This is a genomic window from Mycetohabitans sp. B46, assembly GCF_037389205.1.
Lineage (GTDB): Bacteria > Pseudomonadota > Gammaproteobacteria > Burkholderiales > Burkholderiaceae > Mycetohabitans.
Genome location: NZ_JADBGL010000003.1, coordinates 230,687 through 288,357, shown reverse-complemented (window position 1 = coordinate 288,357; position 57,671 = coordinate 230,687). Strand labels below are relative to the sequence as shown.

General features: G+C 62.6%; 50 protein-coding genes, 1 tRNA gene, 1 pseudogene and 1 other annotated feature (2 of these 53 running past the window's edge). Of the genes and pseudogenes, 22 read left to right on the top strand and 30 right to left on the bottom strand.

Going from position 1 to position 57,671, the window contains the following annotated elements; all coding sequences use genetic code 11:
* Nucleotides 1-317, top strand: the end of a protein-coding gene (locus IHE30_RS05325; protein ID WP_337689371.1) for an SIR2 family protein. 886 nt of this gene lie to the left of the window's left edge; the window shows 317 of its 1,203 coding nt (coding positions 887-1,203); the start codon falls outside the window, past its left edge; its stop codon occupies nt 315-317.
* A gap of 168 nt (nt 318-485) precedes the next feature.
* On the opposite strand, the gene IHE30_RS05320 is transcribed toward IHE30_RS05325, so the two are convergent.
* Nucleotides 486-980, bottom strand: a complete 495-nt coding sequence (locus tag IHE30_RS05320; RefSeq protein WP_337689370.1) for a YciE/YciF ferroxidase family protein — start codon at nt 978-980, stop codon at nt 486-488.
* A gap of 237 nt (nt 981-1,217) precedes the next feature.
* Between IHE30_RS05320 and IHE30_RS05315 the strand changes: the two genes are divergently transcribed.
* From IHE30_RS05315 to IHE30_RS05295, 5 genes and pseudogenes are all read left to right on the top strand, one after another.
* Nucleotides 1,218-1,802, top strand: coding sequence for a hemerythrin domain-containing protein (locus IHE30_RS05315; protein ID WP_337689369.1), 585 nt, complete (start codon nt 1,218-1,220; stop codon nt 1,800-1,802).
* Nucleotides 1,803-1,813: 11 nt separating this feature from the next.
* Nucleotides 1,814-4,138, top strand: a complete 2,325-nt coding sequence (locus IHE30_RS05310) for an FdhF/YdeP family oxidoreductase (protein ID WP_337689368.1) — start codon at nt 1,814-1,816, stop codon at nt 4,136-4,138.
* A 146-nt stretch (nt 4,139-4,284) separates the two neighbouring features.
* Complete coding sequence (locus IHE30_RS05305) at nt 4,285-5,631, top strand: hypothetical protein (RefSeq protein ID WP_337689367.1); 1,347 nt, start codon at nt 4,285-4,287, stop codon at nt 5,629-5,631.
* A complete protein-coding gene (locus IHE30_RS05300; protein ID WP_337689366.1) occupies nt 5,625-6,710 on the top strand; it encodes a DEAD/DEAH box helicase in 1,086 nt (361 codons plus the stop codon). Before IHE30_RS05305 ends, IHE30_RS05300 begins: the two co-directional genes overlap by 7 nt.
* 534 nt (nt 6,711-7,244) lie before the next feature.
* Nucleotides 7,245-7,625: pseudogene (locus IHE30_RS05295) on the top strand (transposase); the annotation flags it as partial.
* 49 nt (nt 7,626-7,674) lie between these two features.
* On the opposite strand, the gene IHE30_RS05290 reads toward IHE30_RS05295, so the two are convergent.
* Entirely contained in the window at nt 7,675-8,154 is a 480-nt protein-coding gene (locus IHE30_RS05290; protein ID WP_337689365.1) for a TAL effector repeat-containing protein, read from the bottom strand.
* Between IHE30_RS05290 and IHE30_RS05285 the strand changes: the two genes are divergently transcribed.
* A protein-coding gene (locus IHE30_RS05285; RefSeq protein WP_337689364.1) for an IS3 family transposase occupies nt 8,153-9,390 on the top strand; the annotation gives its coding sequence in 2 pieces (ribosomal slippage) (nt 8,153-8,444 and nt 8,444-9,390; 1,239 coding nt in all). The genes IHE30_RS05290 and IHE30_RS05285 overlap by 2 nt on opposite strands.
* Nucleotides 8,434-8,550, top strand: a sequence feature (AL1L pseudoknot). It overlaps the preceding gene by 117 nt.
* A 390-nt stretch (nt 9,391-9,780) precedes the next feature.
* On the opposite strand, the gene IHE30_RS05280 is transcribed toward IHE30_RS05285, so the two are convergent.
* The 7 genes from IHE30_RS05280 to cysS form a co-directional block, all read right to left on the bottom strand.
* Nucleotides 9,781-10,464 (bottom strand): hypothetical protein, encoded by a 684-nt coding sequence (locus IHE30_RS05280; RefSeq protein WP_337689363.1) that lies wholly within the window; start codon nt 10,462-10,464, stop codon nt 9,781-9,783.
* A gap of 613 nt (nt 10,465-11,077) precedes the next feature.
* Nucleotides 11,078-11,171 (bottom strand) — tRNA-Ser (locus tag IHE30_RS05275).
* Between the two features lie 122 nt (nt 11,172-11,293).
* Complete coding sequence (locus IHE30_RS05270; RefSeq protein ID WP_337689362.1) at nt 11,294-12,544, bottom strand: aspartate kinase; 1,251 nt, start codon at nt 12,542-12,544, stop codon at nt 11,294-11,296.
* 213 nt (nt 12,545-12,757) lie between these two features.
* Nucleotides 12,758-14,188, bottom strand: a complete 1,431-nt coding sequence (gene tilS / locus IHE30_RS05265) for a tRNA lysidine(34) synthetase TilS (RefSeq protein WP_337689361.1) — start codon at nt 14,186-14,188, stop codon at nt 12,758-12,760.
* Between the two features lie 46 nt (nt 14,189-14,234).
* Entirely contained in the window at nt 14,235-15,206 is a 972-nt protein-coding gene (locus IHE30_RS05260; RefSeq protein WP_337689360.1) for an acetyl-CoA carboxylase carboxyltransferase subunit alpha, read from the bottom strand.
* A gap of 160 nt (nt 15,207-15,366) precedes the next feature.
* Complete coding sequence (locus tag IHE30_RS05255) at nt 15,367-16,356, bottom strand: DNA-3-methyladenine glycosylase family protein (protein ID WP_443193604.1); 990 nt, start codon at nt 16,354-16,356, stop codon at nt 15,367-15,369.
* 41 nt (nt 16,357-16,397) lie between these two features.
* Entirely contained in the window at nt 16,398-17,798 is a 1,401-nt protein-coding gene (gene cysS / locus IHE30_RS05250) for a cysteine--tRNA ligase (RefSeq protein ID WP_337689358.1), read from the bottom strand.
* Nucleotides 17,799-18,040: 242 nt separating this feature from the next.
* Between cysS and IHE30_RS05245 the strand changes: the two genes are divergently transcribed.
* From IHE30_RS05245 to IHE30_RS05230, 4 genes are all read left to right on the top strand, one after another.
* On the top strand, nt 18,041-18,808 hold the full coding sequence (locus IHE30_RS05245; RefSeq protein ID WP_337689357.1) for a tetratricopeptide repeat protein: 768 nt from the start codon (nt 18,041-18,043) through the stop codon (nt 18,806-18,808).
* Between the two features lie 84 nt (nt 18,809-18,892).
* A complete protein-coding gene (locus IHE30_RS05240) occupies nt 18,893-19,489 on the top strand; it encodes a peptidylprolyl isomerase (protein ID WP_337689356.1) in 597 nt (198 codons plus the stop codon).
* 60 nt (nt 19,490-19,549) lie between these two features.
* Entirely contained in the window at nt 19,550-20,041 is a 492-nt protein-coding gene (locus tag IHE30_RS05235) for a peptidylprolyl isomerase (RefSeq protein ID WP_337689355.1), read from the top strand.
* A 16-nt stretch (nt 20,042-20,057) separates the two neighbouring features.
* Nucleotides 20,058-20,846, top strand: coding sequence for a UDP-2,3-diacylglucosamine diphosphatase (locus tag IHE30_RS05230; RefSeq protein ID WP_337689354.1), 789 nt, complete (start codon nt 20,058-20,060; stop codon nt 20,844-20,846).
* On the opposite strand, the gene cysE is transcribed toward IHE30_RS05230, so the two are convergent.
* Nucleotides 20,830-21,627 (bottom strand): serine O-acetyltransferase, encoded by a 798-nt coding sequence (gene cysE, locus IHE30_RS05225; protein ID WP_337689353.1) that lies wholly within the window; start codon nt 21,625-21,627, stop codon nt 20,830-20,832. The two genes, IHE30_RS05230 and cysE, sit on opposite strands and share 17 nt — an antisense overlap.
* Before the next feature lie 76 nt (nt 21,628-21,703).
* Nucleotides 21,704-22,486, bottom strand: a complete 783-nt coding sequence (locus IHE30_RS05220) for an RNA methyltransferase (RefSeq protein WP_337689406.1) — start codon at nt 22,484-22,486, stop codon at nt 21,704-21,706.
* A gap of 342 nt (nt 22,487-22,828) precedes the next feature.
* On the opposite strand from IHE30_RS05220, the gene IHE30_RS05215 reads away from it, so the two are divergent.
* The 5 genes from IHE30_RS05215 (at nt 22,829) to IHE30_RS05195 (ending at nt 32,281) form a co-directional block, all read left to right on the top strand.
* Nucleotides 22,829-23,629: an inositol monophosphatase family protein gene (locus tag IHE30_RS05215; RefSeq protein ID WP_337689352.1), complete on the top strand. Its 801-nt coding sequence runs from the start codon at nt 22,829-22,831 to the stop codon at nt 23,627-23,629.
* 554 nt (nt 23,630-24,183) lie between these two features.
* Entirely contained in the window at nt 24,184-26,685 is a 2,502-nt protein-coding gene (locus IHE30_RS05210) for a hypothetical protein (protein ID WP_337689351.1), read from the top strand.
* 361 nt (nt 26,686-27,046) lie between these two features.
* A complete protein-coding gene (mutS, locus tag IHE30_RS05205) occupies nt 27,047-29,767 on the top strand; it encodes a DNA mismatch repair protein MutS (protein ID WP_337689350.1) in 2,721 nt (906 codons plus the stop codon).
* The gene (locus IHE30_RS05200; RefSeq protein WP_337689349.1) at nt 29,721-31,190 is read left to right on the top strand and encodes a hypothetical protein; all 1,470 of its coding nucleotides are present in this window, start codon (nt 29,721-29,723) and stop codon (nt 31,188-31,190) included. Before mutS ends, IHE30_RS05200 begins: the two co-directional genes overlap by 47 nt.
* A gap of 281 nt (nt 31,191-31,471) precedes the next feature.
* On the top strand, nt 31,472-32,281 hold the full coding sequence (locus IHE30_RS05195) for a Fic family protein (protein ID WP_443193600.1): 810 nt from the start codon (nt 31,472-31,474) through the stop codon (nt 32,279-32,281).
* Nucleotides 32,282-32,630: 349 nt separating this feature from the next.
* On the opposite strand, the gene IHE30_RS05190 is transcribed toward IHE30_RS05195, so the two are convergent.
* Nucleotides 32,631-33,194, bottom strand: coding sequence for an FKBP-type peptidyl-prolyl cis-trans isomerase (locus IHE30_RS05190; RefSeq protein WP_337689348.1), 564 nt, complete (start codon nt 33,192-33,194; stop codon nt 32,631-32,633).
* Between the two features lie 32 nt (nt 33,195-33,226).
* On the opposite strand from IHE30_RS05190, the gene IHE30_RS05185 reads away from it, so the two are divergent.
* Both IHE30_RS05185 and IHE30_RS05180 read left to right on the top strand, forming a co-directional pair.
* Nucleotides 33,227-34,489 (top strand): cupin domain-containing protein, encoded by a 1,263-nt coding sequence (locus IHE30_RS05185; protein WP_337689347.1) that lies wholly within the window; start codon nt 33,227-33,229, stop codon nt 34,487-34,489.
* A 231-nt stretch (nt 34,490-34,720) separates the two neighbouring features.
* A complete protein-coding gene (locus IHE30_RS05180; protein ID WP_337689346.1) occupies nt 34,721-34,981 on the top strand; it encodes a hypothetical protein in 261 nt (86 codons plus the stop codon).
* A gap of 87 nt (nt 34,982-35,068) precedes the next feature.
* Here the strand turns inward: IHE30_RS05180 and IHE30_RS05175 are convergent, their stop codons facing one another.
* The 10 genes from IHE30_RS05175 to IHE30_RS05130 all read right to left on the bottom strand — a co-directional run bounded on the left by IHE30_RS05175 (nt 35,069) and on the right by IHE30_RS05130 (nt 44,291).
* Nucleotides 35,069-35,845, bottom strand: a complete 777-nt coding sequence (locus IHE30_RS05175) for an MBL fold metallo-hydrolase (protein WP_337689345.1) — start codon at nt 35,843-35,845, stop codon at nt 35,069-35,071.
* A 37-nt stretch (nt 35,846-35,882) separates the two neighbouring features.
* The gene (gene bamC / locus IHE30_RS05170; protein ID WP_337689344.1) at nt 35,883-37,025 is read right to left on the bottom strand and encodes an outer membrane protein assembly factor BamC; all 1,143 of its coding nucleotides are present in this window, start codon (nt 37,023-37,025) and stop codon (nt 35,883-35,885) included.
* Nucleotides 37,026-37,090: 65 nt separating this feature from the next.
* On the bottom strand, nt 37,091-37,993 hold the full coding sequence (gene dapA, locus IHE30_RS05165; RefSeq protein ID WP_337689343.1) for a 4-hydroxy-tetrahydrodipicolinate synthase: 903 nt from the start codon (nt 37,991-37,993) through the stop codon (nt 37,091-37,093).
* Between the two features lie 23 nt (nt 37,994-38,016).
* Nucleotides 38,017-38,637: a class I SAM-dependent methyltransferase gene (locus tag IHE30_RS05160; RefSeq protein WP_337689342.1), complete on the bottom strand. Its 621-nt coding sequence runs from the start codon at nt 38,635-38,637 to the stop codon at nt 38,017-38,019.
* Nucleotides 38,637-39,839 (bottom strand): tryptophan--tRNA ligase, encoded by a 1,203-nt coding sequence (locus IHE30_RS05155; RefSeq protein ID WP_337689341.1) that lies wholly within the window; start codon nt 39,837-39,839, stop codon nt 38,637-38,639. Before IHE30_RS05155 ends, IHE30_RS05160 begins: the two co-directional genes overlap by 1 nt.
* 52 nt (nt 39,840-39,891) lie before the next feature.
* The gene (locus tag IHE30_RS05150) at nt 39,892-40,560 is read right to left on the bottom strand and encodes a site-2 protease family protein (RefSeq protein ID WP_337689340.1); all 669 of its coding nucleotides are present in this window, start codon (nt 40,558-40,560) and stop codon (nt 39,892-39,894) included.
* A gap of 71 nt (nt 40,561-40,631) precedes the next feature.
* Nucleotides 40,632-41,261 carry an L-threonylcarbamoyladenylate synthase gene (locus IHE30_RS05145; RefSeq protein ID WP_337689339.1) on the bottom strand — a complete coding sequence of 210 codons (630 nt, stop codon included), beginning with the start codon at nt 41,259-41,261 and terminating at the stop codon, nt 40,632-40,634.
* A 7-nt stretch (nt 41,262-41,268) separates the two neighbouring features.
* Nucleotides 41,269-42,099 carry a 3',5'-nucleoside bisphosphate phosphatase gene (locus tag IHE30_RS05140; RefSeq protein WP_337689338.1) on the bottom strand — a complete coding sequence of 277 codons (831 nt, stop codon included), beginning with the start codon at nt 42,097-42,099 and terminating at the stop codon, nt 41,269-41,271.
* 88 nt (nt 42,100-42,187) lie between these two features.
* Complete coding sequence (locus IHE30_RS05135; protein ID WP_337689337.1) at nt 42,188-43,072, bottom strand: alpha/beta fold hydrolase; 885 nt, start codon at nt 43,070-43,072, stop codon at nt 42,188-42,190.
* 391 nt (nt 43,073-43,463) lie between these two features.
* Nucleotides 43,464-44,291, bottom strand: a complete 828-nt coding sequence (locus IHE30_RS05130) for a ferritin-like domain-containing protein (RefSeq protein WP_337689336.1) — start codon at nt 44,289-44,291, stop codon at nt 43,464-43,466.
* A gap of 221 nt (nt 44,292-44,512) precedes the next feature.
* Here IHE30_RS05130 and IHE30_RS05125 point away from each other — a divergent pair, with 221 nt between their 5' ends.
* The 3 genes from IHE30_RS05125 (at nt 44,513) to IHE30_RS05115 (ending at nt 46,545) form a co-directional block, all read left to right on the top strand.
* Entirely contained in the window at nt 44,513-45,037 is a 525-nt protein-coding gene (locus IHE30_RS05125) for a gamma carbonic anhydrase family protein (RefSeq protein WP_337689335.1), read from the top strand.
* A gap of 71 nt (nt 45,038-45,108) precedes the next feature.
* Complete coding sequence (hslO, locus tag IHE30_RS05120) at nt 45,109-46,062, top strand: Hsp33 family molecular chaperone HslO (RefSeq protein ID WP_337689334.1); 954 nt, start codon at nt 45,109-45,111, stop codon at nt 46,060-46,062.
* A gap of 84 nt (nt 46,063-46,146) precedes the next feature.
* Nucleotides 46,147-46,545, top strand: coding sequence for a hypothetical protein (locus IHE30_RS05115; protein WP_443193603.1), 399 nt, complete (start codon nt 46,147-46,149; stop codon nt 46,543-46,545).
* Between the two features lie 96 nt (nt 46,546-46,641).
* Here IHE30_RS05115 and ftsB read toward each other — a convergent pair whose 3' ends face one another.
* The 4 genes from ftsB to IHE30_RS05095 all read right to left on the bottom strand — a co-directional run bounded on the left by ftsB (nt 46,642) and on the right by IHE30_RS05095 (nt 51,273).
* Nucleotides 46,642-47,100, bottom strand: a complete 459-nt coding sequence (gene ftsB / locus IHE30_RS05110; protein ID WP_337689332.1) for a cell division protein FtsB — start codon at nt 47,098-47,100, stop codon at nt 46,642-46,644.
* Between the two features lie 129 nt (nt 47,101-47,229).
* Nucleotides 47,230-48,513, bottom strand: coding sequence for a phosphopyruvate hydratase (gene eno, locus IHE30_RS05105; RefSeq protein ID WP_337689331.1), 1,284 nt, complete (start codon nt 48,511-48,513; stop codon nt 47,230-47,232).
* A gap of 201 nt (nt 48,514-48,714) precedes the next feature.
* Nucleotides 48,715-49,569 (bottom strand): 3-deoxy-8-phosphooctulonate synthase, encoded by an 855-nt coding sequence (kdsA, locus tag IHE30_RS05100; RefSeq protein WP_337689330.1) that lies wholly within the window; start codon nt 49,567-49,569, stop codon nt 48,715-48,717.
* A gap of 18 nt (nt 49,570-49,587) precedes the next feature.
* Nucleotides 49,588-51,273: a CTP synthase gene (locus tag IHE30_RS05095; RefSeq protein ID WP_337689329.1), complete on the bottom strand. Its 1,686-nt coding sequence runs from the start codon at nt 51,271-51,273 to the stop codon at nt 49,588-49,590.
* Between the two features lie 120 nt (nt 51,274-51,393).
* Here IHE30_RS05095 and IHE30_RS05090 point away from each other — a divergent pair, with 120 nt between their 5' ends.
* Nucleotides 51,394-51,990 (top strand): thiamine phosphate synthase, encoded by a 597-nt coding sequence (locus IHE30_RS05090; protein WP_337689328.1) that lies wholly within the window; start codon nt 51,394-51,396, stop codon nt 51,988-51,990.
* Nucleotides 51,991-52,075: 85 nt separating this feature from the next.
* On the opposite strand, the gene IHE30_RS05085 is transcribed toward IHE30_RS05090, so the two are convergent.
* The 4 genes from IHE30_RS05085 to IHE30_RS05070 all read right to left on the bottom strand — a co-directional run.
* A complete protein-coding gene (locus IHE30_RS05085) occupies nt 52,076-54,790 on the bottom strand; it encodes a DNA internalization-related competence protein ComEC/Rec2 (protein ID WP_337689327.1) in 2,715 nt (904 codons plus the stop codon).
* A gap of 116 nt (nt 54,791-54,906) precedes the next feature.
* Nucleotides 54,907-55,695, bottom strand: a complete 789-nt coding sequence (locus IHE30_RS05080) for a TatD family hydrolase (protein WP_337689326.1) — start codon at nt 55,693-55,695, stop codon at nt 54,907-54,909.
* 76 nt (nt 55,696-55,771) lie between these two features.
* Nucleotides 55,772-56,497, bottom strand: coding sequence for an ABC transporter ATP-binding protein (locus IHE30_RS05075; protein WP_337689325.1), 726 nt, complete (start codon nt 56,495-56,497; stop codon nt 55,772-55,774).
* 4 nt (nt 56,498-56,501) lie between these two features.
* A protein-coding gene (locus IHE30_RS05070) for a lipoprotein-releasing ABC transporter permease subunit (protein WP_337689324.1) crosses the window boundary here: on the bottom strand, nt 56,502-57,671 show its 3' portion. 84 nt of this gene lie beyond the right edge of the window; 1,170 of the gene's 1,254 nt are visible here — the last part of the coding sequence; its start codon lies off the right edge, out of view; the stop codon is at nt 56,502-56,504.

The following is a 57,671-nucleotide window of genomic DNA, read 5'->3' as shown; positions in this document are numbered from 1 at the left end:
ATTATGACCAACCCTATTTTCAGGCGCTGTTCCCAAAGGCCGTACGGCTGCTACGCGAATCCCGGATCGTCGTGCTGGTCGGCTACAGTTTCCCGGACGAGGACGCGCTGGTGCGGCTGCTGCTGCGTCAATTTGCCGAGGCGCCCGCTGACGGACGCCAGCGTGCGCTGTACTACATCGATCTGAATGACGTTCAGACGCAGCTTGCTCATGCAAAAAGCGTCTTTCCCCATGCCAGCGTATCCGGAGGCCTCGCGGTATTGCCGTGGCAAGGTAATTTTAACGAATGGTGCAGTATTGCCGTTCGCTCACTGTGATCGGGCCGAGGCGCGCCCCACCCGACGCGTCAGGCCGGCTGCCGTCCGAGGGAGCCGCACGACCAGCGGGGCAAGTCGTGCCTCCCTAGGCGTGTCTGTCGAGCCGGCACCGTCTGAGCGCTGCCACGCGACGCTGGCCACACGGCACCGGCGCGCGGCACGGTTCCATTAGGCCTGGCTAGCCTGCGGATTGCCAACCTTCTCGGCAAACTGCGTTAGCTTCTGATCGGTTGCCTTCTCCTCGTCGAGCGTCGCCTTGAGCAACGGCACGGCGTCGTCCTGGCCGAGCTGTTTCGCGAACGCGCATAGTGTGCCGTAAGACGCGATCTCATAGTGCTCCACTTTTTGGGCTGCACCGATCAGCCCCGCATCGAGCACAGGTCCCTTCTCGATTTCGTCCAGCAGTTCCGCGGCTTCCTCGACCAGCCCCTCCATTGCTACGCATTTGATCCGTTTTAGCTTGATGCCGCATTTCTCGACCACTTGGTCGATGCGCTCAACCTGCCCATGCGTTTCCTGCAAATGCATTTCGAAGGCCTGTGCGAGTTCAGGATTCGTGCTGGCGCGCGCTAGCTTGCCAAGCGCGCGCGTCAATTGCTTCTCCGCGCTGTAGATGTCAGATAGCGAATGGATAAACAGGTCTTCCAAGGTCTTGCGTGCCATATTGAGCCTCCTTCATCGAACGCTTAAGGAATGCGCCGCACGAGTGTGCTCGCGCCGGCCTCACTTGCCGCGCAACGCTCATGCCCGGGCACCGGCGCAGCTCATCTTCAACCAGGCCGCCGCCACGACGCCAGCGTCCGCTCACCGCGCCAAACTCACGTGCCCGTTCACTGCCAAGCGCGTGCGGCCAGGCACGGCAAATGCGCGATGCATGACGTTTTGTGACCAGGAGGTGTTATGGCTTTATCCTCGCTTGCGGCACTGCCTGTTACCGCTGCGATCCGCGCCGACCACACTCACGTGCTGGCGGCCTTCCACCGCTACCGCCACCACTCACCCTGGTGGCGCAAGCGCGCAATCGTTAGCAGCGCCTGTACTGCGCTGGAGATCCATACACAGCTTGAGGAAGAAATTCTCTACCCGGCACTCGCACGCGTCGATCCGGACGATGACGTGCTGAAAAAAAGTAAGCCCGAGCATGACGCGATACGGCAGACGATTGAACGACTGCGCGGCATGGGGCCAGAGAATGCGGCTTACGACAGTCTTTTCATGCAACTGATGCGCACTGTGATCCATCACGTTGCCGACGAAGAAGCCGTGCTGCTGCCGCGCGTTGAGCGCATGCTCGAAGCCGAGTTGACGAGCCTGGGCGCCGCGATGACGCGCCGACGCATCCAATTACTTGGGGCGCACCAGCCGGCACGCATTGCACTCGATACGCTCGGCACCTTCCCGATCGCCGCGGCGCTGTTCGGCGCGCTGACTGGCATCGCCGTATTGCGCTGCTTTGCAGCGGCCCATCGCCCCTGCGGTGCATAGCGAGGTTGATCATGCCAGACGCACCGGATGCCCCGGAAGCCAAGCGCGCAGCTTACCCCTATGCATCGGGCGGCTGGGGCTCACTGAAGGCGGTCGCCGGAATCCTGACGAAGGAAAAAGTTGCGCTCAAAGATAGCGGCCTGCTGACCCACCAGAACAAACCCGATGGCTACATGTGCGTGGGCTGCGCATGGGCAAAGCCTGCACAGTCGCACCTGGCCGAGTTCTGTGAAAGCGGGGCGAAAGCCACCGCGTGGGATATCACGAAAAAGCGCGTGACGCCGGACTTTTTCGACGTTCATACGATAAGCGAGTTAGCCACCTGGCATGACCACGATTTGGAGGCAGCGGGTCGCCTCACCGCGCCGCTGCGCTACGACCGTGCACAGGACAAGTACGTCGAAGTGAGCTGGCAGCAAGCGTTCGATGAAATCGGCCGCGAATTGCACGCGCTAGATCCCGCGCGGGTGGTGTTCTACACGTCAGGGCGCGCGTCGCTCGAAACAGCGTACATGCTGCAACTGTTCGCGCGTCTTTTCGGCACCAATAATCTACCGGACAGCTCGAACATGTGTCACGAAAGCAGCAGTGTCGGCCTGAAGGAAGCCATCGGCGTGGGAGTCGGCACGATCACGCTCGAGGACTTTGAAAAGACCGATTTGATGTTTTTCTTCGGCCAAAATGTCGGGACTAATAGCCCGCGTATGCTGCATCCGCTGCAACACGCGCGTGAACGCGGCGTGCCGATCATCACGTTCAACCCACTGCGCGAACCGGGACTGATCCGCTTTGCCAATCCGCAGTCGCCCGTGCAGATGCTCACCCCAGCCAGCACGCCAATCAGCACGCAGTACCATCAGGTCAGAAACGGCGGTGACAGTGCCGCGATCGTCGGCATCTGCAAGGCCGTGATCGACGCCGATGACCAGGCGCGGCAAAGCGGCGCACCGCGGACAATCGATGTGGCGTTCATCGAACAGCATACGACCGGCTACGACGCATTCGCCGACTATCTGCGCAACACAGCATGGACCGACATCGAGGCGGCCAGCGGGCTGACGCGTGACGCACTGCAGGCAGCGGCGGCCGAGTACATGAAGGCCAACTCGGTGATCGCACACTATGGAATGGGCCTTACGCAGCATTGGTTGGGAGTGCAAAACGTGCGTCTACTCTGCAATTTGTTGTTCCTACGCGGCAACATCGGCAAACCGGGCGCAGGACCCTCGCCGGTGCGTGGACACTCGAATGTGCAGGGACAACGCACGGTCGGCATCACCGAGAAGCCGGAGCTTGCGCCGCTGGACCAGCTCGCCGAGCAATTCTCGTTTAAGCCACCTCGCGAAAAAGGGCTGAACACCGTCGAGACATTCGAGGCCATGCTCGCCGGCAAGATCGACGCGGTGCTGAACCTCGGCGGCAACCTGGTCCGCTCCGTGCCAGACCGCTCGCGCATCGAGCCAGCCTGGCGCAAGCTGCGGCTCACGGTCAACGTCGCCACCAAATTAAACCGCTCTCACCTGCTGCCGGGCGAAATTTCCTATGTGCTGCCCTGCCTGAGCCGCATTGAAATCGACCGGCAGGCAAGCGGCGAGCAGGCTGTGTCGATCGAGGACAGCACCGCTTGCATTCACGGCTCCCGTGGCTACGCGCAGCCGGCCAGCGACAAGCTGCGCTCGGAGCCTTACATCGTTGCCGGGATAGCGAAAGCCACGCTGGACCCGCGTGTAGGGCCCAACTGGAACGCATGGCGCGACAACTATGCGCTGGTGCGCCGTGAGATCGCCCAAACCTATCCGGACATGTTCGAGGATATCGAGCGGCGCATGTGGCAACCGGGTGGCTTCCCGCGCCCGCTGTCAGCGCGCGAGCGGCGCTTTACCACGGCATCGGGCAAGGCCGAATTCCTCGTGCCCGCGACGCTCGACAAAGACTCGGACATGCCGCAGCGCGAGCCGGATGCGCTGCGGCTCATGACACTGCGCAGCGACAGTCAGTTCAACACGACGATTTACGCACACGATGACCGCTTCCGCGGTATCCAGGACTCGCGAATGGTCGTGCTGATGAACCCGCACGACATCCACCGTCGCGGCCTGCATGAGAACGACAGGATTACGCTGCAGACCATCGCGAACGATGGCATCGAACGGCGCCTGAGTGGTCTGCGCGTGCACGCCTACGATGTGCCACCCGGCTGCATTGCTGGATATTATCCCGAGTGTAATGTGTTGCTGCCGCTGTGGCATCATGCCGAGCAAAGCAAGGTACCGGCCGCCAAGTCAATTCCGGTCAGGATACTGCGCGACGACGCCCCTCCCTGTCCGGATCGCTAGGCGTCACGTTGCCTCGTTCAGTCACGTCCCTCGTTTTGCAACCGATCAATTCGATGTTCTTACGCTCGATCGTGTAGCGCAGCCCGGCCGTGGTTGGTTTCGGACGTGTGGTCGCGCCCGTCGGCGAACTCACCGAACACGTCATTATGACCCAGTTGGTCAGCGCCGCACGCCTGCCATGCGCGCGGTGGCCGGCGCCCTCCCAATACCCGTTGGCGCTTGCCCAACAGGCCGCCGTCGCGCACGTGTTGCACACCCTCAGCTCCAGCAGCGGCATCCTCGGTGTCAACGGCCCGCCCGGCACCGGCAAGACCACGCTGCTGTGCGACGTGATCGCCGAGATCGTCACGGCGCGCGCCCAGCGGATCGCCGCACTCGACAAACCCGCAACCTTGTTTGACAAGCCGGTGCAGATAGCCGGCATGAAGTTTTCGCCACTCAAGCGCGACGTGATCGACGGTACGTCCATCGTCGTCGCAAGCAACAACAACGCCGTCAAGAACATCACGCAGACATTGCCGGCCCGCGCCAAGATTGGTCGCGAATTCGAGCCGGCCGCCTACTTCGACGAGGTGATCCGCGAAATCTTCCACGCGCAGAAAGTCTTCGACGACGAAGGACAGCCAATCGACGGCTGGGGCGTCATTGCCGCCGCACTGGGCAATGCCAGCAATCGGCGATCGTTTGCCACAGGCTTTTTCCGTGACGAGCGCAAGGTCAAGCGGCCGACATCCACTGCTGACATGGTAACCCATGCGCCGGACCATGACGGCGACGGCGACGCTGACGACGCAACAGAAACAACGACGCCGGACGCTGCGACTCAGCGTGCCGCCCCCTGCGACGATCGTCCGCTAACGATGAAGCAGATTTTGGAAGCGGCCGACCAAGATTACCCACGTTATCAAGCCGAATGGAAAAACGCAAAGCGCGCGTTTCTCGATACGCACGCCGAGATCGAAAAGCAACGCGCCGTGCTGGTGGCTGCCGAGCAGGCCGCACGAGAGCTGGATCGCAGCCGCGTGCAATGGGAAACGCTCGAAGCATCCCTTCAAAGCGCGGCGGATACGCTCGCCGCGAGTGAACAAGCCCTGGCCGCGTTGCGCGAGCAGCAGACCGACCTGCGCGCCCTCCTGCACAGTCATCAGGCGGTCCTCGCGCAATGCGAGGCGGCCTATCTACCTTCGCTCTGGGATCGCCTAATGCGATGGCTCGGCCGCGAAACGCCCCGCATGATCGTGCGACGCCACGCGCTCGAAGCCCCCAGCAGGCCCTCGACGCGGGCTATGCGATCGGTGCCAAGCATTTTCCGAATGATGCGTTCTGGTCCTTGCCCGCCGACACCCGTCATCGCGCCAGCATCGCAGTCAGTCCTGCACTCGATCATCTGCGCGCACGGCTGTTCCTGCACGCCATCGAACTGCATCGCGCGACGATCCTCGCCAACGCCGGCAAGTTCATCGGCAACCTGCGCGTGGTGCACGGCATGCTGACCAACACACTGCAGGACAAGCTACTCGTCGACCAACGGCCGCTGCTGTGGAATGTCCTGTTTTTCGTGGTGCCTGTCGTGTCCACGACCCTCGCCTCGTTCGATCGCCTGTTCGTCGGCATGGGGCAGGACAGCCTCGGATGGCTGCTGATCGACGAAGCGGGCCAGGCCACCCCGCAATCAGCCGCTGGTGCGATCTGGCGCAGCCGCCGTGCGGTCATCGTCGGCGATCCGCTGCAAATCGAACCGATCTTCACCGTACCGTTGCACGTCACAGAAGCGTTGCGGCGCCGCCATCAGGTCGATCCAGCCTGGTCGTCCGCCGACGAGTCGGCGCAAACGCTCGCCGACCGCATCACGCCGTTCGGCTCCTGGGTTAGCAGCTCGGCCCAATACACCGGCAGCGAGACACGCACCTGGACCGGCATACCGTTGCGTACGCATCGGCGCTGTGACGATCCAATGTTCTCGGTCGCCAACCGTATCGCCTACGCCGACCAGATGGTGCAGGGGCGCGTCGATGAGGCAGGACAACCACTGCCCACGCCCTTTTCTTGTGTCCTCGGCGACAGCGCCTGGTTCGACGTGGCCTCCACGCGCGTGCACCATCCGGTGTCGGACGACGAGCTGGACGTGCTACGCCAGTGCCTGACCACGTTGCGGCGTGAGCCGGCGCATGGTGAGGATAATAAACCGGCCCGCGTCTACGTCATCTCACCCTTGCGCAAAGTGGCCAACGCCTGCGGCGATCTCGTGCGACGCGGTAAATTCGACGGCATCGAGGTCGGCACCGTCCACACGTTTCAGGGCAAGGAAGCCGACGTCGTCTTCCTCGTATTGGGCACGGCGCCCGGCCAGCAAGGCGCGAAGGCCCGCAATTGGGTAACTGACACGCCGAACCTGCTCAACGTCGCCATCACTCGTGCCAAGTGCCGCCTGTACGTGATCGGTGACGCGCAACAGTGGGGTGGTCTGAGCTATATCAGCGAGCTATACACCGCGCTGACCGTCGTGCGTCTGCCGTCCAGCCCGCAATCATGCGGGCTGGCGAACGATACGCCTTTGCTCTTCGACGCGTAGCGCGCACATCACACACCAGCGCGATAGCCACCGCCGTGCGCTAGACTAGGGATATCGCTCGCCCGTCTTTCCTCGCGGCGAGTGTCCTCATGGCAAACGAACCCTGATGCACGCTGTGCGCTTCCTGTTGCCGGATGACGGCCATGCGCGATCCAGTCCCCGGCCGATGCGCTCTGCAAAGGTAATACAAGCAGCCATCTTCATGGTCGTCAACTCACCAGACATTGGCGTAATGCCGCGCTTGGAGCGTGGTATGGCGAGCGCAACTCTCGGGCCCCAATGTCAGGACGCAGTCGCGATCAACCATGCGCTGGACCACACACGGGATACATTCGCCCCTGCATTCGGCTGGTTCCAAAAACCAAAGGCAAAGGCACCGAGCGAATAGCACAGCAATCATTAGCGGGCACTCGATTTTTGGCTGATAACGCAAAGCTAATGCGTAGGAGCTGTCACGTTGTCTGTTGGCAACGTCCCGTTTAAAGAAGCTAGAGCGTGTTATGCACTTTCAGCGAGGCTGGGAATCGAATCGAGATGGAGAAACGTAGATCCTATCTGAGCGATGTGACGGACGAAGAATGGAGCTTCGCTGCTGCGTATTTAACGTTGATGGAGCCAGATGCACCGCAAAGACGGTATGAATTGCGCGAGTTTTTCAACGCGCTGCGTTGGCTAGCTCGTGCAGGCGCTGCGTGGCACATGCTGCCGACGAATTTTGCGCCATGGGAGGCGGTGTATCAGCAAACTCAACGCTGGCCGCGAGCGGGCTGCTTCGAAGCGATGGTTCAGGATTTGCACTCGGTGCTGCGTGTTGCGCAGGGCCGGCAAGGTCAGCCCAGTGCGGTGATTTTGGACGGGCGTACGTTGCAGTCGAGCTGCGAGCGTGGCCCACGCGCAGGCTACGACGGCTACAAGCTGCCCAACAAGTCCACTTCGCGGCTGCCTGCGCCGCGCCCGTAATAAGTTAGCCAGAACGTCTGGCAGCAATTCTCCCCTCATCGTCTGTCTTGGCCACAGTTAAAGTGGGCCGGCTCTGGGCGATCCCTTCAGTGGGATAAGGTTGAGCATGCCACGCCCCGCTATCGCCCGCGATTTTCGCGATATCAACTCGGTTGAAACCACGTTTGCCAAGCGCCGGCTCAACGTCAAGCACCGAATCCAGTGCCTGCGCGCCCCCGCCATTGCCCGCGATTCTGACGATATCCGCTTGGTTGAATCCGCGCTCGCCAAGCATCGGCCCACAGTCGAGCACCGCTTGCAACGCCTGGGCTGCACAGTCATAGCTTGCAATTTTTAAGATATCAGCCCGACTCAGTACTTGAGCGAGTTCATCGTGCTTATTTGAGATAAACGCCAGGGTGGTACCACCACCATAATGTTTCTCAATCTTTATGAACCGCACCGGGTTTGGTGGAGGCTCCCACTCTTGAGAAAATGGAGCCATGGACAAGAAGCTAAGCAAGTTTTCCCCGGAAGTGCGAGAGCGCGCAGTGCGCTTGGTACGCGAGCAGCGTAGTGAGCACCCGTCGATGTGGGCGGCAGTCGAATCGATTGCACCGATGATCGGCTGCACGCCGCAAACGTTGCTGGATTGGGTCAAGCGTGAGCAAGTCGAGCGCGGGGAGCGCGATGGCGTGAGCAGCGCCGAGCGCGAGCGTATCCAGGCCCTGGAGCGAGAGGTCAAGGAACTGCGCCGTACCAACGAGATTCTCAAGCTGGCGAGTGCGTTTTTCGCACAGGCGCAGCTCGAGCGCCGATTCAAGTCCTAAAGGCCTTCGTCGATCAGCATCGCGACACCTTCGGGATCGAGCCGATCTGCAAGGTCTTGCGGATCGCCCCGTCGGGCTACCGACGCCATACGGCGCTGCTTGGCGACCCGTCGAGACGCTGCGCCCGTGCAAAACGCGATGAGATGCTGCAACCCGAGATCAGGCGTGTTTGGCAAGTCAACATGCAGGTCTATGGCGTGCCAAAGGTTTGGAGACAGATGAAGCGCGAAGGCATTGTGGTGGCACGCTGCACGGTCAAACGACTGATGAGGCTGCAAAGCTTGCGTGGCGCGCTGCGCGGCAAGCGTGTGCGCACAACGATTGCCGATATGAGCGCGCCGCGCCCGCTGGACCGGGTCAACCGCCAGTTCAAAGCTGACCGACCGAATCAGCTCTGGGTGTCGGACTTCACCTATGTTTCGACATGGCAGGGCTGGTTGTACGTGGCGTTCGTGATCGACGTGTTCGCCCGTCGCATCGTTGGCTGGCGCGTCAGTTCGTCGATGACCACGGAATTCGTTCTGGATGCACTTGAACAGGCACTGTACGCCCGCCAACCGGGCAACGACGGAACACTGGTCCATCATTCGGACAGAGGGTCGCAATACGTCAGCATTCGGTATAGCGAACGGCTGGCCCAAGCAGGCATCGAGCCATCGGTAGGCAGCCGTGGCGACAGCTACGATAATGCGTTGGCTGAAACGATCAACGGCCTGTACAAGACGGAACTGATTCATCGGCGTGCCCCTTGGAAAACAAGGGAATCCGTCGAATGGGCAACGCTTGAATGGGTCGCCTGGTACAACCATCATCGGCTGATGGAACCACTCGGCTATATCCCACCCGCCGAAGCTGAGGCAAACTACGATAGGCAACTCAGAAATACCGCTGGTGTGCCCGCATTAACTTAAACCAACCGGCCTCCACGATTCCCGGGGCGGTTCAGCACGCTGCCATAGCTGCTTTGACAGCGCTTTATTAAAGTCTTTCGTGCTTTTGAGCAGTCCGAGCGCCACCGGGGCACGTTGCGGGGGCAGCACGCGCTGAAAGAGAGGATCAAGTAGCGAAAGCTCGTACGCGTATTGAGCCGGCGGCAATGCCGCCAACCCGAACGGTAGGCTACATAGCGCGCTATCTAATTGAGGATCCGGCAGTAACAGTGCCAAGTGCCGCAGATTGGCATAGTGCATAGGCCGGTATGCGTCCGGCAGTAACCGTATCGAATCGGCCAATGCGCCAATCGGCTCACTCTGATAGGATGGCGGTAAGCGCTGTACCCATGCCAGCAACGTTTCGTAATACTAGGCAATCTTTGCGCCTTTATCACTAGCATGGCGGAAAACGCGGGGCAGCAGTATCGCCAGTTCCGCGATCAGGTCGGCTTGTTCGGCCGTGTGCAACGCGGGAAGCCGGCCTAAAAAAGCCTGATATTCGCCTTCATACCACGACTGTGATGCGCCGTTGCCCAAACCTCCGAGCAGCGATGCCACCGCAGCCCACGTGCTGCCCTGCTCAGCGCTTCGTCGTTCGGCTTGAGCATATACAAACTTGTATAGTGCATGTGCAAATTCATGGACATCGCATTGTGGCCGATGGCGCGAGATTTCATGTAGGGCCCGGATCATGTCATTTTGTATCTGCAAGCCTTGCGTGGGGACACGACCTGCAGCCTCAAAAACTTGTTCGAATGCTGCTTGCTGCTGCTCCCAGCGCATAGCCCTTATTGCGGGCCACAGTGCCTTGAGCGGCTCAGCGCGAAGCGCCGGCTCAACACGGATACGCTCGATCTCAGTAAGCAGCTGTTGCATCGATGCGAGATCGAGCACATTCATCCCCGGACTATCCCTACTTTCTAACGGACAGAGCGGTACGTTGCGCGCAGCCTTGGCACGTTGCCAGCAACGCCGGCTCAGCCACCTTTCCCGTAACACATGGTACGTTTGCTTGTCCACGATCGATAAGTTGCCGATATCGTCGAATGGCATATGGTCAGCCACTTGCTGGAGGACTTCTGGTGGCAGATCGTGGTACGTTGTCGGGCGACTTGTTCGGCCTGTTGATAAGCCATCCGTCAAGCTATTCGTCGCGCTGGCCAACAAGCCTGTCGTCGGGTGTTGCGACACGCGCGCGCTCTGAGCCACTGCCAACTTTAGGACATGAGGCGGCAGCCGCGGCAGGATGGCCAGCTTGGCGACTCTCCATAGCATATAGCACCACTTGAGCACTGTGCGATGCGGCGTTCGGATCAAAGTCCATGGCAAGCTCGATAAGGGATAGGGCATGAAGCAAGCGCAACGCGAAGCGATGCTGCCCAGCAGGCTAGCCTAAAGTGGTTGGATCAGCGCAGTAGTGAACAAAAATGACTAGATTGATGGCGGATCATGCCATTGGTTACCTGACGCCCGAGCAGTTCGCCTGAGCGCTTGAAGCATGCTCAGCCGTTTTTAGCCTTGGTCTCTCGCTGCGGTCTGGATTAAATTCGGGGCAGGCTAGGCAAGCGCTCCGAAGATAAGGGCGCCGATCAGAACAGGCGACAGATAAAGAAAACCCCGGTTCTCCGTGAAGAACCGGGGTTTCCACCGCCCTATACCGAAGTACTGGCGGAGACGGAGGGATTCGAACCCTCGATCCAGGTTTTGGCCCAGATGCTCCCTTAGCAGGGGAGTGCCTTCGACCTCTCGGCCACGTCTCCCGAAACTTCGCTCGCGTAGGGAGTCCACGCGACGAAGGCAAGATCATAGCGGCTCTACGCGATCACGTCAATTCATAAGACGCTACAACACAGGCGCGCCACGATCGGCAGCCACCGCGCGATCACGCCTGGTCGAGTTCAAACGCTTTATGAAGCGCGCGCACGGCAAGCTCCATATACTTTTCGTCAATCAACACCGAGATCTTGATTTCGGACGTCGAGATCATCTGGATGTTGATGCCCTCCTCCGACAACGTGCGGAACATTTTGCTAGCAATGCCCACGTGTGAACGCATGCCGACGCCGACAACCGACACCTTGGACACCTTGGGATCGCCCAGCACCGTCTGCGCGTTCACCTGTCCGTCGGCCTGATGGGTTAGGATATCCATCGCGCGCTGGTAGTCGCCACGGCCAACGGTGAACGTGAAGTCGGTCTTGCCGTCCACGCTGGTGTTCTGGATGATCATGTCGACGTCGATGTTGGCATCGGCGACCGGCCCGAGGATCTGGTAGGCAATGCCTGGCTTGTCAGGCACGCCCATGACCGCGATGCGCGCTTCGTCGCGCTGGAAGGCAATGCCGGAGATAACGGCTTGTTCCATTTTCTCGTCTTCTTCAAAGGTAATCAGGGTGCCCGAACGCATTTCGTCGTCCAGCGGCATCAACGGATCAGTCAGGCTCGACAGCACGCGCGTCTTTACCCGGTACTTGCCAGCAAATTCGACCGAACGAATTTGCAGCACTTTAGAGCCGAGGCTGGCCATCTCCAGCATCTCCTCGAACGTGACCCGATCAAGCCGACGCGCCTCTTCGACAACGCGCGGGTCGGTCGTGTACACGCCGTCTACGTCAGTGTAGATCAAGCATTCGTCGGCTCGCATCGCGGCCGCGATCGCGACTGCCGACGTATCGGAGCCCCCCCGGCCCAACGTGGTGATGTGGCCGTCAGGATCCACGCCCTGAAAACCCGTGATGACGACAACCTTGCCGGCATCTAGGTCGGCCAGCACGCGTTTATCGTCGATCTCACTGATGCGCGCCTTCGTGAACGCGCTGTCCGTCTTGACCGCGACCTGCCAGCCGGCATAGCTAACCGCGTTGACGCCTTCTTCCTGTAACGCGATCGACAACAGGCCAACGCTAACCTGCTCGCCCGTCGATGCGATCATGTCGAGTTCGCGTGCACTGGGCTGCGCCGATATTTCCTTCGCAAGCGCGAGCAACCGGTTGGTTTCACCCGACATCGCGGACGGCACGACGACCAACCGGTGACCCGCCTTGTGCCACTTCGCGACGCGCCTCGCGACATTCCGGATGCGCTCAACCGAGCCCATCGAGGTGCCGCCGTATTTATGTACGATGAGTGCCATTGCCGTTATAAACTAGAGGAGAAACCACGCCGGCGCGCACGCGGGGTCGTTCGACAAAAAAGGCACAAACGAGAAGCGGCGCCGTCAGCGCATGCGCGCCCGATCAATGAAAATCGAGTAAAGCCAGGCGGGCAAACCGATAACCCTACCGTATGCCGGTGTACTTGACAAGCGAAAATGCGTGCCGCGCCGTGATGCGCCTGCAGCCGAGGGTCACGCGAGCAATAAGTCCGGTTGCCATTCGATCCGCACCCGGCCGCCGCCCGCAACGTTGGGATCGACGCCCAGCCCGGGTACCCACAGCAACGTGTCGCCGACGAACAACAGTGGGACATCACGTCGCCAGGCCGGCACCGCCGCCTCTTGGAAAAGGTTCTTCAACGTGCGCAGCGGACCGCCGGCGCGCAAGCGCATGCGCTCGCCGCCGCGCCGACCGCGTATCGTGAGCGGCGCGCATTCGAGAACGCTGCGCTGCACCCCCTGCTCATCGTTGGCGCCACACAGCACGAAAACAATCGATCCTCGCCACGCCGGCAGCCGCCAAACTGACTGGCCCGACCACCGCAACTCGGCACTCGGCGGCATCACGTCATGGCTGGCCGCCCCGTCATCCTGGCGCTCCCACCAGACCCGGTTGCGATACAGGCGCAGGCAATGTTCGTCGTGCTCGATCCGTAGCGCCGCATCGCCTCCGGCCTCACGCAATTGGCGCAGTATTTCCTCGACGCGCGCCGCGGATGGCGTCGCCAGCCCCGCCTCGCGCATCCAGAACCGCAGCAGATTGACTGCACGCTCATGACTGAGTTCAACCAGCGCACGCCGCGATAACGTGGGTCCCGCGGGCACCGGTGCATCGGATCGCTTCACAGCGGCGGCGCGCTGGCTGGCAAACGTGCATGCACGCAAATCGATCCTAGCCAAATCCTCGAGCAGACGCTGCGCGGCGGCGGCATGCCGGGCCGTTCGCGCTAGCGCGTCGCGATACCCGGGAAAATGAACGGCCAGCGTCGGCATCACATGCCGCCGCACCGCATTGCGCGCATACCGCAGGTCTGCATTGGATTCGTCCTCGATCCAGCGCAATGCATGCTGACGCGCATACGCATCGAGAGACGCCCGCAGTATCGGCAATAAAGGCCGCACGTGGACGAGCCCGTTCGGTAGCACGCGATGCAACGGCATCGCGGCGAGCCCGGGCAGCCCCGCGCCACGTAGCAATTGCAGCAGCACGGTCTCGGCTTGGTCGTCCGCGTGATGGCCAAGCCACAGCACGCGCACGCGATGAGCCGCGCACATCTGCTCGAGTGCGGCATAGCGGGCGTCACGCGCAAGGGCTTCGACACTGTGCTGCGGCGTGCGCGCGATTGCGACAGCGCGGCAATCGAAAGCGACATCAAGCCGGCACGCCATGTCGGCGCAATGGCTGCGCCAGGCATCGGCATGAGGACTGAGCCCGTGATGAACGTGCAACGCGACACACCGGCGTGCGCCCAGCACGCGAGTCGCTGCATGCAGCAGCACCGTGGAATCGATGCCCCCGCTGAAAGCGATCGCAACGGACGCATCGCGATGCAGTGCCGTGGCCTGAGCTGCCACCGCCCCGAGAATCAGACGCTCGACCGATGATTCGTCCGCACCCATCATCCGCTTACTCGTCTAGACGCCGCCCAGCGCGTGCCGCATCGCGCCGTTAGTTGCCGAACGGGCCGACCTTGTATTTACCGTAGTTCATCAACCGTTCGAAGCGGCGGTCACACAGATCGTTCGAACTCATGCCCTGGAACTGTCGCAACGAGTCGGCCAGCGCACGGCGCAGCATCGCGGCCATGCCTTTCGGATCCCGATGGGCGCCGCCCAGCGGCTCGTTGACAATCTTGTCGATCAGGCCGAGCGCCTTGAGCCGGTGCGCGGTCAAGCCCAGCGCCTCCGCTGCCTCGGGCGCCTTTGCTGCACTCTTCCATAGGATCGACGCGCACCCTTCCGGCGAAATCACCGAATAGGTCGAGAACTGCAGCATCAACACGCTGTCGGCGACGGCAATGGCCAACGCGCCACCGGAGCCGCCCTCGCCAATGATCGTCGCGATCGTCGGCACTTTCAACTCGGCCATCACATAGAGGTTGCGACCGATTGCCTCGGACTGACCACGTTCCTCAGCGCCCACGCCCGGATATGCACCCGGCGTGTCGATAAACGTGAAAATCGGCAAGTTAAATTTCTCGGCCACCCGCATCAGCCGCTCAGCCTTGCGATAGCCTTCCGGGCGCGACATGCCGAAGTTGCGCAACGCGCGCTCCTTCGTGTCGCGTCCCTTCTGCTGACCAATCACCATGCACGGATGACCATTGAAGCGCGCTAGGCCACCGATGATTGACAGGTCATCGGCAAACGATCGGTCACCGTGCAATTCGTGGAAATCCGTGAACAGCTCGTTCACATAGTCGAGCGTATAGGGGCGCTGCGGATGCCGCGCGATCTGCGACACCTGCCAAGGCGACAGGTGCGCATACAGATCCTTCGTCAGTTGCTGGCTTTTCTTGGACAGCCGCTCGATCTCTTCCGAAATATCGACGGCCGAGTCGTCCTGCACGAAGCGCAATTCTTCGATTTTTGCTTCGAGTTCAGCGATCGGCTGCTCGAAATCCAGAAAGGTGGTCTTCATTTGTTCGAATCCTTGAACTATCCGGCAGCGGGTATTCTAACCGCGTGTCGCCCTACCGGGACCGGCTCTGAACTATCACATTGGCGTTCTGATAGTTGCCGATGCGATGTTGACAGCGGATATGACGCCACCCTGTCCGCCCCACGCTTGATAGCGCGGGCTAAGCCTGCGCGCTCAGCGGTTCCAGACTGCGCCACATGTACCACGTCGCGACAGTACGCCACGGCTCCCAATTCGCCGCGACCTCCCTGGCTTCGCTGCGCGTGACTGGCTCGCCACTGAAATAATTGACACTAATCGCACGGATCAGTCCGAGGTCATCCAGCGGCAGTACGTTCGGGCGCATCAGGTTGAAAATCAGGAACATCTCAGCGGTCCAGCGGCCAATCCCGCGTATCTGCGTCAGCTCGCCAATGACCGCCTCGTCATCCATCGACGCCCATGATGCGACATGCAGCGCACCGGACGTAAAATGCTGCGCAAGGTCCAGGATGTACTCCGACTTGCGCTTGGATAATCCGCACTCGATCAATCGCGGCTGCCCAAGCTTCACGATGCGCGCCGGCGCAATCGACGGGCATGCGGCCGCGAGCCGCGCCCATATCGCCTGCGCAGCGCTGACCGAGATCTGCTGGCCGACAATGGAGCGGGCAAGCGTCATAAACGGATCGCCGCGCGCCATCAAGTGAACGGGCCCGAACTGCGGAATCAATTTTTTCAGGATACGATCGCGACGGACCAGGTCCGCGCACGCACGGTCCCAATATTCGGGCCGCGACACGGTGAGCACCTGCTCCGATGAGGCGGTCGGGACCGACGCCTCGGACGCTGGGGCAGCCGCCTTGCGCGCCAGACTAACATCCGACACTGGCAAACGCGCGTTGCATACCGGCTCGGTCTCCGACGCCGACGCCGACGCCGACGCACGCGCATTGTGCACCGGTTCGGCCTGCTGCACCGACGCACGCGCCTTGCGCGCCGGCTCCGCGTTCGAGGCTGCACGCGGCACGCGTCTTGGCGCAGCGTCTTCCTCAGGCCCATTGGCGCGCGCCACACGCGTACGGGCAGCGCCGCGCTTTGCTGCCGCTATCGCCGCATCCTGCGGCGCCTTCGCCCCAGTGCTGCGCGCCGCCTTCTTGGCCGTTGTCATCTCGCCTCCTGGCTGCGGACTCGTGCCGACGCCGCCGCGCTTCACACGCGTCGCCATTCGGTCTTTCCGCCCGGTTTGTCTTCGAGCACGACCCCGGCATCGAGCAATGCCGCCCGGATCCGGTCTGCTTCGGCATAGTTCTTCGCACGCTTGGCCTGCGCGCGGGCTTCGATTTGCTCGTCGATCTGCGCGGCATTGAGCAACGCAAGCCCCTGCGCAGCGGGTACGCGCCCCTGTAGATACTCGCGCGGATCGCGCCCGAGCATGCCCAGTACGCCGGCCAGCCCCTTGAGCTGGCGCGCCAGCGCGGGATCGCCGGTACGGTTCAAGTCCGTAACCAGGTCGAACAATGTTGCGAACGCAACCGGTGTGTTGAAATCGTCGTTCATCGCGGCGCGGAATGCCGCCGCATGACGCTCGCTCCAGTCCAGCGCGCGATCGTCCGGCGCGACATCCTTGAGCGCAGTATAGAGTCGTGTGAGCGCCGCGCGCGCGTCGTCCAGGTGCGGATCACTATAATTCAGCGGCGAGCGATAATGCGCACGCAGAATCAGCATTCGGATCACTTCGCCGTCATAGCGCTGCAACACGTCGCGCAGCGTGAAAAAGTTGCCAAGCGATTTTGACATCTTCTCGTTGTCGACGTTGACGAACCCGTTGTGCAACCAGTAGTTGACGAAAGGCCGGCCAGTTGCGCCCTCGCTCTGCGCGATCTCATTCTCGTGGTGAGGAAATTGCAGGTCCTGTCCGCCGCCGTGGATGTCGAATCGCTCGCCGAGCAACGCGCAACTCATTGCCGAGCACTCAATGTGCCAGCCCGGTCGCCCACGCCCCCATTTCGAATCCCAGCCGGTGTCGGGCGGCTCGCCGCCCTTTGAGCGCTTCCACAGCACAAAATCGAGCGGATCCTCTTTGGCGTCATTCTGCGCGACGCGCTCGCCCGCGCGCAGGTCCTCGAGCGACTTGCCGGACAACTGGCCGTATGCAGCAAACTTGCGCACCGCATAATTGACGTCGCCATCACGGCCCTGGTACGCATAGCCGTTGCGCTCGAGCGCGTCGATCATGCCCAGCATCTGCGCAATGAATTGCGTGGCGCGCGGCTCATGGTCCGGGCGTTGGATATTCAACGCCGCCTCGTCCTCGTGCATCGCCTCGATGAAGCGCTCGGTCAGCGCGCGGATCGGCTCGCCGTTGTCCACCGCGCGACGAATGATCTTGTCGTCGATGTCGGTGATGTTGCGCACATATGTGACACGATAGCCAAGCGTGCGCAGCCAGCGCTGGATCATGTCGAACACGACCATCAGCCGACCATGGCCGACGTGGCAATAGTCATAGACGGTCATGCCACACACGTACATACGTACTTCGCCCTCGTGCAGGGGAACGAAGATCTCTTTGTTGCGACTGAGCGTGTTGTATAGACGGAGCTGATCCATAGAAAAACGTTGCGTGCGCCGAGCGCTGTCAAACGCAGCCGGCCGCGACACTCACGCGATACGCCACCCGCTTCGCGCGAGGGCGCCGTACGGCCGCACGGCCGCCGACGTGATCCGTTCGGGGAGACGACTGGGTCGGATGCGGCCACAAGTGGCGCGAAGACCGTTGACTGTTCTTCTTTTCAGGAACAGCCGGACGTTTTGTTAGAATGGGCTGAAGTATAACACCGTGAAAAGAGCCTATGAACATGACCCGCGGTCGCATCGCGCTTGCGGCAATGAGCTTCTTGGTTGCCACCGGCGCAGCGCAAGCGCAGGTTTCGCCCGCCGTCGCCGACGGCACGCCCGAAATCGACGCCGCGATCGCGCAGCACGACTGGGCCGGCGCGCTCACGCGGCTCGACGAGCGCGTGCGCTCGCACCCGCGCGATGCACAGGCGCGCTTCAAGCGCGCTAATGTGCTCGCGCAGTTGGGCCGCGACGATGACGCGATGACCGCGTACACGGCGCTCACACAGACCTATCCGGAACTGCCCGAGCCATACAATAACCTTGCCGCGCTGTATGCGAAGCGCGGCAAGCTAGATGAAGCCCGCGTGGTACTCGAGACGGCGCTGCGCGCCAGTCCAGGCTATGCGCTCGCGCAAGCCAACCTGGGCGACCTTTACCTGCAACTGGCGGCGCAGTCGTTCAAGCGCGCCAGCGCACTCGATCCACGTGACACATATTCGGCGCGGCGCAGTCGACAAATCGTGCCACTGGTGAGCCCGCCGACGCGCACTGATGCACGGCCTAGTGCCACCGATGCACCGCATGGCACCACCGACGCACCATCCGGCGGCGGCGGCGCACCGCAGGGCGACGGCGAGGCACCGGCCGGCCGCGCGGTGGCGGTGCCAACCACGCCGCCACCGCAGAACGCGACGCCAAACTTCCCGACGATCGTCCCGGGCACCAGCGCGGCGCCTGCACTCGCGCCCTACATGGCGCCGCAGACGAGACAACCTTGATTCGTCCGCCCCGGCGCGGACGTGTTGCGCTGCACGCGGCGCACGAGGTATTTTTAACCGATGCTCCCACACAGGAACCGAGACATGAAACTGCTGCTATCCGCGCTGCTTGGCGCGGCGCTCATCGCGTCAGCGCCGGTGCATGCGCAATCCAATGCCGGAACGCGCCAGGCGGGCGTCAGCCATCCGAACGTGCTGCTCAAGACGTCGATGGGCGAGATTCGCGTCGAACTGTATCCGGAAAAAGCGCCACGCACGGTCAATAACTTCATCCAGTATGTGGCATCGGGCCAATACAACAACACAATTTTTCATCGCGTCATTCGCGGCTTCATGATTCAGGGTGGCGGCTTCACGCCGGAGATGGAGCAAAAGCCCACGCGGGCGCCGATCCCGCTGGAAAGCCGCAACGGGCTGAACAACACGACCGGTTCGATCGCGATGGCCCGCACCAACGACCCGAACTCGGCGAGCGCCCAGTTCTTTATCAATACGGTGGACAACCCCAATCTCGATTACCCGAATCCTGACGGCCACGGCTACGCGGTATTCGGCAAAGTCATCTCCGGCTTGGACGTCGTCAAGCAGATCGAGGCGACGCCCACCACCACGCGCGGCAGCTTCTCGGACGTGCCGCAAAAGTCCATCGTGATCCAATCGGCCACGGTGGTGTCCAAATAAGAACACCGTTGCAGCAACCGTACTCAACCTTCATTCAACCGACATGAGCAAGGAGCGAACATGGTCGAACTACATACGAATTACGGCGTCATCAAGCTGGAGTTAAACGCCGAAAAGGCGCCCAAGACGGTCGATAACTTCTTGAACTATGTGAAGAAAGGCCACTATGACAACACGGTGTTCCACCGCGTGATCAACGGCTTTATGATCCAGGGAGGCGGGTTCGAGTCCGGCATGAAGCAAAAGCAAACCGATGCGCCGATCGAGAACGAGGCGAACAACGGACTGAAGAACGAGGTCGGCACGATTGCGATGGCACGCACCAACGATCCGCATTCGGCGAGTGCCCAGTTCTTCATCAACGTCAACGACAACGATTTTTTGAATCACAGTGCACCGACGCCGCAAGGCTGGGGCTACACTGTGTTCGGCAAGGTGGTCGAAGGCATGGACGTAGTCGACAAGATCAAGGCGGTACGCACCGGCAAAAGCGGCTTTCATCAGGACGTGCCGCTGGAGGATGTCGTGATCAAGAAGGCTGTCATCGTCTGAGACCGGAACGCGCGCGTTGAATCCCGCTGATAACGGCGCCGCGTCGCGCGCGCTGCTGCTAATAGCCGACCTGCATCTGAGCGAGGCGCTGCCGCGCACCGTGGAGGCGTTCGAGCATTTCATCCGCGTCACCGCACGCGATGCCGATTCGGTATTCATTCTCGGCGACCTGTTCGAGTATTGGATCGGCGACGATATGCTCGCGTCGCCGTTTGCACGACATATCGCCGAGCTGATGCATACGCTGTCCGAATGCGGCATTGCGCTGTACGTGATGCATGGCAACCGCGATTTCCTGCTCGGCCGCCGCTTCATGGCGGCTGCGGGCGCAATGCCACTGCCCGATCCATTCGTCATCACGGCCTTTGGCCAGCGCATCGTACTCACGCATGGCGACGCGCTGTGCACGGCCGATGTCGGCTACCAACGATTTCGCCGCGTCGCGCGCACTGCATTCGCGCAAAGCCTATTTCTCGCGCTGCCGTTGCGCTGGCGGGAAAGGATCGGCGAGCGCATGCGGCGCAAGAGCCTTGCCCGACCGACGCAACCGTCGCCACGGTACGATGTCACACCCGACGCACTCGCGCGCCTGTTTGCCACAACCCATGCCCGCACGATGGTCCATGGCCACACGCATTTGCCCGCTTGCCATCACCAGTATGGCACCGCGCGCTGGGTGCTGCCAGACTGGGAGCTAGACTACGGTGCACCACGTGGCGGCTACCTGAGGATCGACGCAAACGGCATCCGCGCACTGCCGCTCGATGTCTGCGGCAGCCCGACGCGGGCTACTTGTTCTGAATGACCTCGCCGAGCTTACGCAAGTCGGCGATGCTGGTTTGGCATCGATCAAATTGCTCCAGACGCGCGCCCAGGCGCTCGAGCGCTGCCACCAGCTCGTCGATCCGACCCGATTGCTGCGCGACGTGATCGATCAATCCATGAATCGCTAGCGACATCGGGTCGTCAGCGTTCGGCACTAAGCCATACGCAGCAAAGGGTTGCTTCAGCGGCATGTCTTCATGCTTGATGCCTACCCCGTTGACGGGCGTGGCGCCGGGCGACGGCACGTTGGGCACAATCACGCGCGCCGGATTGCCGACCGCCGTCGCCCCGGCGGGCACCGGCTTCACCACCACTGCATTGGATCCGATCTTCGCGTTCGCGCCGACCGTGAAACCGCCGAGCACTTGCGCGTTCGCGCCGACGATCACGCCGGCTTGCAGCGTCGGATGCCGCTTGGCGCCGCGCGACAGCGACGTGCCCCCCAGCGTGACGCCTTGATAAATCGTGCAATCGTCCCCCACTTCGGCCGTTTCGCCAATCACCACCCCCATCCCGTGATCGATAAAGACCCGTCGGCCAATGGTCGCGCCCGGATGAATCTCGATACCGGTAAAAAACCGCCCCAGGTGCGACACGAAGCGCCCAAGCCAGCGCCACCCTGTCCGCCAGCAACGGTGCGCGAGCGCGTGGAACAGCAGTGCATGCAGCCCAGGGTAACAGGTCAGTACCTCCCATGTGCCGCGTGCAGCAGGGTCCTTCTGGCGGATGGCAGCAATGTCTTCGCGAAGTCTGTCAAACATGGCGACTCACAGGGCATAGGCGGGGCATGGTATTGAGATGGGGCACCGGCAGCGCGCCCGATCCGACACGCGGCCACTACCGATCGTCGCCACGCAAGCCGTGCGATTTCAGCAGGATATGCTTGGCGATACCGCGCACGATATTGACTTCCTCGCGCTCCAGGCCGGTTCGCGCAAACAGCCGGCGCAGCCGCGGCATCAGTTTCTTCGGACTGGCGGGATCCAGGAAATCCAGCGCGATCAGCGCATTCTCTAGATGCGCGAACATGCGCTCGATTTCGTCGTGGGATGCCAGCGACGAGGCCACGTCGGCGGATGGCGTCTGCGGCGCGGCGTCCAATAGCGCCAGCCGCAACTCGTAAGCGAGCACTTGGACCGCCTGCGCGAGATTCAGCGAGCTGTAGGCAGGATTGGCCGGGATATGCGCCAGCGCGTTGCAGCGCTCGACGTCGGCATTGGACAGCCCCGTGCGCTCGTTGCCAAACACCAGTGCGATGTCGCCGGCCGCCGCCAAGCCGCGGGCCCGCAACGCGAGCGCACGGGGTGCCAGCGTCGGCGGCCCCCACTCACGCTCGCGCGCAGTCAGCGCCACGGACCAGTGAACACCAGCCAACGCATCGGCCAGCGTGGGCACGACATGGGCGGCCGCCAACACGTCATGCGCGCCGCTGGCCATCGCCTGTGCATCGGGATGGGTGCGTACCGCCTCAAGCCGCGGGGCGACCAGCACCAGCCGGGAGAAACCCATCGTCTTCAACGCGCGGGCCGCCGCGCCAACATTGCCGGGATGGCTTGGCTCGACGAGCACGAAGCGCACCGACGTCAAGCCGCCCGCCAAAGACGTCGAGTCACCGCACAGGGGCGAAGGCGCGCCAGCCGGGGGCGAGCCTGTTGGAGACGAGCCTACCAGGGACGAGTCTACCGGAGACGAGCCTGTCGAGAACGAGCCTGGCGGAGATGAGCCGAGTGGAGTGACACTGTGATTCACGGTTCAGATTCGATGACCAAAGACTTCAATGGTATCGCGAGTGCGGCGGCGCGGAACATGCGCCAACGCGCAGTGGCGCTTGCTGATAAAATAGCGGATTCATTATGCCGCCGCACGACCGACGTGTTGGCGCGCGTCGCTCTTGCTCAATTCGTTCGCTCTGGCCGCGCGGTATCGCGCCGCGGCAGTTGCCCCGTGCCCAAGGAAAAGCCCATGCATCCGATGCTCAACACCGCTGTCAAAGCCGCGCGCCGCGCCGGACAGATCATCAACCGCGCGTCATTGGACGTCGACCTGCTGCAAGTGACCAAGAAGCAGCACAACGATTTCGTCACCGAAGTCGATCAGGCAGCCGAGGCGGCGATCATTGAGATATTGCACACCGCGTACCCCGACCATGGGTTCCTCGCCGAGGAGTCGGGGGCCAACGCCAGCGAATCCGAGTATCTGTGGATCATCGATCCGCTGGATGGCACAACGAACTTCATCCACGGCTTCCCGCAATACTGCGTGTCGATCGCGCTTGCGCATCGTGGCATCGTCACGCAGGCGGTGGTCTACGACCCGACACGCAATGACTTATTCACCGCATCACGTGGCCGTGGTGCGTTTCTCAACGATCGGCGCATCCGCGTGTCACGGCGCGACCGCCTCGCCGATGGGCTGATCGGTACCGGTTTCCCGTTCCGTGATCAGAGCGGCCTGGACGCGTACCTGAAGCTGTTCAGCGAAATGACGCGTGCGTGCGCCGGCCTGCGTCGGCCGGGCGCGGCCGCGCTGGACCTCGCGTATGTGGCCGCCGGCCGCTATGACGGCTTCTTCGAGCAAGGCATTCAACCGTGGGACGTCGCGGCCGGCAGCCTACTCGTCACCGAAGCGGGGGGCCTGGTCGGCAACTACACGGGGGATTCAAACTTCCTGTACCAGCATGAGATCGTCGCCGGCAATCCGAAGCAGTACGCGCAGATGGTGCAGATCTTGAAGCCGTACAGCCGGTTGGGAACGGCGGCCTGAACCGTATACAGGGAACAATCGCGGGCGCGCGTACGCCCGCTGCTTCCGGCGTTCTGCTCTTGGTGCGTTGCGCCAGATCGAAAAAATTCCCGTTCGCGACCCGGCCAACCGTTTCGGATATCGACGACGCGCAGAGCATCCATGCTACATCCTTGTGATGCTTCCGTAACTCAGCGTCGCACCGTACGCGCCGCAGCCCCTAAGCCATGACGATTCGCCGACACTCGCTTGCCGACGCAACGCAGTCCACTAGTCCTCCACCCTGCGTCGCTCAACCCTCAACTCAGGCGCCAGGGCACACCACGGCTAATCGCGCGCCCCTGCCCAATCCGGCGCTTCGCGATATCGGCTCGATAGCGCCCTCTTCGTCCCGCGTGGCGAACACCGCCAGCTGCCCTAAGCCAGGCATGCTGGATGATGCAGCAAAGAAGCTGGCGAGCGAACTGTCGCCATGCTTAACTGTACTGCGAGACATAGAACGGTTACGCAAAGAGCAGCGAGATGCTGCACGCGTGTTCCCGCCCGTCCACGTGCCGACAAACGATCTTTTTGCCATGAAGACAGCGGTCAGCCGTGCTGAAGAATCGATACACGCGTTCATCAAGCTTTGCGCCAACCCGTCCAATGCGAAAGCGCTGAAAGCGCTGCAACTGAAGGATATGACCAACGCCGCGCATGCCTATCTGACGCTGACCCAGGCCGCGATAGCATCGCTTCAGGACGAAGTCGGGATCTCGCGCCCAAGTCTAGAAAGGCACTTGCCCATGAGCGGTCTATTTCCCACTCAGGAAATCCCGGCCGCAGACAAAAACCTAAAAGCGCAGATCAGCGCGCTGCGGACACGAAAACAAAGCCTGATCGAAGCGCAACGTCTACTTAGCGAGCTGCCGCCAACATTTTGGAAAGCAATGGCTGGGCAAGCCATGGCAAGCGCCGACCCGTTTCGTCTGCCCTTCGCCGCCACCCCGTTGTACATGGGCAAAAACGAGATGATCCGCCGCGCAGCGGAGGAAATCGACCAGGCATCCATTCAAATTTGGACGAAATCGTTTTCCCTCAGTTCGTCCACGCCACCCGGGGCGCTCGATGGTCACTGGCAACTGCCCAGTTTTTCGTTATCCGAAACGTCGCATGCCGAGCACCAACCCGCTGCCTCCGCCGAAGTACCATCGCCATACAGCAACATCCGGTTGCCCACGCCCTTACGGCCTAAGCTACACATGTGGCTCGCCGACAACTCGGCGTGCGTGAAGGAGCTGACACTTGCATTGGACGACATCGCTCAATCTGCCCTACCTCAGCGTACGAACCCACGTCCCCTGCTAGGGATGCAGCGCGGGCAAGCCAATCGTGAACTGTCAATGAGACGCTATCGCAACGCCCGCCTTGGCACGATACGGCACAACGCGCTGATGGTGACCCGGTACTGGCACGCCTATCATCTCGGCGCGCGAGACGACACACAGATGACATCAAACGGATATGGCGGACTTTCGCTCGAGACATGGAGCGCCGGCTACGCGGCGCTGCTCTGTGCGATGATGGACTCGCTATGGAAAAACCCGCTGCACCCGCCGCTGTTGGGTCCCGCCTCCGAACAGCAGTTTGCCCTGCGACTGATCGAGGAAACCAAGGTGGCGTTGGCGCTATTGGAGCATGTCGCTGCCAACCGGGATAAAAAGAACGACAAGCCAGGCCAGGATACCGAATTTTGCACGGCAATGCTCGACGGCATCGCCACCCACACGCATGCTGTCAGCCAAAAGCTGCAAGCATGGATCGCAGAACAGCAAATCTTTTCGCGGCCCGGCCAGTCGGCGCGTCGTGTCAGCACGGCCCGAAGCAGCGTCGGCAAACGCGACGAGGAAGCTGAAACCGCGATGCTCAGGCAGTGGCTGCAACCTTTCAAAGACGTGTACTTTGCCGATCGCTCCGTGCAGGATATCGAGGCTGGGATCCAGGCGGTACTCAAAACCATCGTGTACGCGCAAGATGCCGGATCGGCCGATCACGACTGGCTGGAGAATAGCCAACTGGAGCGAAGCAAGCAGTCTGCGCAAACGTCCAGGTCCAAAGGCAAGAAGAAAAAAGCGCGTAAAGCCAAGGCCACACGCATGGACACCGCCACTACAACGCCCACCCCAGCTGAGCGGCAACGCGCCGAATTCGACGCATTCAAAAAACAGCTTCCCGATGACATTCCGGCCGACGCACGAAAACAAATCGATCAACATCGCGAAGGCATGGAGGGCTTGATAGATGAAATCCGTCACGCCTTTGCGACAATAACGACTGCCGATACGGCCCTTGGCTCACGCGAGACAACCGATCAGTACATGGCACAGCTTCGCCTGGCGCAACAGCAATGCACTGGCATGACCACGGTGGCTCGCGCACGCAGGCAGAACTTCGAGCAGAAAGAAGCCGAACTCGAATCGCTGGACCTGGACGATGAGGCCAAACAAACGTTGCGTCAACGGCTCAGTCATCTACTCACGGTCATGGATACCGATATTCGGCAGCTGGAGCACATCAGCAACGAGATCGACTCACTCTTCAAGCAAGCGCACGCCATCGAATGCCTACTCGCACCTTCGTTCAGTGCATTCAAGGCTCTTTGGGACGCAGGCGGGATAACGGTGACGGGCGGGCACAATTGGACAAAAGTCGCGAAGAACACCGTGCACGAAAACGCTATGTTGGAATATGAGCTTAGCCTGTCGCCGGAATTAACCAACGAGTTGAATCAACGGCTGGACTCACTCACCCAAACGCCAAAATGGGTGCTTCATCTGCATGCACCGACGCCAGATAAGGCTAGAGTGCGCGCCGGTCATTTTAAAACCTGGCAAGAACGCACTGACGGCAAACCCGAACACCGCGGCATTGTCCCGCCCGACATACTGCACGCGCTCATGGCCCAGTTGGACAAAGCAGTCCAAAAAACGGGCCGGAACGAACCCGGCCGGGCCGCTCAACGCCATGCCGCTGCGCAGCCGTCCTCGGATCGTGCTCGACGCCGGCCTCGTCGTGCGGCAGTGAGCCGGCGCGGCTAGAAAATTACGACGCGATGCACAGCATGCGCGGCCACGCGTATGGCGCCTATCCAGGCTCGCCTCGTTCATGGCTATCGTCGATATCATGAGCGAGAACGGGTTGATCCAAGGATTTCGGGCGGTCCCGCCTGGCGCCTATTGCACTCACACGCGTACATTGCCCACACGGATTAGGGCTTTGTCGTCCCTAACCGGCGGAATACACGTAAACTAGCGTCTTCAAGGTCGCATCGACACGGCAGGGAACCGCCGCACGGTCGATATTCTAAAATTTGACAGACTGCTTGCATGACTGATGGAAAACGTGCCCGTTGGTGAACACACGCGGAACCACCCCGAATCGCCCGGGAGCCAATCCAACATGGACTTGAGCAAAGGCCAAACGCCGAAACCGGTTGCCCTCGCGGAAATCGGCAGCCACACGCCAATGATGCGCCAGTACCTCAGCATCAAGGCCGAGCACCCCGGCACGCTCGTACTGTACCGCATGGGCGACTTCTATGAGTTGTTCTATGAGGACGCGGAAAAAGCGGCACGACTGCTCGATTTGACGCTCACGCAGCGCGGCGCGTCGGCAGGCAATCCGATCAAGATGGCCGGGGTGCCGCACCACTCGCTCGAGCAGTACCTGGCCAAGCTCGTAAAGCTCGGCGAATCCGTGGCTATCTGCGAGCAGATTGGCGATCCGGCCACCTCCAAGGGCCCGGTTGAGCGCAAGGTCGTACGCATCGTCACACCCGGCACGCTGACCGACGCGGCGCTGCTCGCCGATAAAAGTGACGCGTACCTGCTCGCCCTGGCGCCCGCGCACAACCGTCGCGGCACGTTAACCGGGGTTGGGCTCGCGTGGTTGAATCTGGCAAGTGGCGCGCTACGGCTGACCGAAGTCGGCGCAGACCAAGTGGCGGCTGCGATCGAGCGCATCCGGCCGGCCGAGACGCTGGTGAGCGACAGCGCCGCGCAAGCACTCGTGCTGCCCGCAAGCGTCGGCACGCTGACACGCGTTCCTGGATGGCACTTCGATCCCGGCTCCGGCGTGCAACGTCTATGTGAACAGTTGGCGGTCGCCAGTCTCGACGGCTTCGGCGCGCAAACGCTGGGCGCCGCATGCGGCGCGGCCGGCGCGTTACTGCTATACGCGGCACAGACACAGGGACAGCAGTTGCGGCACATCCGCTCGCTGAAGGTCGAGCACGAATCCGAGTACATCGGGCTCGATCCGGCCACGCGGCGTAACCTCGAGTTGACCGAAACGCTGCGCGGCACAGATTCCCCGACACTGTTCTCGCTGCTAGACGCATGCTGCACGTCGATGGGCAGCCGCCTGCTGCGCCACTGGCTGCATCATGCGCCGCGCAATCCGGCTGTCGCGCGTGCCCGCCAGCAAGCGATTGGCGCGTTGCTCGACGCTGCGCCAGGCAACGACCTGGACGCGCTTCGCCACGCGTTGCGGCAGATCGCCGACGTCGAGCGCATCACGGGCCGACTCGCCTTGCTCAGTGCACGGCCTCGCGATTTGGCCAGCCTGCGCGACACGTTCGGCAAGCTGCCTGAATTGCGCGAGCAGGTCGCGCCGCTCATCGCGCACTCGGCGTCGTTGCAGCAGCTCAATGCATCGCTGCACGCACCGCCTGACTGCACCGACCTGCTGCAGCGGGCGATCGCGGCCGAGCCTGCCGCGATGGTGCGCGACGGCGGCGTCATTGCCCGCGGCTACGATGCGGAATTGGACGAGTTGCGTGACATCTCGGAGAACTGCGGACAGTTCCTCGTCGATCTAGAAAGCCGCGAACGCGCCCGCACCGGCATCGCGAATCTACGTGTCGAATACAACAAGGTCCATGGCTTCTATATCGAGGTCACGCGCGGGCAGATCGACAAGGTGCCGGACGACTACCGGCGGCGCCAGACCTTGAAGAACGCGGAGCGCTATATCACGCCGGAGCTTAAGGCGTTCGAAGACAAAGCCCTATCGGCGCAAGAGCGCGCGCTCGCGCGCGAACGCGCGTTGTACGACGCATTGTTGCAAGCGTTGTTACCCCACATCGGCGATTGTCAGCGCGTGGCGTGCGCGCTGGCCGAGCTTGACGTGCTTGCCTCGCTCGCCGACCGGGCCCGTGCACTGGACTGGGTCGCGCCATCGTTCGACGAACAGGCGGGTATTGAGATCGAGCAAGGACGGCATCCGGTCGTCCAGGCCCAGGTCGAGCAGTTCATCGCGAACGATTGCCGGCTCGGCGCGGAACGCAAGCTGCTATTGATCACCGGACCAAATATGGGCGGCAAGTCGACGTTCATGCGGCAAACGGCGCTGATTACGCTGATGGCATACATCGGCAGCTATGTGCCAGCAAAGCGAGCCTGTTTCGGTCCCGTGGACCGGATTTTCACGCGAATCGGCGCCGCCGACGACCTCGCGGGCGGCCGTTCGACGTTCATGGTCGAGATGACCGAAGCCGCCGCGATTCTGAACGATGCGACGCCACACAGCCTTGTGTTGATGGACGAAATCGGTCGCGGTACCTCGACCTTCGATGGGCTCGCGCTCGCATGGGCCATCGCGCGCCACTTAATCTCGCACAACCAGAGCTATACGCTTTTCGCCACGCACTACTTCGAGCTTACGCAGTTGCCGGCGCAATGCCCGACGGCGGCCAACGTGCACCTGTCCGCGGTCGAGCATGACCATGGGATCGTGTTTCTGCACGCGGTCAACGAAGGTCCGGCGAACCAAAGTTACGGATTACAGGTCGCACAACTGGCCGGCGTCCCGCAATCGGTGATTCGCGCAGCCCGCCGTCACCTATCGCTACTCGAGCAGCAAACGGCTGGCCAGCCGGCGCCGCAGCTCGATTTGTTTACCTCAGCGTCGCTCGCGGTTGATGAAGCGGCCGAGCCGCACTGCGAGCCACCGGCAGGCGAGACGGACCTCGCCACGCCGCAGGCACAGCCTACCGCCCCCCACGCTGCAGTCGAGCGGTTGCGCGACATCAACCCAGATGCGCTGCGCCCACGTGATGCACTCGAATTGCTGTATGAGTTGCACGATCTCGTCGAGCGCGGGGATCGTGAGTCCCGCTGAGCGGTCACCGCGCCTGCCATCCCATTACGCGCGAAAGCGCTGCACGGCGGTGACGTGCACGCTTGCATTCGCGCTAGTCGCGCTGCTTGCTGTGTGTGGACTGGGCGCACAGGCGGCGCCCGGTGCGCCCGTGATCGACAGCGTGCGCTTTGCTGTGATCGCGGGTCTGCCGCTGTCGCTGTCGAGCGACACGGCCACACGGGCGCTACTCGACAGGCTACGGCGCACCCCGAAGCTGCAATTCGCGGTATGGGACGGCGCGCTGCGCCGGCCGGATGAGCCGTGCGTCGATGCGCTGTTCACCGCGCGCCGCACGCTGCTCGATACGTCCGCGGTGCCCCTCGTCGTCATACCGGGCCGCCACGACTGGGAGGACTGCGATAGCAGGCCTGCCGGGGGCTTTGATCCGGTCGAGCGACTCGACTTCGTGCGTCAAACGTTCTTCGACCAGCCGTACTCGCTCGGCAGCAGGGCGATGCCCATTGTGCGGCAAAGCGACCTGCCGCGCTTCCGACAATATCACGAGAACCTGCGCTGGGAAACCGGTGGTATCGCCTTCGTGACACTGAACGTGCCGGACGGCAACAATCATTATTCGAATGCCGGCGGACGCAACGGCGAGTTCGAGGATCGGGCAGTCGCCAATGCGTTCTGGCTACGGCACGCTGGGGAATATGCCAAGCGCCGCAAGCTCAAGGCGATCAGCATATTAATCGACGCCGATCCCCACTTTGAGCGCTATGAGCAACGTGGGCACTTGACTTGGCTAAGATGGGGTCGCAGCCTGCCGCGCGATGGGTACATCGAGTTCAAACGGACGCTGGTCGAGCTGTCGCGCAGCTTCAGCGGCACGGTCATACTGATCCACGGCGCGAGCCATGACACGCTGCCGCGCGTGCGAATCGACCAACCATTGCACGATAACCACGGCGAGCGTGTCAAAAACTTCACCCGAATCGCGATCGCGCGAGCCGGCTCTGATCCACAGTGGCTCGATATCCGGGCCGAACCGGCACATTGGCCGGTGTTCCACGTCAGCGAACGTGCATGGCCCAATGCAGCTCGGTTCGCGGCCATACCGTCCGCGTCTGGCCCGCCGGGCACGGCATCGTCACCCGGCGACGTTGGCGCCACCGCGGCAGCGCAGCCGCCGGGCGCTGTGACCGCCGCATCCGAGCGAGGGCCGGACGCGACGCCGGCCAACGGACTGTGGCTGCCGGGCGGAACCACAACGCCAGCTAACGGGCTATGGATGCCAGGCGGAGCCACGACACAACCCACCGAGCGTCGGCCGGCCCCTACCCAGCGCGCACCGGCTCCGCGTGATCCGGCCGTGCCAACCTCCAGTGCGGCGCCAGCCGGCCTATCGAATGACGACATATCGGGCGATATGCCCGCTGCCCGGCTCCACACCGAGCCTTGACATCCTCCCCGCCTAAAGTTCTGAGCTTTACCCACAACGGCGTTAAGGCCGCGGGACAGGGCAAGGCGCTTTAAGCGGGCGTCTTCCGCCAAGGAAAAGTCGCCATTGGCTGCGCTGGCATCGACCTTTTTGTAGCTTTTTCAGTTAGATCGGGTAACCTAAAATGGCTTCTGCCACGCAGCGAACTAAGTGTTGATTGGGCGCAAGCTCGCCGTGATGCGATCGATAACAAGATTTTGCATGCAGGCGTGGTAGATTAAAAATCGTGATGAGAGAAAGGGATGGATTCGTCTTTACAGCCTATGCTGGAAGCTGTTGACGCCGACAAGGCGAAGCTTGATGCGGCGCGCCCACTGCCGCCGCATACGGTCGCATCACTGCGCGAAAAGCTGATGCTGGAATGGACGTACCACTCGAACGCAATCGAAGGCAACACGCTAACATTGCGCGAGACGAAGGTGGTGCTGGAAGGCATTACGGTGGGAGGCAAGTCGCTGCGCGAGCACTTTGAGGCCACAAACCATCGCGACGCTATTCTCTACGTCGAAGAGATCATCGCGAAGAACGAGACGCTGTCCGAATGGCAGATTCGCAACCTTCACAGTCTAGTGTTGAAAGGGATCGATGACAAAAAGGCCGGCCAGTATCGTCATGAGAACGTGGTGATCGCGGGCGCTAGTACGACGCCGCCGGACTTCTTGCATCTGCCGGCCGAAATGGCTGCGCTCATTGACTGGCACGCACAAGCGCAGAAGGTGCACCCTGTCACGCGTGCAGCCGAGCTGCATACACGGTTTGTAAAAATCCACCCGTTTGTGGACGGTAACGGCAGAACGGGCCGACTGCTGCTCAACTTTGAGTTGATGAAGTTTGGCTATCCACCTGCCGTTATCCGCAAAGAAGATCGCCTCGCTTACTACGACTCATTGGATGAGGCGTGCGTGACAGGCGATTACAGCAGCATGACACAGCTGGTCGCTGCGTCGGTTCAGCGTGCTCTCGACGTATACCTGGACTTGCTCGGTCTGCGCGAGGCTCACCGGCCCGACGATGAGCCACCGTCATCCGGAACATCGATACGTTCTGCATGAACAACAGTTCGGCCTAGGGGCGCATGGAGCGTGCATACTTGACGTTGCAGCACCAGGACCGATTGATTGGTCAAGGAGCTGTGGCTGCGTGGCATCAGTACGGTATATTAGCCGGAGCTTGAACTGACAGATAGTGGGGCGGCTAGAAAAGAAGCGGTTAATGCAGGATGAGTTTCTCCTTGGCAAGCGCTGTATTGCCGCGTGCATCGAACCACCCGGTGCCCCACTCATCTGGCGCGGCTTCCTCGTCCTGCACGAAATCACCGAGATGTTCCGCATTTTTAATTCAGGTCCATAACTTGTGGGTCAAGCTCAGACCTGAAGGCCCGGGTTTGCCGCGCACCGCGGGTCAATGCAGCGTCGGCGGCTTGCCGGCCGCTGGAGACGAGCCGTCAACGTCCTGGCCGTCATCCTCGTCCAGGTCGATGACTTCAAGCCCATCGGCGCCATGCGCATGCTCGTGCTCGACCTCATCGGCCGTGGCCTCGCGCACGTCCCTGACCGTCAGCGAAAAGCGCAAAGCCATGCCGGCCAACGGATGATTGCCATCGAGCACCACCTTGTCCTCGGCGAGATCGGTCACCGTGTAGATCAGCGTATCGACCTCGTCATCCCCGCCTTCGGGCGTCCCCTCGAACTGCATGCCGACTTCGAGTGGCTCAGGAAAGCGGTCTCGAGGCTCGATCTTGACTAGTTCAGGATCGTAGTCACCGAACGCGTCGACGGGCTCGAGCTGGATCTGCGTCGAAAATCCCGCCTCTTGGCCTTCTAGCACTTCCTCGATCTTCGGGAACGTGCCATCATAGCCGCCGTGCAGATAGACCATCGGTTCGTCGCTCTCCTCGATCAGGTTGCCCTGTGCATCCGACAGCTTGTAGGCGACAGAAACGACGGTGTTCTTCGCGATTTTCATTCGACTCTCCAGAATACAAGCTCCATTATACGATGCCTGTGCGGCCCTCCCCACTGGCGCCGCGGATGTTGTCGCGCGCCGTTTCGACGCGTACACCGGCCACCCCGCCCGCGTTTGTCACCCCGCCCCGCCCCGACGTGCCGACCCCACTGCTGGGTGGCCTGACGCCGGCGCAGTTCATGCGCCGCTACTGGCAAAAAAAGCCATTGCTGATTCGACAGGCGCTGCTCGATATCCATTCCCCGATCACCCGGCAGTGCCTATTTGACCTCGCGCAACGTGACGATGTCGAGTCACGCGTGATCCGGCAGCGTGCGGTGCGCGGCGAGGCGCGCTGGCAACTCGAGCACGGACCATTCGAACGCTTGCCGGCCACGCGTCAGCGTCAATGGACGCTGCTCGTGCAGGGCGTGAACCTGCACGTGCCGGCCGCGCATGCGCTGATGAGCCGGTTCCGCTTCCTGCCGGATGCGCGGCTGGACGATGTGATGATTTCGTATGCGACCGATGGCGGCGGCGTAGGACCGCATTTCGACTCGTACGACGTGTTTCTGCTTCAGTTGCATGGCCGACGCCGCTGGCGTGTCGGCGCGCAGCGGGACCTTTCGCTGCGTCCGGGCTTGCCGCTGAAAGTGCTGCAGCATTTCGAGCCAAGCGAGGACTGGATCCTTGAGCCGGGTGACATGCTTTACCTGCCACCGCACATCGCGCATGATGGCATCGCGCTGGGCGAGTGCATGACCTGCTCAATCGGCTTTCGCGCGCCACTTGACGGCGAGCTGTCCGAGCAATTCCTGTATCATGCTGCTGAGCGCGCGGCGCAGGCTCGTGGCGCATCGCGCCGCTACGCGGATCCGGATCAGCCGCCCGTGAGCGATCATCCGGCCGCACTGCCCCCGCCATTGGTCGACCGCGTCGTGGAATTGGTCGAGCGGATGCGTTGGTCGCGTGCGGACATCGCGGAATTTGTCGGCAGCTACTTGAGTGAACCGAAGACGACTGTTTTTTTTGACCCACCTGCGCGCGCCCTGTCACGTCATGCGTTTGTTTCGCGCATCGTCGAAAATGGCATCGAACTCGATCCGAAAACGATTTTGTTGTACGACGACACACGCTATTACTTGAACGGGGAATCAGCGAAGCTGGTACGAAGCTTGCGTAAAACCATCACTACGTTAGCCGATCAGCGAATGCTTCCAGGGAAAAAATTTGTAACACTCTCTCACCATTCGTCCATGACACAGCTGTTGTACGAATGGTATCGTGCGGGCTGGATACGGATTGGCGAGCTCTAGGCGGCTAGCGTTCGGTATCCCGCGATATGAAAGTTTGTCTGGAAAAGACAACGAACCGGCCCCAGATTTATCGACGGTCGATAGGAAAGTGCCTATAATTCCTGCCCAAGCCGTAGGTGAGAGGGATGCGACGAGCATGCGACCCACCAGCGGCCATAGGTGAGTGTTGAAGCACACAATACCGGTATTATTCGCGCTGTTGCTTACCTGTAACCATAAAAGGACGTGATCATGAAGAAATCCCTCCTCGTAGCATCTCTGTTGGCAGTGATGGCTTTGGCGGCTTGCGGCAAGAAGGACGAAAGCACAGCTCCGACTGCTGCGAGCGACGCGGCTGCCGCATCGGCTCCGGCTGCTGCTTCGGCTGCTTCGGACGCGGCAGCTGCCGCTTCGGGCGCTGCGGCTGTAGCTAACGACGCGGCTTCGAGCGCTGCCGCTGCTGCGAGCGACGCGGCTTCGGCTGCTGCCACGGCTTCGGGCGTAAGCCAGTAATCGCCGTCAGCATAAAAAACCGGCCTGCGGGCCGGTTTTTTTTATCTTGACCCCGCTCGCCGCACAGCAGCGGCACACGCACCGCACTCAAAGTGCTTGCCAGCCGAATCCGTCATCTTGTGTCGCGACAATCACATCGGCCGAGGACGCACCGAGGACCGTAGCCAGTGCATCACGCGCAAGCTCCGGTAAATTGTTCTGCTGCGACAGGTGGGCCGCGACAATGCAGCGTAGCTTCGAGCGATCAATCGCCGCCAGGATCGCTGCCGCCTCGTCATTGTTCAAGTGTCCGTGCGTGCCGCCGACTCGGGCCTTCAGCGAGGGTGGATAGCGGCTTTGCGCGAGCATGCGCACGTCGTGATTACACTCCAGTACCAAGCCGTCGCAACCATCCAGCATCTGGATAATGTGCGGCGTCGACGTGCCCACGTCAGTCAGCACGCCAACGCGATGCTGACCATCGCCGAACACGAACTGCAGCGGCTCACGCGCGTCATGCGGCACAGTGTACGGCAACCATTCCAGGTCGCCGATGCCAACTGGCTCCCCGCCCCACAATACCCGCCATTCGACACCCCGCGCATCGTCTGCGCCGACCGCCAGCGCCGTGCCCCAGCTCATGTAGAGCGGAATCGACGCCCGCCGGGCAACGGCCAGCGCACTGCCGATGTGGTCGGCGTGCTCATGCGTGATCACGATCGCGCGCAACGTATCAAGCGTGACGTCTAAGCGGGCGAGCCGCCGCTCAAGTTCGCGCGCGGAAAACCCGCAGTCGAGCAGCACGCGGGTCGTCGTGGTGCCGTCTTGCGCCTCGACAAGCAGCGAGTTGCCGTCGCTGCCGCTACCTAAACTCGCAAAACGCACGGTATCACCCGATCAGCAGGTTGCAATCCGGACAAGCTCAATTCAGTTGCTGATGCAAGGCCGCCACCAGCCGCTGTGCATCGCTAGACGTATCGAGTTGGCCACTCGAGTCGATCACCGCAACCTGCGTGGCGCCGTCGCCCTTCGGGCGGACATTGACCCGGTACGCCTTGCCGATGACATTCGGCTTGCCGCCATAGATCAACTTGCCAAGCAGTCCCTCTCGCTTCATCTCCTGCACAGGATCATTGAAACGGACGTAATAGAGGCCGCGTTCACGATCGCGGTTATCGACGGCAAAGTTCGTGCGATCGAGCGCCAGGCCGACGCGCAACCACGCGCGGTCAAACGACTCGGCCAAGTCGATCGTTGATGTGCCTGTGCTGCCGATCGCCACCTGCACCTTCGGGCCGGTATGCCGCGCGCCATCGATCAACTGCTGGGCTTGCTTGTCGGTCAGCCCAAACTTCTGCATCAGCTGTGCATAGATCACCGCTTCCAGCTTCGGATCACGCGGTCGCTCGACCCAGCGCGACGACGTCTTGTCCCGTCCGGTTAGCACTTCCTCCCTCGCGGTGTGCGATATTGTGATCACGGTGGCGCGGCTGTTCGCATTGCGCTCGACCAGCATGCGGAAGCGATCGCGCGTGCCCGACGAGTACACAAAGTCCAACAGCTTGCCCACCGAATTGCGGAACCAGTCGCCCGGGATCTTCGCGCGGTTCTCGGCCCAGTCTGTCTCGATGATTCCCGTTGCCGGCGAATCCGTCTTCAGCACGAAGCCGCTCTGCGCCCAAAACGCCTTGAGCTGCGGCCACAACTCGTCCGGCGTGCGCCCGTTGACCACCAGCCAGCGGCGCGTGCCATCCTGCTCCATGTGCATCCCATAGGGATCCTGCGCGGTAGGCACGCCCTCGGTCGTATTGCCGGCCGGCGTCGTGGCCCGCGTCGGCTGCCCGCCCAAGCCCGCGGTCGTGGACGGAGCGACATAACGCTGGTCCAGCGGCGCAGCCTTCAGATCCGCCGGCACCTCGAGCCGCGGCGCGGAAGTCGCGTTCTGGTAGTCGACGCGATCCGGAGCGAGCACGTCATTGAGTGTGTCACAACCTGCCAGCGACAACGCAGCAACCGCCCATACCGTCACGCGCAACCCGCGCGCGGAAAAATCGAAACGTTTCATGCAATCCTTCGTGATGCGAATGGTACCTGCTGGCCCGGCCATGCAGTCGTCCCGGCAGGGCGCGGTCAATCGGTCAACCCCGCGTCGCGCAGCGCGGTGCGTACCGTTTCATGATGTTGATCGGCCAGCGGCGTCAGCGGCAAGCGGATGCCGCCGCGGATCCTGCCCATCTGCTGCAATGCCCACTTAACCGGGATCGGGTTGGACTCGGCGAACAGGTGCTTGTGCAGCGACAACAGCTTCAAGTGGATGGCCCGCGCGGTCTTCGCCTCACCGGCGATGGCGGCACGGCACAGCTCACGCATCGCGCGCGGCACCACGTTGGCCGTGACTGAGATATTGCCGTGTCCGCCCAGCAGCATCAATGCAATCGCGGTCGGGTCATCGCCGCTGAAAATCGAGAAATTGGCCGGTGCTGCATTGATCAAATGCGCTGCACGATCGATATCGCCGGTCGCATCCTTCACGCCCGCAATGCCCGGCACCTGAGCGAGCCGCAGGATCGTCTCGTTGCTCATGTCGGCGACGGTACGGCCCGGCACGTTGTACAGGAACACCGGCAGGTCAACCGCCTCGGCGATCGCCCTGAAATGCCGGTACATCCCTTCCTGCGTCGGCTTGTTGTAGTACGGCACGACCTGCAGCGACGCGTCAGCGCCGACCTCCTTGGCCGCTCGGGTCAGCTCGATCGCTTCGGCAGTCGAGTTGCCGCCCGCGCCGGCGATGATCGGGATGCGGCGCGCCGCTTGCTCGACCGCCGTCTTGACCAGCAACACATGCTCCTCGACCGATACTGTCGCCGACTCGCCGCTCGTGCCGGCCACGACCAGCGCATCGCTGCCTTCTTCGATATGCCAGTCGATCAGCGCGCGCAGCGCCGGAAGGTCCAACGCCCCGTCATCCAACATCGGCGTGACAATCGCCGGGATGCTGCCGCCAATCGGTGTGGCTTGCATTGCTTGGCTCATGAAACTGTCTGAAAAATCAATCGTTAAACTAAGATTGTAGCGGATTGGGCGGGTAAATCGTACCTCGCTGGCCTGTCATGTAACCCCATTTTACGGCCGCGCACGTCAACGCTGCTTTCTCGAACGGCGCACAGCCGCTGCACGAACGCGGGCTTAGGCCCGGCAACCAAGCCGTCCTCGAACGCAACGACGCGCAACGCGGCGTGCCGCGCCACCTCCAGCAGCTCGCCCGCGCGTAACAGGAAGCGTGGATTCGAGGGCCGCCCCAGCGTTTCTTGGCCCTGTGCGAACGTTTCGTACAGCAGCACGCCGCCCGACGCCAGCGCCTGGGTCAGGTCATTGAACAGCGGCCGGTGCAGATACTGCGTGACAACGATAGCCGCGAAGCGCTGATGCGCCTCGAAGGGCCATGCTGCGCTATTCTCATCCGGCTCCAGGTCGGCATGCACGAGGCGCACTGTCGGCCATTCGGCCAGCGCGGCCAACGCCTGCGCATCGCGATCCAGCGCGACGACCGGATGGCCGCGATGGGCAAACCAGCGCACATGCCGGCCGCTGCCGCACGCCACATCGAGCACGGTGCCATCGCGCGGCACTAGATGGGTCCATCGGCGGACCCACTCGGAGGCAACGGCGATCGCCATCAGCTGTACGATAGCCCCATGGCCTCGCGTACGTCGCGCATCGTCTCATGAGCGAATTTGCGCGCCTTGTCGCATCCATCCGCAACGATCGCGCGCAGCAGTGACGGATCGTCCATGTACTTCTGTGCCCGCTCGAGCATCGGCTGCTGCTCACGCAGAATGCCCTCGATCACCGGCTGCTTGCACTCCAGGCAGCCGATCCCGGCGCTGCGGCAACCGCGCTGCACCCATTCATGCGTCGGCTGATCCGTATAAACCTGGTGCAGCTGCCATACTGGGCATTTGTCCGGATCGCCCGGATCGCTGCGGCGCACGCGCGCCGGGTCGGTCGGCATCGTGCGGACCTTTTTCTCGATCGACACCTTGTCTTCTCGCAGCCCAATCGTATTGCCGTACGACTTGGACATCTTCTGCCCATCGAGCCCCGGCATCCGTGATGCTTCGGTCAGCAACACCTGCGGCTCTACCAGAATGATCTTGCGCGAACCTTCGAGATAGCCGAACAGCCGCTCACGATCACTCATCGACAGGCTTTGCGACTCCTGCAGCAGCGCGCGCGCCTGCTCCAGCGCCTCTTCGTCGCCCTCCTGCTGATAAGCACTGCGCAACTCGTGGTACAGCTTGGAGCGCTTACCGCCGAGTTTGCGCGCTGCCTCGTTGGCCTTGTCCTCGAAGCCCGGCTCACGACCATACAAGTAGTTGAAGCGGCGTGCGATCTCGCGTGTCATTTCCACGTGCGGCACCTGATCCTCGCCTACCGGTACTAGCGACGCGCGATACAGCAGGATGTCCGCGGCCATCAGCACCGGATAGCCGAGAAAGCCGTACGTGCCCAGATCCTTGTCGCGCAGCTTCTCGATCTGCTCCTTGTAGGTCGGCACCCGCTCAAGCCAGCCAAGCGGCGTGCTCATGCCCAGCAGCAGCGCCAACTCCGCGTGCTCCTGCACGCGGCTCTGTATGAACAGCGTGGCCTGCGCCGGGTCAATGCCAGACGCGAGCCAGTCGATCAGCACTTCCCACACGTTGTTCTCGATTACATCCGGTGTTTCATAGTGCGTTGTCAGCGCATGCAGATCGACCACGCTGAAAAAGCACGGATACTCGGATTGCAGCTTGATCCAGTTCTTCAGCACGCCATGGTAATGGCCAAGGTGCAGCGAGCCGGTCGGACGCATGCCGGAGAAGATACGGTCGGGGAACATGGTATCGAGAGGTCGAATGTGAGGAAATCGTCTAAGCCTGGCCCATGCCCGCTTAGACGTGGCTGAACAAAGAAACGATCGGACGCAATATGCCGAACACGACGTCGTAGCCGACGTTCACCAGCGGACGCAGCCACAATGTATCGAGCGCGCGCGTCATCACCAGTGCCATCACGATGAAAAAGCCGTAGGGCTCGATCTTCGCGAAGCGGTAGGCGGCGCGCACCGGCAATAGCGCGGCAAGCACGCGGCCTCCATCGAGCGGCAGCAGCGGAAACAGGTTCAGCGCGCATAGCACGAGGTTCACCGCGACACCGGCTGACGCCATGCGCACAAAAAACGGCTCCTCGACGTCAAGGCTGCGCAGTCCGATCGCAATGCAGGCCCACACGAGCGCTTGCAATAGGTTGCACGCGGGCCCCGCGAGCGCGACCCAGAGGCTGTCCCAGCGAGGATTACGCAAGCGGCCGAAGTCAACCGGCACCGGTTTCGCATAGCCGAAGATAAACGCACCACTGGTCGCAAACAACATGATCAGCGGGATCACGATCGTGCCCATCGGATCGATGTGACGCATCGGATTGAGCGAAATACGCCCCATGAGGTACGCCGTATTGTCGCCAAAGCGGCGGGCGACGATGCCATGCGCCGCTTCATGCAACGTGATCGCGAAGAGCAGCGGCAACGCGCTGACCAAGATTGTCTGTACGAGAGAGTCCATCGCGCTATTGTAACAAGGCGCCGATGGCCAGCCGCGCGCATGCGACGTGCCGCACACTGCGCGGCCAGGACTCACGGCGCGAGCCCGAAGGGCTCCAACGAGCCACGGCCGGCCCGCACGAGCACTGGCGCATCCCCGCTCAAGTCGATCACGGTTGACGGCTCGGCCGCGCACGCGCCCCCATCAATCACGAGATCGAGTTGTTTTTCCAGCCGCGCGCGGATCGCTTCGGGCTCGTTCAGCGGTTCATCGTCGCCGGGCAAGCTCAACGTTGACGCGATGACCGGCTGTCCAAGCGCCTCGAGCAGCGCAAGGGTGATCGCGTGATCCGGCACGCGCAGCCCGATGGTCTTACGCGACGGATGCGACAGGCGCCGCGGCACTTCCTTGGTCGCCTGCAGGATGAACACATAGGGGCCTGGCGTGACGACCTTGATCAGCCGATATTGCCGGTTGTCTACCATCGCGAACGTTGCCAATTCGGACAGGTCACGTACCAGCAGCGACAAATGCCGGCGCTCGTCGAGGCCGCGGATACGTCGCAACTGCTCGACGGCGGCCTTGTCGTCGAGATGGCAGGCAAGCGCATAGCTCGAATCAGTCGGCAACGCGACGACGCCGCCACTGTCGATGATCTGCGCGGCCTGTTGGATCAGCCTCGGTTGTGGGTTGTCCGGGTGGATGCGGAAGTATTGGGACATGGATCAGTCAGAGCCAACGGGTCCACACCGGCGTCAGGTCCGACGGCAACGGCGGCAAGCTACCCAGCTCGGTTGCGCCGTCGCCGGGCGCATGGAAATCGGAGCCGCGCGAGGCCTGCAAGCCGAAGCGCCGCGCCACTTGCGCATATTCGCGGTACTGGTCCGGCGTATGGCTGCCCGTCACCACCTCGATCGCCTCGCCGCCGAGTTGCTTGAATGTCGAGAGCAACGCGTCCAATTCCAGCGGCGTGTACTTGTAGCGTCCCGGATGCGCGAGCACTGCCACGCCGCCCGCACCGAGAATCCATCCCATTGCATCCTCGAGCGTGGCCCAGCGGTGTGGCACATACCCTGGCTTGTTTTCTGCAAGGTAGCGAGCAAACACGTCGGCGGTGGACACCGCATAGCCCGCGGCGACGAGAAAGCGCGCAAAGTGCGTGCGCGAGATCAAGTCCGGATTCGATACATAGCGCAGCGCGCCTTCATACGCATGCTCGATGCCGACCTCGGCGAGCCGCCGGCCGATCTCGACCGCCCTGGCCTGCCGGCCATTGCGCGTCGCCGCCAGTCCATCGACCAACGCACGGTGGCCTTCATCGATGCCCAGCCCCACCACGTGAATGGTACGCGACGCCCACGTCACCGAAATCTCGACGCCGGTCACATAGCGCATCTGCAGCGCCGCGGCGGCTGCACGCGCCTGCGCGAGGCCCCGCACCTCGTCGTGGTCGGTCAGCGCCCACAACTGCACGCCGCCGTCGGCCGCGCGGCACGCAACGTCAGCGGGGGACAGGCGTCCGTCTGAAAGGGTCGAGTGGCAATGGAGATCAGCATTCATGGTCGTTCACGGCAGGTCCGACCATTCTACTGCAAGCGCGGCGCAGCGGGCCGCGCCACCGCGCACCATGGTGCAGCGCTGTAACGGATCAGGCGCAAAACGCGTCGATCAACGCCGCCACCTGCTCCGGCTGGTCATGATGCAGCATATGGCCCGCGTCCGCGATGGTCTCCTGCCGCCAGTGCATAAACGCCCGAAACCGTGCCTTGAACACCGGAATCGGCACATCGCCGGCCAGCGCGTGCAATGTCGGCGAATCGACAGCCTCAACATGCAACACCTTCGCGCGCACGCGCGCCCACACCGCCATCACCTCGTCGAGGTGATACAGCAGCGGTCCGCGCAGCTTGTGCGCGGGATCCGCCAGCAGCTCGAAGCGCCCGTCCGCGCGCTGACGCGACCAGTGTGTCGCCAGGAACGCGGCACGCGACGGCGCTAGGCGCGGGTTGGTCTTGGTCAGCCGTGCCGCTACCTCGTCTAATGACGCATAGGTCTTTAGCGTGGGCGGCTGGCGCAAGTCATCGAGCCAGTGCTCGATACGCGCGCCGGCATGGGCAGGATTGGACGCCGGTAGGCCGAACCCCTCCAAGTCCACGACACGACGCACCCGATGCGGTCGCACGCCGGCGTACAGGCAAGCCAGATTCGCCCCCATGCTATGGCCGACCAAGTTCACCGGCCGCTCAGGCGCGTACCGATCCAGCAACGCATCGAGATCCGCCAGATAGTCATGGAACCCATAATGTCCACCGCCGCGCTGCTGCACGGGCCAATCCGACAATCCGAATCCCCGGGCGTCGGGCGCAATCACGCGCCAATTCCCGCCTAGCGCGTCGACGACAAACTGGAATGATGCCGATACGTCCATCCAGCCGTGCAGCATGAACAACACCGGCGCATCATCCGGGCCCCAGCAACGCACGTGCAGATTCACGCCGCGCACCGTGACGAACTCGGAGGTTGAAGCATCCATCTGACCGCCCCAAAAACGAATGATCGTTCGATTATAGCGGCGTCCACATTGCGACGCATCCTAATGCTGACTCACGTGGCATCGTGCTGTCCCGGTCCGGTCCGGTCCGGCCCGGCCCGGCTCGGCTCGGCTCGGCTCGGCTCGGCTCGGCTCGGTTTGGTTTGGTTTGGTTTGGTTTGGTTTGGTTTGGTTTGGTTTGGTTTGGTTTGGTTTGGTTTGGTTTGGTTTGGTTTGGTTTGGTTTGGTTTGGTTTGGTTTGGTTTGGTTTGGTTTGGTTCGGTTCGGTTCGGCCCGGCCCGGTTCGGTTCGGCTCAGGTCAGCTCGTCAGCTCGTCAGCTCCTCAGCTCCTCAGCTCGGCTCAGGCCGGCTCGCGTCATCGCGCCGGCTCGGGTCACAAAAGCGTGTCCGGATGGTTCAGCGCGGCAAGCTCCGCGTCATCAAAACCCGCCGCGCGACGTGCATCAACATTGAACGGACCCTTCAGCCGCGGCGCGCGATACTCACGCGCAAGCCGAGCGTAGGTGGGCAGCGGCGCGATGCCGGCGCGCTCGCATAACCAGCGGAACCAATGGTTGCCAATTCGCACATGCCCGATCTCATCGCGCAGAATCACGTCGAGGATGCGCGCGGCGGCCAGATCGCCGGCCTGCGCAAGCTTGCGGCGAATCGGCGGCGACGCATCGAGTCCACGTGCCTCCAGCGTGCGCGGCACCAATGCGATACGCGCGAGCACATCCGCACGCGTGCGCTCGGCCATCTCCCACAGCCCATCGTGTGCCGGAAAGTCCCCGTACGCATACCCGAGCGTGCCCAAATGATCGGACAACAGCGTGAAGTGATACGCTTCCTCTTCGGCCACGGTCAGCCAATCGAGATAGAACGCATTGGGCAACGCCGGAAATCGCCAGATTGCGTCGAGTGCGAGATTGATCGCGTTGAATTCGATATGCGCCAGCGCGTGCAGCAGCGCCGCCCGTCCCTGCTTCGTATGCATGCTGCGCCGCTCCAGGCGCTCGGGCGCGACGCGCCGCGGACGCGCCGGGCGCCCTGGCACGCCCGGCGGCTCGCCAAGCGCCCGATTCGCATCGATGACGCCGCCGCCCGAGCGCCAATGCGCGCCGAGCGCGGTCACCGCATCGACCTTGCAGCGCGGATCGGTGAGCAGGAGTGCCGCCAGCGCGCGCTGGCGCAAGCACGACTGAACGAGTGACTCGACCATGTTGATGCTTCCTCATGCTGGCGGCGCTAGGACGGCAGCCACGGTAGCGGGCCGCGCGCAGCCCGGACGCAGCCGCTGACGCGCCGGTACAATATCGTTTTGGGCAATGTCCCGTGGCATGCATTTTACCGGCGCGCTCGCGCGTCACGGACTATCAGGTCAAGGGCTATTTAGTCACGGACTATCTGGCCGGCGAGGCCGGACTTCGATAAGGAGGCAATGTGGCGATCTACAAGCTCGGCGAGGCTGCGCCAACGATCCATGAATCCGCATTCGTCGCCGACAGCGCAACGGTGATCGGCCAGGTCGTGCTCGCCGAAAACACCAGTGTGTGGTTCTCGGCGGTGCTGCGCGGTGACAACGAGCCGTTGATGATCGGCGCCGGCAGCAACGTGCAGGACGGTGTAGTGATGCATACGGATCCGGGCTTTGCATTGACCATCGGCACGAACGTATCGATCGGGCACCAGGCGATGTTGCACGGATGCACGATCCATGACAACACGTTGATCGGCATTCAGGCCGTGGTGATGAATGGCGCGGTGATTGGCCGCAATTGCCTAGTGGGCGCCGGCGCGGTGGTCACCGAGGGCAAGACATTTCCGGACAATTCGCTGATTCTCGGCGCGCCGGCGCGCGTGGTGCGCCCGCTCGGCGATGACGAGTTTCAGGGTCTGCAAAGGAACGCACGCAGTTACATCGAGCGGCGCCAACTGTTTAAGGAAAACCTGGTGCGCATCGGCTGATCCGGACCGCCGGAACAAACCCAGCGCCGCGCGGCGCCACAATTTATTTGTCGTAGTCGAGGAAGTCAGTCGTGACAGACCAGTTGCAAAAATTCATGTTCGAGGCCGCGCCGGTGCGCGGCAAAGTCGTCACGCTGGAGAAGACGTGGCAGGCAATCCTCGTGCGTCGTGCCTATCCGGCACCGGTGCGCACATTGCTTGGCGAAATGATGGCCGCCGCTGCGCTGCTGTCGGCCAACATCAAGTTCGACGGCACGCTAGTTATGCAGATCTTAGGCGACGGGCCGGTCAAGATGCTAGTCGTGCAGTGCCGCTCCGATTTGTCGATGCGGGCGACGGCCAAGCTAGGCAGCGAGTGTGACACCTTGCGCGACACTGCGTCGCTGACCGAGTTGGTCAACGCGACCGGTCGTGGGCGCTGCGTCATCACGCTGGATCCGCACGAAAAGCTTCCCGGCCAGCAACCGTACCAAGGTATCGTGCCGCTGAGCAACGCGCAGGATGGCCCACTGGACAGCATCGCGCAGGTGCTCGAGCACTATATGCGTCACTCGGAACAGCTCGACACACGGTTGTGGCTGGCGGCCGACGAACGGCGCGCAGTTGGGATGCTGTTGCAGAAATTGCCCAGCGACGGCGGGATCGTGCCGCGCGCGGTGCAGACCGACGCCGACACGTGGGACCGGGTCTGCCACCTCGGCTCAACGCTGAAGGCCGACGAGATGCTCGCGGCCGACCCGGATACGCTGATGCGGCGATTATTCTGGCAAGAAAACGTCAGCCGCTTCGACCCCACGCCGACGCGTTTCGCCTGCACCTGCTCGCGTGAAAAGGTCGGCGGGATGCTGCAAATGCTCGGACGTGACGAGATCGACAGCATTCTGATCGAGCAAGGCCATGTGGAAGTGCATTGCGAGTTCTGCAATCAGCGCTATGAATTCGACGCGGTTGACGCCACGCAACTTTTCCACGGCAATGAACGCTCATTGAACGTCGCAGCCGCGCCGAGCCAACAGCGGCATTGAACGACGGGGCCGGCGCAGGAACAGCGTCCGGCGCAAGCCATCGCACATGGAGGGCACAACATGACACCGCCGACGCAGATCGATATGAACAAGTATTCCCCTCACGCTGCCGTGACGGTGTTTGGCGCTCGCACCGCCGTGGCGACGTTTGGCGCGCTCGCCGCCGCGTCGGCGCTGCTGCTCGGCGGCTGCGCCGCCAGTTACCCGCCCAATTCGCATACCGTGCTGAGCCAGCTGCCGGAGTCGCCCCGCAACGCACCGACACCGTTGACCCCAGCAGAAAAACGGCGTTATGACGAAATCGGTCGCCAAGTGTTGCGCGAGCAGGACGCGGCCATGCAGGCCGACGCACGCGCACGCGCGTGGTCCTGGTATCCATACGCGGTCACGCCGGTGTATGGCGGGTACTACCGCGGACGTTGGGGACCCGGCTGGGGTGTCGGCAGCGAATGGGGCTATCCAGGGTACGATCCGAGCTGGTGAGGCTGCTGATCGGGCCCGCCGCGACCCATGCCGGTGCACACCAGTGCTGGCGCAAGCGATGCCCAGCGTTACCGCCGGATTACGAGCATCGCCAGATCAATGGCCGGGACCATGCCGTCCTCCTGCGCTGCCGGCACGTCGCGCAGCCGTATCCTTCGCGGCCCGGCTGGCCTTCGTCTTCATGCGCGGCTCGGGATTCGGCACCACGCGCATCGGTTGAACCGACGCCTGGCCGCGCGTGGACATGATCGACGGCCCAACCGTCGCGGACACCGTCGAGGCATTCGGCGACACGAACTGCACAAACACTTCACTGTCCTTGATCATCCCCATCTCGTAGCGCGCCCGCTCCTCAACCGCAGCAGTCCCGGCTTGCAAGTCCTGCACTTCACCGGCAATCCGCTCATTGCGCAGCTTCAAATCATTGTTTTTCTTCTGTTGCGCCGCGAGTTGCTGCTGCAGCTCGTGCACGTGCAACCAGCCGCCGTGGCCCCACCATAACGGAAACTGGATCAGCACGATCAATCCGATCAAGACAACGGTAACGAGCCGCATAACAAGCTGCCGCCGGGCAAGCGTGGGTTGCACAAAGCCGCCGCCCCGGATCTGGGAGCGGCGGCCACGCGTGTCACAAGGCCCTTATCGGGCCGCCGGCCGCGTCGCCACGCGGTCCAGCATGTTGCATCAGCGCAGGTTGTAGAACGCGGAACGTCCAGGATAGCTCGCGATGTCGCCCAGATCCTCTTCGATGCGCAGCAGCTGATTGTACTTGGCGATCCGGTCGCTGCGCGACAGCGAGCCGGTCTTGATCTGACCAGCGTTTAGACCGACGGCGATGTCAGCAATCGTCGAATCCTCAGTTTCACCAGAGCGGTGCGACACAACAGCGGTATAGCTGGCCCGCTTGGCCATCTCGATCGCCGCAAACGTCTCGGTCAGTGTGCCGATCTGGTTGATCTTGATCAGGATCGAGTTCGCGATGCCCTTCTCAATGCCTTCCTTCAGGATCCGCGTATTGGTCACAAACAGGTCGTCGCCGACCAGTTGGACTTGCCTGCCGAGCCGATCAGTCAGCAGCTTCCAGCCACTCCAGTCGCTTTCATGCATGCCGTCCTCGATCGACACGATCGGGAACTTGTTGGCCAACGTCGCAAGATAGTCGGTGAACTCGGACGACGACAACTGCAGACCCTCGCCGGCCAGTTGATACTTACCGTCGTGGTAGAACTCGCTAGCCGCACAATCCAGCGCAAGCAGCACGTCTTCGCCGGCGCGATACCCGGCCTTCTCGATCGCCTGAAGGATCGTGGACAGGCATTCGTCGTTGCTGCCAAAGTTCGGCGCAAAGCCGCCTTCGTCGCCGACCGCAGTGCTCATACCGCGGTCCGACAGAATTTTCTTCAACGCATGGAACACCTCGGCGCCGCAGCGCAGCGCCTCGCGGAAGGTCGGGTGGCTCACCGGCACGATCATGAATTCCTGAATGTCCAGGCTATTATTCGCGTGCGCCCCGCCATTCACGATATTCATCATCGGCACCGGCAATTGCATCGCGCCGGAGCCGCCAAAGTAGCGGTACAGCGGCAAGCCGGCCTCCTCGGCGGCGGCCTTCGCGACCGCCATCGATACAGCGAGCATCGCGTTCGCGCCGATCCGCGACTTATTGTCGGTACCGTCCAGCTCCAGCAGCGTCTTGTCCAGGAACGCCTGCTCGGACGCGTCCAGGCCCATGATCGCCTCGGAGATCTCGGTGTTCACATGCTCAACCGCCTTGAGCACCCCCTTGCCGCTGTAGCGGCCCGCTTCGCCGTCGCGCAGCTCGATTGCCTCGCGCGACCCCGTCGATGCACCGGACGGCACCGCTGCGCGACCCATCGTGCCCGATTCGAGCAATACGTCGCATTCGACGGTCGGATTGCCGCGCGAATCGAGAATCTCGCGCCCGATGATGTCTACGATAGCACTCATGATGTCCTCAAAGGATAGATGAATCGGTTTCGACTACGCTGAGTCAACGGGCCGCGGTCCGCGCCGGTCGGCGTCGCCGCCCGATGCCGACCGCCGGCGTGCCACGTGCCGCGATCCGGCAGGACAAACTTGCCGATCAGACGCACCGAGCCATGACAAGGTTCATTCGCGACGCCACCGACCTGTCCCACTCCGCGTGGCTCAGTTGAAATCGTTCTCGAGCAGCGGCGTGGATTTCACCGCGCGATCAAGCATCACCAGCGTTTCCAGCAATGCGCGCATCCGCTGCAACGGAACCGCGTTCGGGCCGTCGGATTTCGCCTGCGCGGGATTCGGATGCGTCTCCATGAACAATCCCGCCACGCCGACCGCGACCGCGGCACGCGCCAGCACTGGCACGAACTCGCGCTGGCCGCCGGACTGAGTGCCTTGGCCGCCAGGCAACTGCACCGAATGGGTCGCGTCGAACACGACCGGAGCGCCAGTCTCGCGCATGATCGCGAGCGAACGCATGTCGGAGACCAGATTGTTGTAGCCGAACGACGCGCCGCGCTCACAAGCGAGGAAGCGGTCCGCCGACAGTCCGGCTTCGCTGGCTGCCGAACGCGCCTTGTCAATCACATTCTTCATGTCGTGCGGCGCCAGAAATTGCCCTTTCTTGATATTGACGGGCTTGCCCGAACGGGCACACGCGTGAATGAAATCGGTCTGCCGGCACAGGAATGCCGGCGTCTGTAGCACGTCAACGACCGATGCCACCGCGTCGATCTCCTCCTGCGCGTGCACGTCGGTCAACACCGGCACGCCGATCTGGCGACGCACCTCGCCAAGGATACGCAGGCCCGCGTCCATGCCAAGTCCGCGAAACGACTTATCCGAACTGCGATTAGCCTTATCGTACGACGACTTGTAAATGAACGGGATGCGCAGTGCGCCGCAGATCTCGCTGAGCTGGCCAGCGGTGTCGAGCGCCATCTGCTCGGACTCGACCACGCAGGTACCGGCAATCAGGAAGAACGGCTTATCCAGGCCGACCTCAAAATCGCATAGTTTCATGTTTGCTCCTGGCCCGCGTTAATGGGCACGCAGCGCGGCCGCCACCTTCTCGCCATGCTCGCGTTGTTGGCGATGCGCGAGCGCGGCCTCCACGTAGGCTTTGAACAGAGGATGGCCATCGCGCGGCGTCGAGGTGAACTCGGGATGGAATTGGCAGCCAACAAACCACGGATGCAGGTCCTCGCGCAACTCCATCATCTCCGGCAAGTCCTCGGTCGGCGTGTGCGCGCTGATGATCATCCCACTCGCTTCGAGCACCGGCACGAAATGATTATTAACCTCGTAGCGATGCCGATGCCGCTCGTTGACATCGTTGCCGTAAATTTGCTCGGCGCGCGTACCCGGCTTGACCGGACAGCGTTGTGCGCCCAGTCGCATCGTGCCACCTAGGTCCGACGATTCACTGCGCTTCTCGACGGTGCCATCGCGGTCATGCCATTCGGTGATCAGCGCGACGACCGGATCGGGCGTTGACGGATCGAACTCCGTGCTGTTGGCCTGCTGCAGGTTCGCGACATGGCGCGCGAACTCAATCACCGCCAGTTGCATGCCCAGGCAGATTCCCAAGTACGGCACCTTTGCTTCACGCGCGTAGCGGATCGCCTTGATCTTGCCTTCCGTGCCACGCTGGCCGAAACCGCCCGGCACCAAGATCGCGTCCAGGTGAGCGAGGCTGTTGGCGCCCTCCGTCTCGATCTGCTCCGAGTCGATGTACTCGATGTTCACACGTGTGAGCGTATGCAAAGACGCATGGCGCAGCGCCTCGATCAACGATTTGTACGATTCGGTAAGTTCAACATACTTGCCGACCATGCCGATCGTGACCTCGTGCGCTGGGTGCTCGAGCCGGTACACCAGATCCGACCACAGCGTCAGGTCGGCCGGATTCGGCGCGAGCTTCAACTCGTCGCAGATGATCTCGTCCAGGCCCTGGTCGTGCAACATCTGCGGGATCTTGTAAATGCTGTCCACATCCCACACGGAGATCACCGCATCCTGCGGCACGCTCGAGAACATCGAAATCTTAGCGCGCTCGTCATCCGGGATCCGGCGATCGGCGCGGCACAGCAGCACGTGCGGCGAGATACCGATTTCCCGCAACTTCTGCACGCTGTGCTGCGTCGGCTTGGTTTTCAGTTCGCCGGCCGCCGCGATGAACGGCACCAGCGTCAGATGCACGAAGCACGCGCTGTGGCGCCCGAGCCGCAAGCTCATCTGCCGGGCGGCTTCTAGGAACGGCAGCGATTCGATGTCGCCTACCGTGCCGCCGATCTCGACGATCGCCACATCCGGTTCGCCGCATGTCGCCGACGCAGCGCCGCGCTCGATAAACGCCTGGATCTCATTCGTGATATGAGGAATAACCTGGACCGTCTTGCCAAGGTACTCGCCGCGGCGCTCCTTGCGAATCACCGACTCGTAGATCTGGCCCGTCGTGAAGTTGTTGGCACGGCGCATCTTCGTGCTGATGAAGCGCTCGTAGTGGCCCAAGTCCAGATCCGTCTCGGCACCGTCCTCGGTCACGAACACTTCACCGTGCTGGAACGGGCTCATCGTGCCGGGATCGACGTTAATGTAGGGATCGAGCTTCAGTAGAGTGACTTTGAGACCGCGCGACTCGAGGATCGCGGCGAGGGAGGCGGCGGCAATACCCTTGCCCAAGGAGGAAACTACGCCGCCGGTGACGAATACATATTTGGTCATCGCTGGATGCTCGCGGGAAAGCCGGATTATACTCGAAAGCCCGGCTTTCTCTAAGCGCCCCGCCCCAGGCTCTGGTGTCCAGTCCGGTTCTGCTAACCCGAGAAAAACCCTAAACAGCCCATGGCCTTCGGTGCTTTTGCCCAGATGCTCTTGCCCAAACGATATCTCATCACCCCGGATCCCTATGATGCCGGCCCTCCCGCGCTATTTCTCGAACAGTTGAAGCGGACGCTGGACTCGGGAATTGAACTGGTTCAGCTTCGCTCAAAGAAGTTGAATGCCCTCCATTACATGCGTTTGGCCGAGACAGCGATGGCCCTATGCCAGCAGCATGATGCCCTTTTGCTATTGAACGCCCACGCGCCGCGCAGTGCACAGCACAACGTCGATGGGCTGCACCTGGACAGTCAAAGCCTAATGGCATGCGACGAACGTCCGCTCCCGGCAGCAAAACTGGTGGCTGCGTCGTGCCACACGATGGCGGAACTCGAAAAGGCACAGTCCATTGGCGCGGATTTCGTCACGCTCTCGCCCGTGCTGCGAACTGCCAGCCATCCCGACGCCGAGCCGCTGGGATGGCGTGGCTTTCTCGCGCTGGCCTCGCGGGCCACGCTACCCGTCTACGCACTAGGCGGCCTTTCAACTGATGCGCTGTCTGATGCCGAACGACACGGAGCGTACGGTATCGCAGGCATTCGCTGCTTTTGGAAGCCTTGATTGCCCGCCCGTGACAGCCTTGGCGAACGACGCGGCCCAGGCAACGCAGATCGGCACGCGTTACCCAGCGGAAAGTGACACGAGGTCAGCGCCCGGTCCAATAGCGCCTGCGTGAGCGGCGATACGCATCGACCCTCCAGCCGGACACCCCGCTGTCGATGCGCACCGCGCCATCGTTATCGCTGCGCAGCATATCGACGCCGCGCACACGATAGCGCGCGGCGACTAGCGGGTGCGGATGGCCGAAGCGATTGCGGTAGCCCACCTGAAATACCGCCATGCGTGGCCGTACCGAATCGATAAAAGCATTTGTTGACGACGTCTTGCTGCCATGGTGCGGCACGATCAGCACGTCACTGCTCAATGCCGGCCCATGCCGCTCGACCAGCGCGCGCTCGGCGGCCCGCTCGATATCCGATGCGATCAGCACTGCGCCAAGCGCATTCGAGATACGCAGCACGCATGCCGTTGCATTCGGCTTGCGCGGATCTGCCGCGCCCGCCGGCCACAAAAATTCAAACGTCACGCCGTCCCATTGCCATCGCTTCCCGGCACGGCACGCCCGCGTTATTGCGCCGCACGCGGTGGCGCGCGCCCACAACGGATGAGCGGGCGGCAATGAGGCCTGCATCTGCGCGATCGGCATGTCGGCCAGCACCGCAGGCACGCCGCCCGCATGGTCGGCATCGCGATGACTGACGACCAGCATGTCCAATGCGTTCACGTCATGCGCGCGCAGGAACGGCACGACGATACGCTGCCCCGCATTGCCGGCTTCCGGGCCCGGGCCGGCATCGAACAGCAGCCGTCGCTGCGCGGTCTCGACCAGCACGGCGGTGCCCTGCCCGATATCGAGCGCCGTGACGCGAAACCCGTCCACGAGTGGCGCCCGCGGTGCCGGCCACAGCAATGGCAGCCACAGAATGGGCGCAGCCGCGCGCAATGGCCAGCCCCGTGGCCCCAGCATCCAAGCGGCGCCGACGAGCGCGAGCAACAGCGCGGCCGGCTCGGGCGCCGGCAAGTGCCACACGCCCCAGGCGGGCGAAGCCAACGCATCAAGTATGGCAAACAGCCACTGCACCAAGCAGTGCGCCCATTGCAGCAGCAGCGCGTCGAATGGCGCCGGGATCGCCATGGCGAGCAGCACCGCTGGCACAACCAGGATGCTGACCCACGGAATCGCAATGGCATTGGCCACCGGACCCAGTGCCGGAATCTGCGAGAACCAGGCGAGCGTCAACGGCGCAAGACCGAGCGTCACCGCCCATTGCACACGCATGGCCGACGCCAGCCGTGCCGGCATCCCGCGCACCGCAGCATGCATGCGGGCAGCGAGTGCACCGAAAACCTTGGCAGAACGCGGGCCGAGCGTACCAGCAGACCGTGAGCCAGGCATACCAGCAGGCCGCTGGCCCGGCCCGCCCACGCCGGCCTGCGGCAACGCATCGGCCGGATCAAGTGACGGCCAGTCCGGTTCGTCGTCTTGCCGCGGCCGGTTGCGGCCCACGCAGCGCAACGCCACCATGATCGCCGCGACCGCACCGAACGAGAGCGCCGTGCTCGCCGACAGCGTCGCCCACGGATCGACGAGCACCACGATCACGAGCGCCCACGCGAGGACCAGTAACGGGTCCACGCGCCGCCCGCTCGCATAAGCAAGCGTCGCGATCGACAGCATGGCAACCGTGCGTTGGGCGGGAATGCCCAACCCGGCGAGTGCAGCATAGCCGGCACCGGCGAGCATCGCACCGACACAACATGCGATGGGAACCGGCACGTGCAGCGGCAACGCCGGCGCAACGCCGAAGCCGCGGCGCCAGGCCAGGGCAATGATCGCGGCGGCCAACGCCGCAACCGAGCCGATATGCAAGCCCGATATTGCCATTAGGTGGTTGGTGCCGGTACGGCGCAGCCGCTCCCAGTCCGGCTCGGTAATGGCATCCTGTACGCCGATCGCCAGCGCAATCACGATCCCGGCATGCGACCGCGCGGCCTCGTCGCTGCCCGGCCCCGCTCGGACAGGCTCGGACAAGACTTGCTCGATCCGCGTGCGAATGGCCGCACGCCGACGGTCCACGGCGTTGAGCATCGCCCGGATGCCGGGACCGCGCTCAATATTGAGCGCGCGTGGCGAGTCGAGGAACATCCCCGGTTGCCCGCGCGGATCGGCCTGCAGTTGGCGCACGTAGCCCTGCGCACGCACGCCGCGCGCCAGTTGCCGCACATCGGTGTCCGACAATCCGAAATTGCCGTTGCCATGCACCCGTTTGAGCCTGGCTACGAGCGTATGGCGCCCGCCCGGCACGAGCGTCGCCGAAGGTTGCCGACCGAACGCGGCAAGCCAACTTAATTGGACGGTGCGGGGAAACCGCTCGATCCGAGGCGATGTCACCTCGACGTCGAACAGAAAGCGAAGCCCGCGCGCATCGCGCGACGGCAAGCCGCGCACCGTGCCGGTCAGCGTCACATCGCGCCCCTCCCACTGCGGCGGCAAAGCATCCGACAGCGCGCTATGTGCGCGCCACGCCGCGTAGCCAAAGCCAAGGAGCGCCGCGCACCCGACGCTAGCCACCCGCGCCAGCCACAACATGGGCCAGTTGATGCGCCCCGCTGCCCGCGCACGATACGCGCTGCATGCCACTCCAGCGGCGGCGAGCGCTGCCGCACCCCAGACAAGCCAACCGGTAGCGTCCGGCAAACTGGGTTGCCACTGCAACACGCCCGTGCCCACGACGAACGCGCATAATCGTGCGAGCATCATTCCCCCCTCGGCCGTGCGTTCGTGCGCGACAGATTGCATAGCGACGAGCCGTGCCGGCACAGCGACAGGCACGCCACCGCGAAGCCGACGACCGACGCAAGCAACACAGCCCGGCGCCGCAACAAACATCCGGCGCGCCTGAATGCAAAATTTGATTATCGCTGCGCGAGGGCGAGCCGCGGCAACGCGGCATGCGCGTTAGCCGTTGTATAGAGGGCCAGTTGCGGCAATGTCAGCGAACGCATGGCCGCGATCACCGCCGCAATGCGTGGCACTTGGTCGGGTGTGTTGCGCCCCTTGTAGATCCACTGCGGCGCGATATCTGGCGCGTCGGTCTCTACGACCAGCGCATCGAGCGGCAATTGCGCGGCGAGCTGGCGGATGCGTCGGGCACGCTCAAACGTCACGTTGCCGCCAAAACCAAGCTTAAAGCCTTGTGCGATATACGCATCGGCCTGCTGAAAGCTGCCATTGAATGCATGCGCGATGCCCCGCACGATGTTGAAGCGTCGCAACTCGGCGATCACCGGATCCTGCGACTTGCGCACGTGGCAGATCACCGGCAAGTCGAAGTCGCGCGCCATCTTCAACTGCGCCGTATAGATCTCGCGCTGACGAACTGCATCCAGCCCCGGCACGAAGAAATCCAGACCGATTTCACCGATGCCGACAAAGCGCGGATCATCCAGGCTGGCGCGGATCTCGCGGCGCAGCACCACGAGATCTTCGTCCTGCGCGGCCGGCGCGTACAGTGGGTGAATGCCCAGTGCATAGGCGCCCCCGTCCACGCGATGGGCCAATTCGCGCACTGCCGAGAAGTTAAAGCGGGCGACCGCTGGAATCACAATACGCGACACTTGCGCATCGCGCGCCGCTGACGCCACAGTAGCCCGGTCCGCATCGAATTCGGATGCATCCAGATGACAATGGGTATCAATCCACATCGAGGCTCCTTGTCGCCAGTCCGATGCGACGCTGCGCGGCCCAGACCAGACCAGTCCAGTCCAGTCCAGTCCGTCGTTAGGCTATCGTCTTTGCGAGCGCGGCGCGCGCCACCATTGTTTCATCGTGCAGCACGCCGTCCCGCAAGCGTAATACCCGGTCGCAGCGCGCGGCCAGCTCGATGTCGTGCGTGACGATCACGAAGCTCGTCTCGAACGTGTGCGACAACTCCAACATCAACTGGAACACCGTTTCCGCAGTATGGCCATCGAGGTTGCCAGTCGGCTCGTCCGCCAGCACGCATGCGGGCCGCGTCACCAGCGCGCGCGCGATCGCCACGCGCTGCCGTTCGCCCCCAGACAGCTCTCCAGGCCGGTGTTTCGCGCGATGCGCGATGCCCACGCGCTCTAGCGTGGCCATCGCCTCGCGACGCGCGCCCTCGACCGGCATCCGGCGGATCCGCAGCGGCATCGCGACGTTGTCCAGCGCAGTAAATTCGGGCAACAAATGGTGGAACTGATAGACGAAACCCAGGGCACGATTGCGTAAATCGTTGCGCTCACGCTCCGCTAGGTGCGAGAACGGCCGGCCCAGTAGCGCGACACGCCCCGCACTGGGCTCGTCGAGCCCGCCCAGCAGATGCAACAGTGTACTCTTGCCGGAGCCAGACGCGCCGACGATGGCCAGCTTCTCGCCGCGATACACGTGCAGTTGTGCGTCGGCCAGCACCGGCACCGGCTGGCCGCCCTGCACAAAGGTCTTCGATATGCCGGTCGCGGCCAGCACGATTTGCTGCTCGTCCATTGTTTTACTCATAGCGCAATGCCTCGGCCGGACGCACGCGCGCCCCCCGCCAGCTCGGATACAGTGTCGCGAGCGCAGACAGCACGAACGCAATCGCGCCGATCTTCACCACGTCAGCCGCGACCAAGTCGCTGGGCAGTTCGCTGATGAAGTAGATCGACGGCGGCAGGAATCGGAAGCCCAACACATGCTCGATCAACGGTACCAGCCACGGGATACTCACGGCGAGGGCGCAGCCAAGCGCAATGCCGAGGCCGGTGCCCACGAAGCCGATAGTCACGCCCTGAATCACAAAAATCTTCATGATCGAGCGCGGCTGCGCGCCAAGCGTGCGCAGGATCGCGATATCGGCCTGCTTGTCAGTGACCGTCATCACCAGCGAGGAGACGAGGTTGAAGGCGGCGACCGCAATGATCAGCGTCAGAATGATGAACATCATCCGTTTCTCAATCTGTACCGCCGAAAACCATGTCTTGTTCTGCTGCGTCCAGTCGCGGATATACAGGTCGCCAGATAACGATCGTGCGAGTTGTCGCGCGACTTGCGGCGCGTGCTGCATGTCCTTGATCCGGAGCCGCACGCCGCTAGGCGCGCTCAACCGGAACAGCGCCTGCGCATCGGCGATCGATACCATCGCCAGTGTGCTGTCGAATTCGTAGTGACCGGACTCGAACACGCCGACGACCGTGAACTGCTTAAGCCGCGGCAGCATGCCGGCCGGCGTAATGGTGCCCTCCGGCGCCACCAGGGTAACCTTGTCGCCAACGCTCACGCCCATCGCACTTGCCAAGTCAACGCCGAGCACGATGCCGAACGATCCCGGCCGCAGGTCAGTCAGCCGACCAGCCTTCATCTCACCACCCATGTCGGATACCTGCGGCTCCAGCGCCGGGTCGATGCCGCGCAGCGCGACGCCGTTGACCGCGCTTTGTCGCGTGAGCAGCGCCTGCGCGTCGACGTACGGGGCCGCGCCAACCACCGCCGGATTCTGGCGCGCCTCGTTGGCGGTCAATTGCCAGCTTGGCATCGAGCCGGTTGGCGAGAAGATCTCGATGTGCGCAAGCACCGACAGCATCCGATCACGCACTTCCTTCTGGAAGCCGTTCATCACCGACAGCACAACAATGAGCGCCGCGACGCCAAGCGCGATGCCCGACATCGAAATCAGCGAAAT

What these genes read in the sequence shown, in the direction of transcription:
- IHE30_RS05320 (WP_337689370.1), bottom strand. Translation starts at nt 980, where the DNA reads ATGGCACGCAAGACCTTGGAAGACCTGTTTATCCATTCGCTATCTGAC.
- IHE30_RS05315 (WP_337689369.1), top strand. Translation starts at nt 1,218, where the DNA reads ATGGCTTTATCCTCGCTTGCGGCACTGCCTGTTACCGCTGCGATCCGC.
- IHE30_RS05310 (WP_337689368.1), top strand. Translation starts at nt 1,814, where the DNA reads ATGCCAGACGCACCGGATGCCCCGGAAGCCAAGCGCGCAGCTTACCCC.
- IHE30_RS05305 (WP_337689367.1), top strand. Translation starts at nt 4,285, where the DNA reads ATGACCCAGTTGGTCAGCGCCGCACGCCTGCCATGCGCGCGGTGGCCG.
- IHE30_RS05300 (WP_337689366.1), top strand. Translation starts at nt 5,625, where the DNA reads ATGCTGACCAACACACTGCAGGACAAGCTACTCGTCGACCAACGGCCG.
- IHE30_RS05290 (WP_337689365.1), bottom strand. Translation starts at nt 8,154, where the DNA reads ATGGCTCCATTTTCTCAAGAGTGGGAGCCTCCACCAAACCCGGTGCGG.
- IHE30_RS05280 (WP_337689363.1), bottom strand. Translation starts at nt 10,464, where the DNA reads ATGCCATTCGACGATATCGGCAACTTATCGATCGTGGACAAGCAAACG.
- IHE30_RS05270 (WP_337689362.1), bottom strand. Translation starts at nt 12,544, where the DNA reads ATGGCACTCATCGTACATAAATACGGCGGCACCTCGATGGGCTCGGTT.
- tilS (WP_337689361.1), bottom strand. Translation starts at nt 14,188, where the DNA reads ATGATGGGTGCGGACGAATCATCGGTCGAGCGTCTGATTCTCGGGGCG.
- IHE30_RS05260 (WP_337689360.1), bottom strand. Translation starts at nt 15,206, where the DNA reads ATGAAGACCACCTTTCTGGATTTCGAGCAGCCGATCGCTGAACTCGAA.
- IHE30_RS05255 (WP_443193604.1), bottom strand. Translation starts at nt 16,356, where the DNA reads ATGACAACGGCCAAGAAGGCGGCGCGCAGCACTGGGGCGAAGGCGCCG.
- cysS (WP_337689358.1), bottom strand. Translation starts at nt 17,798, where the DNA reads ATGGATCAGCTCCGTCTATACAACACGCTCAGTCGCAACAAAGAGATC.
- IHE30_RS05245 (WP_337689357.1), top strand. Translation starts at nt 18,041, where the DNA reads ATGAACATGACCCGCGGTCGCATCGCGCTTGCGGCAATGAGCTTCTTG.
- IHE30_RS05240 (WP_337689356.1), top strand. Translation starts at nt 18,893, where the DNA reads ATGAAACTGCTGCTATCCGCGCTGCTTGGCGCGGCGCTCATCGCGTCA.
- IHE30_RS05235 (WP_337689355.1), top strand. Translation starts at nt 19,550, where the DNA reads ATGGTCGAACTACATACGAATTACGGCGTCATCAAGCTGGAGTTAAAC.
- cysE (WP_337689353.1), bottom strand. Translation starts at nt 21,627, where the DNA reads ATGTTTGACAGACTTCGCGAAGACATTGCTGCCATCCGCCAGAAGGAC.
- IHE30_RS05215 (WP_337689352.1), top strand. Translation starts at nt 22,829, where the DNA reads ATGCATCCGATGCTCAACACCGCTGTCAAAGCCGCGCGCCGCGCCGGA.
- IHE30_RS05210 (WP_337689351.1), top strand. Translation starts at nt 24,184, where the DNA reads ATGAAGACAGCGGTCAGCCGTGCTGAAGAATCGATACACGCGTTCATC.
- mutS (WP_337689350.1), top strand. Translation starts at nt 27,047, where the DNA reads ATGGACTTGAGCAAAGGCCAAACGCCGAAACCGGTTGCCCTCGCGGAA.
- IHE30_RS05200 (WP_337689349.1), top strand. Translation starts at nt 29,721, where the DNA reads ATGAGTTGCACGATCTCGTCGAGCGCGGGGATCGTGAGTCCCGCTGAG.
- IHE30_RS05195 (WP_443193600.1), top strand. Translation starts at nt 31,472, where the DNA reads ATGGATTCGTCTTTACAGCCTATGCTGGAAGCTGTTGACGCCGACAAG.
- IHE30_RS05190 (WP_337689348.1), bottom strand. Translation starts at nt 33,194, where the DNA reads ATGAAAATCGCGAAGAACACCGTCGTTTCTGTCGCCTACAAGCTGTCG.
- IHE30_RS05185 (WP_337689347.1), top strand. Translation starts at nt 33,227, where the DNA reads ATGCCTGTGCGGCCCTCCCCACTGGCGCCGCGGATGTTGTCGCGCGCC.
- IHE30_RS05180 (WP_337689346.1), top strand. Translation starts at nt 34,721, where the DNA reads ATGAAGAAATCCCTCCTCGTAGCATCTCTGTTGGCAGTGATGGCTTTG.
- bamC (WP_337689344.1), bottom strand. Translation starts at nt 37,025, where the DNA reads ATGAAACGTTTCGATTTTTCCGCGCGCGGGTTGCGCGTGACGGTATGG.
- dapA (WP_337689343.1), bottom strand. Translation starts at nt 37,993, where the DNA reads ATGAGCCAAGCAATGCAAGCCACACCGATTGGCGGCAGCATCCCGGCG.
- IHE30_RS05160 (WP_337689342.1), bottom strand. Translation starts at nt 38,637, where the DNA reads ATGGCGATCGCCGTTGCCTCCGAGTGGGTCCGCCGATGGACCCATCTA.
- IHE30_RS05155 (WP_337689341.1), bottom strand. Translation starts at nt 39,839, where the DNA reads ATGTTCCCCGACCGTATCTTCTCCGGCATGCGTCCGACCGGCTCGCTG.
- IHE30_RS05150 (WP_337689340.1), bottom strand. Translation starts at nt 40,560, where the DNA reads ATGGACTCTCTCGTACAGACAATCTTGGTCAGCGCGTTGCCGCTGCTC.
- IHE30_RS05145 (WP_337689339.1), bottom strand. Translation starts at nt 41,261, where the DNA reads ATGTCCCAATACTTCCGCATCCACCCGGACAACCCACAACCGAGGCTG.
- IHE30_RS05140 (WP_337689338.1), bottom strand. Translation starts at nt 42,099, where the DNA reads ATGAATGCTGATCTCCATTGCCACTCGACCCTTTCAGACGGACGCCTG.
- IHE30_RS05135 (WP_337689337.1), bottom strand. Translation starts at nt 43,072, where the DNA reads ATGGATGCTTCAACCTCCGAGTTCGTCACGGTGCGCGGCGTGAATCTG.
- IHE30_RS05130 (WP_337689336.1), bottom strand. Translation starts at nt 44,291, where the DNA reads ATGGTCGAGTCACTCGTTCAGTCGTGCTTGCGCCAGCGCGCGCTGGCG.
- IHE30_RS05115 (WP_443193603.1), top strand. Translation starts at nt 46,147, where the DNA reads ATGAACAAGTATTCCCCTCACGCTGCCGTGACGGTGTTTGGCGCTCGC.
- ftsB (WP_337689332.1), bottom strand. Translation starts at nt 47,100, where the DNA reads ATGCGGCTCGTTACCGTTGTCTTGATCGGATTGATCGTGCTGATCCAG.
- eno (WP_337689331.1), bottom strand. Translation starts at nt 48,513, where the DNA reads ATGAGTGCTATCGTAGACATCATCGGGCGCGAGATTCTCGATTCGCGC.
- kdsA (WP_337689330.1), bottom strand. Translation starts at nt 49,569, where the DNA reads ATGAAACTATGCGATTTTGAGGTCGGCCTGGATAAGCCGTTCTTCCTG.
- IHE30_RS05095 (WP_337689329.1), bottom strand. Translation starts at nt 51,273, where the DNA reads ATGACCAAATATGTATTCGTCACCGGCGGCGTAGTTTCCTCCTTGGGC.
- IHE30_RS05090 (WP_337689328.1), top strand. Translation starts at nt 51,394, where the DNA reads ATGGCCTTCGGTGCTTTTGCCCAGATGCTCTTGCCCAAACGATATCTC.
- IHE30_RS05085 (WP_337689327.1), bottom strand. Translation starts at nt 54,790, where the DNA reads ATGCAATCTGTCGCGCACGAACGCACGGCCGAGGGGGGAATGATGCTC.
- IHE30_RS05080 (WP_337689326.1), bottom strand. Translation starts at nt 55,695, where the DNA reads ATGTGGATTGATACCCATTGTCATCTGGATGCATCCGAATTCGATGCG.
- IHE30_RS05075 (WP_337689325.1), bottom strand. Translation starts at nt 56,497, where the DNA reads ATGGACGAGCAGCAAATCGTGCTGGCCGCGACCGGCATATCGAAGACC.